This window comes from Serratia sp. 22278 (genome assembly GCF_052045405.1).
Classification (GTDB): Bacteria; Pseudomonadota; Gammaproteobacteria; order Enterobacterales; family Enterobacteriaceae; genus Serratia; species Serratia marcescens.
Genome location: NZ_JBQEOW010000014.1, coordinates 56,353 through 112,364, shown reverse-complemented (window position 1 = coordinate 112,364; position 56,012 = coordinate 56,353). Strand labels below are relative to the sequence as shown.

54 protein-coding genes (2 of these 54 only partly in view) are annotated in these 56,012 nt (G+C 60.5%); 31 read left to right on the top strand and 23 right to left on the bottom strand.

Annotated features, from left to right (window positions below; all coding sequences use genetic code 11):
* Positions 1-347: the start of a DNA-binding transcriptional regulator OxyR gene (gene oxyR, locus ACTJJ6_RS20715; protein WP_015379402.1), read on the bottom strand. The gene continues 571 nt to the left of window position 1, outside the view; 347 of the gene's 918 nt are visible here — the first part of the coding sequence; it begins with the start codon at positions 345-347; the stop codon falls past the left edge of the window.
* A 151-nt stretch (positions 348-498) separates the two neighbouring features.
* On the opposite strand from oxyR, the gene ACTJJ6_RS20710 reads away from it, so the two are divergent.
* The 3 genes from ACTJJ6_RS20710 to ACTJJ6_RS20700 all read left to right on the top strand — a co-directional run bounded on the left by ACTJJ6_RS20710 (position 499) and on the right by ACTJJ6_RS20700 (position 3,259).
* Complete coding sequence (locus ACTJJ6_RS20710; protein ID WP_015379403.1) at positions 499-1,230, top strand: glutathione peroxidase; 732 nt, start codon at positions 499-501, stop codon at positions 1,228-1,230.
* 72 nt (positions 1,231-1,302) lie between these two features.
* Entirely contained in the window at positions 1,303-2,751 is a 1,449-nt protein-coding gene (locus ACTJJ6_RS20705; protein ID WP_440804396.1) for a dihydrolipoyl dehydrogenase, read from the top strand.
* A 181-nt stretch (positions 2,752-2,932) separates the two neighbouring features.
* The gene (locus tag ACTJJ6_RS20700; RefSeq protein WP_049299577.1) at positions 2,933-3,259 is read left to right on the top strand and encodes a type II toxin-antitoxin system HicB family antitoxin; all 327 of its coding nucleotides are present in this window, start codon (positions 2,933-2,935) and stop codon (positions 3,257-3,259) included.
* 33 nt (positions 3,260-3,292) lie between these two features.
* On the opposite strand, the gene argH is transcribed toward ACTJJ6_RS20700, so the two are convergent.
* The 4 genes from argH to argC all read right to left on the bottom strand — a co-directional run bounded on the left by argH (position 3,293) and on the right by argC (position 7,779).
* Entirely contained in the window at positions 3,293-4,666 is a 1,374-nt protein-coding gene (gene argH / locus ACTJJ6_RS20695) for an argininosuccinate lyase (protein ID WP_440804394.1), read from the bottom strand.
* Positions 4,667-4,734: 68 nt separating this feature from the next.
* The gene (locus ACTJJ6_RS20690; RefSeq protein WP_004931061.1) at positions 4,735-5,955 is read right to left on the bottom strand and encodes an argininosuccinate synthase; all 1,221 of its coding nucleotides are present in this window, start codon (positions 5,953-5,955) and stop codon (positions 4,735-4,737) included.
* Between the two features lie 25 nt (positions 5,956-5,980).
* On the bottom strand, positions 5,981-6,754 hold the full coding sequence (gene argB / locus ACTJJ6_RS20685) for an acetylglutamate kinase (RefSeq protein WP_016929723.1): 774 nt from the start codon (positions 6,752-6,754) through the stop codon (positions 5,981-5,983).
* A 20-nt stretch (positions 6,755-6,774) separates the two neighbouring features.
* Positions 6,775-7,779, bottom strand: a complete 1,005-nt coding sequence (gene argC, locus ACTJJ6_RS20680; RefSeq protein ID WP_015379409.1) for an N-acetyl-gamma-glutamyl-phosphate reductase — start codon at positions 7,777-7,779, stop codon at positions 6,775-6,777.
* A gap of 216 nt (positions 7,780-7,995) precedes the next feature.
* Between argC and argE the strand changes: the two genes are divergently transcribed.
* Both argE and ppc read left to right on the top strand, forming a co-directional pair.
* Positions 7,996-9,141 (top strand): acetylornithine deacetylase, encoded by a 1,146-nt coding sequence (gene argE, locus ACTJJ6_RS20675; RefSeq protein WP_440804391.1) that lies wholly within the window; start codon positions 7,996-7,998, stop codon positions 9,139-9,141.
* Between the two features lie 258 nt (positions 9,142-9,399).
* The gene (gene ppc, locus ACTJJ6_RS20670) at positions 9,400-12,036 is read left to right on the top strand and encodes a phosphoenolpyruvate carboxylase (protein ID WP_004931070.1); all 2,637 of its coding nucleotides are present in this window, start codon (positions 9,400-9,402) and stop codon (positions 12,034-12,036) included.
* 105 nt (positions 12,037-12,141) lie between these two features.
* Here the strand turns inward: ppc and metF are convergent, their stop codons facing one another.
* The 3 genes from metF to metB form a co-directional block, all read right to left on the bottom strand.
* Complete coding sequence (metF, locus tag ACTJJ6_RS20665; protein ID WP_043140967.1) at positions 12,142-13,038, bottom strand: methylenetetrahydrofolate reductase; 897 nt, start codon at positions 13,036-13,038, stop codon at positions 12,142-12,144.
* Positions 13,039-13,266: 228 nt separating this feature from the next.
* Entirely contained in the window at positions 13,267-15,702 is a 2,436-nt protein-coding gene (locus tag ACTJJ6_RS20660) for a bifunctional aspartate kinase/homoserine dehydrogenase II (RefSeq protein WP_350024368.1), read from the bottom strand.
* 2 nt (positions 15,703-15,704) lie between these two features.
* Entirely contained in the window at positions 15,705-16,865 is a 1,161-nt protein-coding gene (gene metB, locus ACTJJ6_RS20655) for a cystathionine gamma-synthase (protein ID WP_015379413.1), read from the bottom strand.
* A gap of 304 nt (positions 16,866-17,169) precedes the next feature.
* Here metB and metJ point away from each other — a divergent pair, with 304 nt between their 5' ends.
* The gene (gene metJ / locus ACTJJ6_RS20650) at positions 17,170-17,487 is read left to right on the top strand and encodes a met regulon transcriptional regulator MetJ (RefSeq protein ID WP_004931076.1); all 318 of its coding nucleotides are present in this window, start codon (positions 17,170-17,172) and stop codon (positions 17,485-17,487) included.
* Between the two features lie 77 nt (positions 17,488-17,564).
* Here the strand turns inward: metJ and rpmE are convergent, their stop codons facing one another.
* Positions 17,565-17,780, bottom strand: a complete 216-nt coding sequence (rpmE, locus tag ACTJJ6_RS20645) for a 50S ribosomal protein L31 (protein ID WP_004931078.1) — start codon at positions 17,778-17,780, stop codon at positions 17,565-17,567.
* A 200-nt stretch (positions 17,781-17,980) separates the two neighbouring features.
* Between rpmE and priA the strand changes: the two genes are divergently transcribed.
* The 7 genes from priA to rraA all read left to right on the top strand — a co-directional run bounded on the left by priA (position 17,981) and on the right by rraA (position 26,038).
* Positions 17,981-20,176: a primosomal protein N' gene (gene priA, locus ACTJJ6_RS20640; RefSeq protein WP_004931080.1), complete on the top strand. Its 2,196-nt coding sequence runs from the start codon at positions 17,981-17,983 to the stop codon at positions 20,174-20,176.
* Positions 20,177-20,467: 291 nt separating this feature from the next.
* Positions 20,468-21,496: a DNA-binding transcriptional regulator CytR gene (cytR, locus tag ACTJJ6_RS20635; protein WP_004931082.1), complete on the top strand. Its 1,029-nt coding sequence runs from the start codon at positions 20,468-20,470 to the stop codon at positions 21,494-21,496.
* Between the two features lie 65 nt (positions 21,497-21,561).
* Positions 21,562-22,497 carry a cell division protein FtsN gene (gene ftsN, locus ACTJJ6_RS20630; protein WP_079450587.1) on the top strand — a complete coding sequence of 312 codons (936 nt, stop codon included), beginning with the start codon at positions 21,562-21,564 and terminating at the stop codon, positions 22,495-22,497.
* 102 nt (positions 22,498-22,599) lie between these two features.
* The gene (gene hslV, locus ACTJJ6_RS20625; RefSeq protein WP_004931085.1) at positions 22,600-23,130 is read left to right on the top strand and encodes an ATP-dependent protease subunit HslV; all 531 of its coding nucleotides are present in this window, start codon (positions 22,600-22,602) and stop codon (positions 23,128-23,130) included.
* A 12-nt stretch (positions 23,131-23,142) separates the two neighbouring features.
* Positions 23,143-24,477 (top strand): HslU--HslV peptidase ATPase subunit, encoded by a 1,335-nt coding sequence (gene hslU, locus ACTJJ6_RS20620; RefSeq protein WP_004931086.1) that lies wholly within the window; start codon positions 23,143-23,145, stop codon positions 24,475-24,477.
* An 82-nt stretch (positions 24,478-24,559) separates the two neighbouring features.
* A complete protein-coding gene (locus ACTJJ6_RS20615; protein WP_079450586.1) occupies positions 24,560-25,477 on the top strand; it encodes a 1,4-dihydroxy-2-naphthoate polyprenyltransferase in 918 nt (305 codons plus the stop codon).
* Between the two features lie 75 nt (positions 25,478-25,552).
* The gene (gene rraA / locus ACTJJ6_RS20610) at positions 25,553-26,038 is read left to right on the top strand and encodes a ribonuclease E activity regulator RraA (RefSeq protein ID WP_004931090.1); all 486 of its coding nucleotides are present in this window, start codon (positions 25,553-25,555) and stop codon (positions 26,036-26,038) included.
* A gap of 59 nt (positions 26,039-26,097) precedes the next feature.
* Here the strand turns inward: rraA and zapB are convergent, their stop codons facing one another.
* Positions 26,098-26,337 (bottom strand): septal ring assembly protein ZapB, encoded by a 240-nt coding sequence (gene zapB, locus ACTJJ6_RS20605; RefSeq protein ID WP_004931092.1) that lies wholly within the window; start codon positions 26,335-26,337, stop codon positions 26,098-26,100.
* Positions 26,338-26,861: 524 nt separating this feature from the next.
* Between zapB and ACTJJ6_RS20600 the strand changes: the two genes are divergently transcribed.
* The 3 genes from ACTJJ6_RS20600 to glpX all read left to right on the top strand — a co-directional run bounded on the left by ACTJJ6_RS20600 (position 26,862) and on the right by glpX (position 30,397).
* Positions 26,862-27,707 (top strand): MIP/aquaporin family protein, encoded by an 846-nt coding sequence (locus ACTJJ6_RS20600; RefSeq protein WP_015379417.1) that lies wholly within the window; start codon positions 26,862-26,864, stop codon positions 27,705-27,707.
* A gap of 42 nt (positions 27,708-27,749) precedes the next feature.
* Positions 27,750-29,258, top strand: a complete 1,509-nt coding sequence (gene glpK / locus ACTJJ6_RS20595) for a glycerol kinase GlpK (protein WP_440804386.1) — start codon at positions 27,750-27,752, stop codon at positions 29,256-29,258.
* Between the two features lie 128 nt (positions 29,259-29,386).
* Positions 29,387-30,397: a class II fructose-bisphosphatase gene (gene glpX, locus ACTJJ6_RS20590; RefSeq protein WP_016929713.1), complete on the top strand. Its 1,011-nt coding sequence runs from the start codon at positions 29,387-29,389 to the stop codon at positions 30,395-30,397.
* Positions 30,398-30,427: 30 nt separating this feature from the next.
* On the opposite strand, the gene emrD is transcribed toward glpX, so the two are convergent.
* The gene (emrD, locus tag ACTJJ6_RS20585) at positions 30,428-31,612 is read right to left on the bottom strand and encodes a multidrug efflux MFS transporter EmrD (protein WP_028128087.1); all 1,185 of its coding nucleotides are present in this window, start codon (positions 31,610-31,612) and stop codon (positions 30,428-30,430) included.
* 298 nt (positions 31,613-31,910) lie between these two features.
* Here emrD and ACTJJ6_RS20580 point away from each other — a divergent pair, with 298 nt between their 5' ends.
* Both ACTJJ6_RS20580 and fpr read left to right on the top strand, forming a co-directional pair.
* Positions 31,911-32,522: a helix-turn-helix transcriptional regulator gene (locus tag ACTJJ6_RS20580; RefSeq protein ID WP_016929711.1), complete on the top strand. Its 612-nt coding sequence runs from the start codon at positions 31,911-31,913 to the stop codon at positions 32,520-32,522.
* Between the two features lie 3 nt (positions 32,523-32,525).
* Positions 32,526-33,272, top strand: coding sequence for a ferredoxin--NADP(+) reductase (gene fpr / locus ACTJJ6_RS20575; protein ID WP_004931107.1), 747 nt, complete (start codon positions 32,526-32,528; stop codon positions 33,270-33,272).
* 11 nt (positions 33,273-33,283) lie between these two features.
* Here fpr and ACTJJ6_RS20570 read toward each other — a convergent pair whose 3' ends face one another.
* Complete coding sequence (locus ACTJJ6_RS20570; RefSeq protein ID WP_016929710.1) at positions 33,284-33,703, bottom strand: DUF805 domain-containing protein; 420 nt, start codon at positions 33,701-33,703, stop codon at positions 33,284-33,286.
* A gap of 199 nt (positions 33,704-33,902) precedes the next feature.
* Here ACTJJ6_RS20570 and ACTJJ6_RS20565 point away from each other — a divergent pair, with 199 nt between their 5' ends.
* Both ACTJJ6_RS20565 and tpiA read left to right on the top strand, forming a co-directional pair.
* Positions 33,903-34,487 (top strand): DUF1454 family protein, encoded by a 585-nt coding sequence (locus ACTJJ6_RS20565; RefSeq protein WP_016929709.1) that lies wholly within the window; start codon positions 33,903-33,905, stop codon positions 34,485-34,487.
* A gap of 127 nt (positions 34,488-34,614) precedes the next feature.
* The gene (gene tpiA, locus ACTJJ6_RS20560) at positions 34,615-35,382 is read left to right on the top strand and encodes a triose-phosphate isomerase (protein ID WP_004931113.1); all 768 of its coding nucleotides are present in this window, start codon (positions 34,615-34,617) and stop codon (positions 35,380-35,382) included.
* A 65-nt stretch (positions 35,383-35,447) separates the two neighbouring features.
* On the opposite strand, the gene ACTJJ6_RS20555 is transcribed toward tpiA, so the two are convergent.
* The 4 genes from ACTJJ6_RS20555 to cpxP form a co-directional block, all read right to left on the bottom strand.
* The gene (locus tag ACTJJ6_RS20555; protein WP_028128085.1) at positions 35,448-36,437 is read right to left on the bottom strand and encodes a sulfate ABC transporter substrate-binding protein; all 990 of its coding nucleotides are present in this window, start codon (positions 36,435-36,437) and stop codon (positions 35,448-35,450) included.
* A 186-nt stretch (positions 36,438-36,623) separates the two neighbouring features.
* Positions 36,624-37,586, bottom strand: coding sequence for a 6-phosphofructokinase (gene pfkA / locus ACTJJ6_RS20550; protein ID WP_004931116.1), 963 nt, complete (start codon positions 37,584-37,586; stop codon positions 36,624-36,626).
* A gap of 231 nt (positions 37,587-37,817) precedes the next feature.
* Positions 37,818-38,720 (bottom strand): CDF family cation-efflux transporter FieF, encoded by a 903-nt coding sequence (gene fieF, locus ACTJJ6_RS20545; protein ID WP_033639141.1) that lies wholly within the window; start codon positions 38,718-38,720, stop codon positions 37,818-37,820.
* Between the two features lie 132 nt (positions 38,721-38,852).
* Positions 38,853-39,332, bottom strand: coding sequence for a cell-envelope stress modulator CpxP (cpxP, locus tag ACTJJ6_RS20540; protein WP_016929705.1), 480 nt, complete (start codon positions 39,330-39,332; stop codon positions 38,853-38,855).
* A 148-nt stretch (positions 39,333-39,480) separates the two neighbouring features.
* Here cpxP and cpxR point away from each other — a divergent pair, with 148 nt between their 5' ends.
* From cpxR to ACTJJ6_RS20515, 5 genes are all read left to right on the top strand, one after another.
* Positions 39,481-40,179, top strand: coding sequence for an envelope stress response regulator transcription factor CpxR (gene cpxR, locus ACTJJ6_RS20535; RefSeq protein WP_004931124.1), 699 nt, complete (start codon positions 39,481-39,483; stop codon positions 40,177-40,179).
* Entirely contained in the window at positions 40,176-41,570 is a 1,395-nt protein-coding gene (cpxA, locus tag ACTJJ6_RS20530) for an envelope stress sensor histidine kinase CpxA (RefSeq protein ID WP_015379421.1), read from the top strand. The genes cpxR and cpxA overlap by 4 nt, the downstream gene beginning before the upstream one ends.
* 43 nt (positions 41,571-41,613) lie before the next feature.
* On the top strand, positions 41,614-42,087 hold the full coding sequence (trmL, locus tag ACTJJ6_RS20525) for a tRNA (uridine(34)/cytosine(34)/5-carboxymethylaminomethyluridine(34)-2'-O)-methyltransferase TrmL (RefSeq protein WP_004931130.1): 474 nt from the start codon (positions 41,614-41,616) through the stop codon (positions 42,085-42,087).
* A gap of 51 nt (positions 42,088-42,138) precedes the next feature.
* Positions 42,139-42,912, top strand: coding sequence for a CHAD domain-containing protein (locus tag ACTJJ6_RS20520; RefSeq protein ID WP_097101194.1), 774 nt, complete (start codon positions 42,139-42,141; stop codon positions 42,910-42,912).
* Between the two features lie 104 nt (positions 42,913-43,016).
* Positions 43,017-43,688 (top strand): DUF3313 domain-containing protein, encoded by a 672-nt coding sequence (locus tag ACTJJ6_RS20515; RefSeq protein ID WP_097101192.1) that lies wholly within the window; start codon positions 43,017-43,019, stop codon positions 43,686-43,688.
* A 61-nt stretch (positions 43,689-43,749) separates the two neighbouring features.
* Here the strand turns inward: ACTJJ6_RS20515 and cysE are convergent, their stop codons facing one another.
* The 5 genes from cysE to ACTJJ6_RS20490 form a co-directional block, all read right to left on the bottom strand.
* Positions 43,750-44,571: a serine O-acetyltransferase gene (gene cysE, locus ACTJJ6_RS20510; protein WP_004931135.1), complete on the bottom strand. Its 822-nt coding sequence runs from the start codon at positions 44,569-44,571 to the stop codon at positions 43,750-43,752.
* A 106-nt stretch (positions 44,572-44,677) separates the two neighbouring features.
* A complete protein-coding gene (gpsA, locus tag ACTJJ6_RS20505) occupies positions 44,678-45,697 on the bottom strand; it encodes an NAD(P)H-dependent glycerol-3-phosphate dehydrogenase (RefSeq protein ID WP_016929701.1) in 1,020 nt (339 codons plus the stop codon).
* Positions 45,697-46,167 (bottom strand): protein-export chaperone SecB, encoded by a 471-nt coding sequence (gene secB, locus ACTJJ6_RS20500; RefSeq protein WP_004931139.1) that lies wholly within the window; start codon positions 46,165-46,167, stop codon positions 45,697-45,699. The genes gpsA and secB overlap by 1 nt, the downstream gene beginning before the upstream one ends.
* A gap of 57 nt (positions 46,168-46,224) precedes the next feature.
* A complete protein-coding gene (gene grxC / locus ACTJJ6_RS20495; protein WP_004931142.1) occupies positions 46,225-46,473 on the bottom strand; it encodes a glutaredoxin 3 in 249 nt (82 codons plus the stop codon).
* Positions 46,474-46,501: 28 nt separating this feature from the next.
* Entirely contained in the window at positions 46,502-46,936 is a 435-nt protein-coding gene (locus ACTJJ6_RS20490; protein ID WP_016929700.1) for a rhodanese-like domain-containing protein, read from the bottom strand.
* Positions 46,937-47,233: 297 nt separating this feature from the next.
* On the opposite strand from ACTJJ6_RS20490, the gene gpmM reads away from it, so the two are divergent.
* Genes gpmM through ACTJJ6_RS20475 form a run of 3 tightly spaced genes read left to right on the top strand, consistent with a single transcriptional unit; the run spans position 47,234 to position 51,078 of the window.
* Positions 47,234-48,778, top strand: coding sequence for a 2,3-bisphosphoglycerate-independent phosphoglycerate mutase (gene gpmM, locus ACTJJ6_RS20485; protein ID WP_397609314.1), 1,545 nt, complete (start codon positions 47,234-47,236; stop codon positions 48,776-48,778).
* A gap of 9 nt (positions 48,779-48,787) precedes the next feature.
* Entirely contained in the window at positions 48,788-50,122 is a 1,335-nt protein-coding gene (envC, locus tag ACTJJ6_RS20480) for a murein hydrolase activator EnvC (RefSeq protein WP_028128084.1), read from the top strand.
* Positions 50,123-50,124: 2 nt separating this feature from the next.
* Positions 50,125-51,078 (top strand): divergent polysaccharide deacetylase family protein, encoded by a 954-nt coding sequence (locus tag ACTJJ6_RS20475; protein WP_016929698.1) that lies wholly within the window; start codon positions 50,125-50,127, stop codon positions 51,076-51,078.
* A gap of 40 nt (positions 51,079-51,118) precedes the next feature.
* On the opposite strand, the gene tdh is transcribed toward ACTJJ6_RS20475, so the two are convergent.
* Positions 51,119-52,144, bottom strand: a complete 1,026-nt coding sequence (tdh, locus tag ACTJJ6_RS20470; protein ID WP_016929697.1) for an L-threonine 3-dehydrogenase — start codon at positions 52,142-52,144, stop codon at positions 51,119-51,121.
* Between the two features lie 9 nt (positions 52,145-52,153).
* Positions 52,154-53,350, bottom strand: coding sequence for a glycine C-acetyltransferase (kbl, locus tag ACTJJ6_RS20465; protein WP_116404161.1), 1,197 nt, complete (start codon positions 53,348-53,350; stop codon positions 52,154-52,156).
* Positions 53,351-53,590: 240 nt separating this feature from the next.
* Here kbl and rfaD point away from each other — a divergent pair, with 240 nt between their 5' ends.
* The 3 genes in view from rfaD to rfaC are tightly spaced (at most 22 nt apart) and all read left to right on the top strand, a layout consistent with a single transcriptional unit that may run on beyond the window.
* Positions 53,591-54,520, top strand: a complete 930-nt coding sequence (gene rfaD, locus ACTJJ6_RS20460; RefSeq protein WP_016929696.1) for an ADP-glyceromanno-heptose 6-epimerase — start codon at positions 53,591-53,593, stop codon at positions 54,518-54,520.
* A 22-nt stretch (positions 54,521-54,542) separates the two neighbouring features.
* Complete coding sequence (gene rfaF, locus ACTJJ6_RS20455; protein ID WP_016929695.1) at positions 54,543-55,589, top strand: ADP-heptose--LPS heptosyltransferase RfaF; 1,047 nt, start codon at positions 54,543-54,545, stop codon at positions 55,587-55,589.
* Positions 55,590-55,591: 2 nt separating this feature from the next.
* Positions 55,592-56,012 carry the beginning of a lipopolysaccharide heptosyltransferase RfaC gene (rfaC, locus tag ACTJJ6_RS20450; protein WP_016929694.1) on the top strand. Its footprint extends 551 nt past the window's final position, so only the first 421 of its 972 coding nucleotides appear in the window; its start codon is at positions 55,592-55,594; the stop codon falls past the right edge of the window.

Here is a 56,012-nt window from a genome sequence, read left to right as displayed (position 1 = left end):
GTTTTGTGCAGTGTCGGTATGATCTGCGGCAGCAGATAAGGCCCCACGGTCGGGATCAGGCCGATGTGCAGCGGCCCGGACATGGCTTCGCCCTGCTGGCTGGCCATCTCCTTCAACACTTTCACTTCGCGCAGCACGGTACGCGCCTGCTCCACCAGCAACAGACCCGCCTGGGTGAACAGCACCTTGCGGCTGGTGCGCTCGAGCAGCATGACGCCCAACTCGTCTTCCAGCTTGCGGATCTGCCCGCTCAGCGTGGGTTGGCTTACATGGCATGAATCGGCCGCGCGGCGGAAGTGCCGGTGCTCGGCCAAGGCGACCAGATACTCTAAATCACGAATATTCATTGTTTCCCTCCATTCCATGATAGCTCATGGCGATAGATAAGATAGCAATGAGCGATTAGATCTATCAAGCCCCAGCGACAATAATGTGTCCCAACGAAGCGATATCGCGCTAAATGCTAAAAATTACTTTTCCTAATTAAGGGGTTAATCAATGTTTACCAGTCAAGAAGGCAAGAAAGTTCCTCAGGTTACTTTCCACACCCGTCAGGGCGACCAATGGATTGATGTGACCACTGATGACCTGTTCAAAAACAAAACCGTCATTGTTTTCTCGCTGCCGGGCGCGTTCACGCCGACCTGTTCTTCGAGCCACCTGCCGCGCTACAACGAACTGTCCAGCGTATTCAAGCAGCACGGCGTCGACAGCATTCTTTGCGTCTCCGTGAACGACACCTTCGTCATGAACGCCTGGAAAGCTGACCAACATGCGGAAAACATCACCTTCGTGCCGGACGGCAACGGTGAATTCACCAAAGGCATGAACATGCTGGTCGAGAAAGCGGATCTGGGCTTTGGCCCTCGCTCATGGCGCTACTCAATGCTGGTGCGCAACGGCGTGGTCGAGAAAATGTTTGTCGAGCCGAACAAGCCGGGCGACCCGTTTGAAGTGTCCGACGCCGACACCATGCTGAAATACCTGGCGCCGGAATTCAAAGTGCAGGAATCGGTCTCTCTGTTCACCAAACCGGGCTGCCCATTCTGCGCCAAAGCCAAGCAGATGCTGCAAGAGCGTGGCATTCAGTATGAAGAGATCGTGCTGGGCAAAGACGCCACCACCGTCAGCCTGCGCGCCGTCAGCGGCCGCGCCACGGTGCCGCAAGTATTCATCGGCGGTCGTCACATCGGCGGCAGCGACGATCTGGAAACCTTCCTGTCAGCTTAATAAGTAATAACAAAGCCAACGTGAACTTTGGCGGGCTACGGCCCGCCCTTTTTTTACCTTTCAGGAGCGGATATGAAACTGTTGAACGTTGATGTCGCGGTCATCGGCGGCGGCACCGCAGGGCTCGGCGCCTACCGCGCGGCCAAACTGTCTACCCCCAGCGTGGTGATGATTGAAGGCGGGCCTTATGGCACCACCTGTGCGCGCGTTGGCTGCATGCCATCCAAATTATTGATCGCCGCCGCCGAAGCGGTGCATCAAATCGAACGTGCACCGGGCTTTGGCGTGCACCCAACCGGCAAAACGCGCATTGATGGGCGCGAGGTGATGGCGCGCGTCAAACGCGAACGCGACCGTTTCGTCGGCTTCGTGCTGGAAGGCGTGGACGAGATCCCGGCCGCCGACAAAATTCAGGGCTATGCCCGCTTTATCGACGACAACACGCTGCAGGTCGATGACCATACGCGCATCGTGGCGCAGCGTATCGTGATCGCCACTGGTTCCCGCCCCAGCTGGCCGGCGCCGTGGAACGAACTGGGCGATCGCCTGATCGTCAACGACGACGTGTTCAACTGGGATGACTTGCCGCAATCCGTAGCGGTATTCGGCCCCGGCGTCATCGGGCTGGAGCTGGGGCAAGCGCTGCACCGCCTCGGCGTCGACACCAAGGTATTCGGCATCGGCGGCGCCGTCGGGCCGCTGACCGACAGCGCCGTGCGCGATTACGCTGCGAAGGCGCTGGGGGAAGAGTTCTACCTCGACGCCGACGTGAAAGTGGAGATGATGCAGCGCGAAGGCGACCGCGTATTTATCCGCTATCAGGATCTGCAGGGCCAACCGCAGGAGATCCTGGTGGACTACGTGCTGGCCGCCACCGGCCGCCGCCCCAACGTCGATCGGTTAGGCCTCGAAAATACCGGCTTGCAGCTCGACGCCCGAGGCGTGCCGCTGGCCGACCGCCTGACGATGCAAACCAGCGTGCCGCATATTTTCATTGCCGGCGACGCCAGCAACCAACTACCGCTGCTGCACGAGGCCAGCGATCAGGCGCGCATCGCCGGCGCCAACGCCGGCAGCTTCCCGGAGATCAATCCGGGTCTGCGCCGCAGCGCGATTTCGGTGGTGTTCTCCGATCCGCAGATCGCCATGGTCGGCTCAACCTTCCGCGAGCTGAGCGAGAAGTTCAGCGCCTGCGGCTGCTTTGAAGTGGGCAACGTCTCGTTTGAGAATCAGGGCCGCTCGCGGGTGATGCTGCGCAACAAAGGCATTCTGCACGTCTACGGCGAGCAAGGCACCGGCCGTTTCCTCGGCGCGGAAATGATCGGCCCGGACGCCGAACACATCGCGCACCTGCTGGCCTGGGCGCACCAGCAGCAGATGACCGTCGATCAGATGCTGGACTTGCCGTTCTATCATCCGGTGATCGAAGAAGGCTTGCGCACCGCGCTGCGCGACCTGCAGGCGAAGCTCAAACTCGGCGCGACCGAAATCGAGCGCTGCCAGCGCTGCCCGGGCGAGTAACCTCTTATTCTCCGTTCATCCCCACCGGGCCTTCAGGCCCGGTTTTTTGCGCAGCACTTTCCACAATTTCCTCCCTCCTCTTGCCTCACGGCCCTCCTGCGCTCATTTTTTATGCGTCGACATTGAAATGATACCAATAGCGATACTAAAATGAAGAAAGGAGCCAAAATGGAGGAAGAACATGGAAAGGCATGAACACTATACCTATCGCATCACCTGGTCAGCGCAAGATCGTGAATATGTCGGGCTGTGCGCCGAATTCCCCTCGCTGTCCTGGCTGGCCGCCACGCGTACCGGCGCATTGGAGGGTATCGAGAAAGTGGTGAGCGAAACGATCGCCGACATGCTGGCGCAAGGCGAAACGCCGCCGCAGGCGTTGGCGGAGAAAAATTTCAGCGGCAAACTGGTACTGCGCATGACGCCGGAACAGCATCGCCGGCTGGCGATCGGCGCGATGGAAGAAGGCGTGAGCCTGAACCGTTATCTCTGCGCACGCCTGGCGGGGTAAAGGTTCAAGGGCGGCGCCAGGCCGCCCTCGTCGTCAAGCCAAACGCTGTTTCGCTGCGGCGATTGCCGCGGCCACCTGCTGCGGCGCGACGCCGCCTTTGGCCGCACGTTTGTCCAGGCAGGATTGCAACGCCAGGATCGGATAGACGTCGTCGCCGATCGTCGCGCTGAACTGCTGCAAATCCGCCAGCGGCAGCGCTTCCAGCGGTTTTCCCTGGCGAATGGCTTCTACCACCGCCTCACCGACGATATGGTGCGCTTCGCGGAACGGCACGCCTTTGGCGACCAGGTAGTCCGCCAGCTCGGTGGCATTCGCATAACCCTGCTCCGCCGCTTCCCGGCAGCGCGGGCGCTTCACCTGAATGCCGTCCAGCACCAGCGCCGCCATCTGCAGGCAGTCCATCCAGGTGTCGAGCGCGTCGAACAGCCCTTCTTTGTCTTCCTGCATGTCTTTGTTGTACGCCAGCGGCAGGCCTTTCAGCGTCATCATCATGCCGGTCAGCGCGCCCTGTACGCGGCCGCACTTGCCGCGGATCAGCTCCAGCGCGTCCGGGTTTTTCTTCTGCGGCATCAGCGAAGAGCCGGAGGTCACGCGGTCAGACAGCTCGACAAACGCCGCCTCGCCGCTGTTGAAGAAGATCAGATCTTCGGCGAAGCGCGACAGGTGAACCATGCTGATGGCGGCGTTGGACAGCAGCTCCAGCACGTGATCGCGATCGGAGACGCTGTCCAGGCTGTTGCGGGTCGCCGAGGCAAAGCCCAGCCAGCCGGCCAGCTGCTCGCGATCGATAGGATAAGCGGTGCCGGCCAGCGCGCCGCTGCCCAGCGGGCTGACGTCCAGCCGTTTCAGGGTATCCTGCAGACGGCTCTCATCGCGCGCCAGCATCTCGACATAGGCCAGGCACCAGTGCGCGAAAGTCACCGGCTGCGCGCGTTGCAGGTGGGTATACCCCGGCATCACCGCATCCTGATTGGCTTCGGCGGTCTCCACCAGCGCCTGCTGCAGTTGGACGATCGCCTGATGCAGATCGCCGATCTGCTGTTTGCACCACAGCTTCAGATCGGTCGCGACCTGATCGTTGCGGCTGCGGCCGGTGTGCAGCTTCTTGCCCAAGTCGCCGACCTTCTCGATCAGCTTCTGCTCTACCCAGCTGTGGATGTCTTCCGCATCGCTTTGGACGATCGCCAAAGGAACGGCCTGGACTTCCTTCAGTAGCGCATTCAGCGCCTGCTCCAGCTGCTGTTGCTCCGCTGCGGTCAACACGTTAACGGTCACCAGCGCCTTCGACCAGGCCACCGAGCCCACAATATCCTGCTCCGCCAGGCGATAATCGAACCGCAGCGAATCATTGAGTTGTTTGAACCGCTGATCCGCCGCCTGAGTGAACCGTCCGCCCCAAAGTGCCATATCTTACTCCTGAATTTTTATGCGAAAGGGCGCAGCATGCTGCGCCCTTGCAGAGTCACGCCAATCGATTATTTATTCTTTTTCTCGTTCAACGCGCGAATGCGTGAAGACAGAGAGAACAGACGGATAAAGCCGCCCGCGTGGCTGTGATCGTAAACTTCGTCTTCGCCGAAGGTGGCGAACTCTTCGGAGTACAGGCTGTTGGCGGATTTTTTCTGGGTCGCCGTCACCTGGCCTTTGTATAGCTGCAGCACCACTTCACCGTTCACCTCTTCAGCCAATGCTTCGGCAGAGGCCTGCAGCGAACGGCGCAGCGGCGCGAACCAACGGCCGTCGTACACCACATAGGACATCTCCAGGCCCAGTTGCTCGCGCCATTTGAAGCTGTCGCGATCCAGCACCAGCTGCTCGATGGCGCGCAGCGCCGCCACCATGATGGTGCCCCCCGGGGTTTCATAGCAGCCGCGGGATTTGATGCCCACCAGACGGTTTTCCACGATGTCGATACGGCCGACGCCGTGCTTGGCGCCCAGCGCGTTCAGGGTTTCCAGGCACTGGTACGGCGACAGCGCTTTACCGTTAACCGCCACGACGCGGCCTTTCTCGACGGTAACGGTCACCTGCTCAGGCTGGTCCGGCGCTTCCTGCGGATCGACGGTCCATACCCAGCAATCCTTATTTGGCGCGTTCCACGGGCTTTCCAGCACGCCGCCTTCGGTGGAGATGTGCCAGGCGTTCTCATCGCGGCTGTAGATTTTCTCCAGCGATGCGGTGGTCGGGATATTGCGCTCTTTCAGGTAATCCAGCAGCGCTTCACGGGAACGCAGGTTCCACTCACGCCACGGCGCCACCACTTTCAACTGCGGCGCCAGCGCGGTGTAGGTGGTTTCGAAACGCACCTGATCGTTGCCTTTACCGGTTGCGCCGTGGCACAGCGCGTCGGCGCCCACTTTCAACGCCAGCTCGACCTGCGCCTTGGCGATGATCGGCCGCGCCATCGAGGTGCCCAGCAGGTAGCTGCCCTCGTACAGGGCGCCGGTCTGCAGCACCGGATAAACGTAATCGCGGATAAATTCTTCACGCAGATCGACCACGTGGCATTCAGAGGCACCGGACTGCAGGGCTTTTTGCTCCACGCCTTCCAGATCGCTGCGCTCCTGGCCGATGTCCGCCACGAACGCCACCACTTCACAGCCGCCGTAGTTCTCTTTCAGCCATGGAATGATGGCCGAGGTATCCAGGCCGCCGGAGTACGCCAGAACGATTTTTTTGATGCCTTGGTTTTGCATGATCTATTCCTTTCTAATTCTAAAATTAAGCGAGGATCCGGGTGCCAATCGACACGCCGTTAAACAAAGCAGGAAGCTGATCGGCATGGCGCCAGCTGGCGATATCCACCGGGCGGCCGAGGGTGCGGGCGGCGTCGAGCGCCGCATTCACCTTCACCACCATACCATCGGTGATGATGCCTTGCGCGATCAGTTGTTCCGCTTTTTGTGCCGTCATTTCCGCAATGCGTTGCCCCTTGCCGTCGAGGATGCCGCTGACGTCCGACAGCAGGATCAGATCCGCCCCCAGCGTCGCAGCCAGCGCCGTCGCCGCCTGATCGGCGTTCACGTTCATTAACTGCCCTTCGGCGGTGATGCCGATGGAGCTGATAACCGGCAGGTAGCCGGCGCCCAGCAGGGTATTGAGCAGCGCGGGCGAGCCGGGCTGCGCGTTGCCGACGTGGCCCAATGCCGGATCGAGCGGGGTCACGACCGCGCTGCCGCCGTCCGCCAGGCTCAGGCCGACGGCGTTGATTTGGTGTTTAATCGCCCACGCCAGCAGCGTTTTGTTGGCGGTGCCGGCCAGCGCGCCGGTGATGATGTCGATCTGATCGGCCGGCGTGACCCGCAGGCCGTTCTTTTTCACCACCGGCAAAGCGAGCTGCTTCATCAGTTCGTCCACCACGCAGCCGCCGCCGTGGACGATCACCAACGGGCGCTGGTGCTGCTGCCGATAGCTGTCCAACGCGGTAAACAGACGCTCCAGCGCTTCTTCACTGTCTAATAACACGCCACCTAACTTGATAATTAACGGGTTCATTGCTGTTTACTCACGCTGGTTTAAAGGAGTGATTGGGTTTCCGGGAAGCCGAAACGGATATTCAGGCATTGCACCGCCTGCGCCGCCGCGCCTTTCAGCAGGTTGTCTTCCGCCGCCACGGCGATCAGATGCTCGCCCTGCACCGCAAAGCCGATGTCGCAGAACGGCAGCCCCACCACCGCTTTCAGCGCCGGCACGCCCTGGTCGTACAACCGCACCAGCGGCTTGTCGTCATACGCGGCGTGATAGGCGGCGGCCACGTCCTGCGCGGTCACGCCGGCTTTCAGGCGGCAGGTGATGGTTTCAAGGATGCCGCGCGGGAAGTTGCCCAGATGCGGCGTAAAGATAACCGGCACGCCCAGGTGCGCGGCGATCTCCGGCTGGTGCCGGTGAGTGAAAATGCCGTACGGCTGCAGGCTCACTTCGCAGAAACTGGTGGTCATGCTGGCCTTGCGCCCGGCGCCGCTGACGCCGCTGGTGGCGTTGATCACCGGCCACTGATCCAGATTCAGCAACTGTTTTTCGATTAACGGTTTCAGCGCCAGCTGCGCCGCCGTCGGGTAACAGCCCGGCACGGCGATCAGCTGCGCCTGTTTGATCTTGTCGCTCTGCCACTCCGCCAGGCCGTAAACCGCCTGCTCCAGCAGGGCGCCATGCTGATGTTCGAAACCGTAATACTGGCTATAGAAACCGGCATCCTGCACGCGGAAGGCGCCGGACAGATCGAACACCACGCAGCCTGCCGCCAGGAAGGCCGGTGCGATATCGTGGCTGACTTCATGAGCGGTGGCGAGGAACACCACGTCGATGCCCTGCGCCGCCTTGGCGACGTCGGTCAACGGCTGCAGCGGCAGATCGACGATGCCTTTCAACTGGGGATGGAGATCGGAAAGCAACTTTCCTGCATCTGCACTTTGCGCTGAAACCGCTAAAGCGGTTATGTTCATGTGTGGGTGGCGATTCAGGTAAGCCGTGAGCTCCGCTCCGGCGTAACCGCTGGCACCAACGATCAGCGTATTCAACATGTGGCCTTTCACCTTCTAAACTGACGTGCGGTCGCTTGCGACCCAGGTAACAGGGCTAGCCAGCGTTGTTGCGCCGTTCACCCACGGAGCCAGGCGTTGATGCTTTTATAAACATCCGGGTATCGGGTTCCCTTACGCTTCGGCTTACTGTATTTTTATTCAAAATAAATGCATGAATATTGATACTATCCTAACCAAAGGCTGTCAACAGTGAAGATGAAATTACCTCCATTTATTGAGCTGTACCGGGCGTTGATCGCCACTCCGTCGATCAGCGCCACCGATGCCGGCCTCGATCAGAGCAATGAGGCGTTAATCAACTTGCTGGCCGGATGGTTTGCCGACCTGGGCTTTCGCGTCGACGTACAGCCGGTGCCGGAATCGCGCCACAAATTCAACCTGCTGGCCAGCATCGGCGAAGGCAGCTGCGGCCTGCTGCTGGCCGGCCACACCGATACGGTGCCTTACGACGAAGGCCGCTGGACGCGCGATCCCTTCACCCTGACCGAGCACGACAACAAGCTCTACGGGCTGGGCACCGCCGACATGAAAGGCTTCTTCGCCTTTATTCTGGACGCGGTGCGCGACATCGACGCGAGCAAACTGACCAAGCCGCTGTACATTCTGGCGACCGCAGATGAAGAAACGACGATGGCCGGCGCACGTTATTTCGCCGCCTCCACCGCCATTCGGCCGGATTTCGCCATCATCGGCGAACCGACCTCGCTGCAGCCGGTGCGCGCGCACAAGGGCCACATGGCCAACGCCATTCGCATCGTCGGCCAGTCCGGCCACTCCAGCGATCCGGCGCGCGGCGTCAACGCCATCGATCTGATGCACGAATCCATCGGCCGCCTGATGGAGCTGCGAAAAACCCTGCAGGAGCGCTACAACAACCCGGCGTTCGCCGTGCCTTATCCCACCATGAACTTCGGCCATATCAGCGGCGGCGACGCGGCCAACCGCATCTGCGCCTGCTGCGAGCTGCACCTGGACATCCGCCCGCTGCCCGGCATGACGCTCGACAACATTAACGAACTGATGCATCAGGCGCTGGAGCCGGTGAGCCAACGCTGGCCGGGCCGCCTGACCATCGAAGAGCTGCATGCGTCGGTGCCGGGCTACGAGTGCCCGACCGACCACCGCATGGTGGCGGTGATCGAGGAGCTGCTGGGCACCCGCACGCAGGTGGTCAACTACTGCACCGAAGCGCCGTTCGTGCAGCAGGTCTGCCCGACCCTGGTGCTCGGCCCCGGTTCCATCGATCAGGCCCACCAGCCGGACGAGTACATCGACACCGCGTTTATCGAACCGACGCGCAAACTGCTGGGCCAACTGGTCAATCACTTTTGCCGGCAATAAACCCGACATTTAGCAGGGGAAATGCTTTATGCTTTCCCCTAACTCAAAATAAGTAGAAAACGGCGAAATAAGCCGTGCTGATAACCGACGCGCCGTAATTAAATTTCAGAAAATGCGCCGATTTTGATGTTTTTTTGCTAAAAATAGTGTCAATTGACGATTGGACAGGAACGCGATGTGATCAGGCAGGCGGTCTGCGCCTGACGCGTGAAATTTATTTACAAGATAAAAATCATACAGAACTGGGTCAGGGGTTATATGAACGAACAATATTCGGCAATGCGCAGTAATGTCAGTATGCTCGGCAAATTGCTCGGCGATACCATCAAAGAAGCGCTGGGTGAGCATATTCTCGATCGCGTTGAGACCATCCGTAAGCTTTCCAAATCCTCACGCGCCGGCAACGAAGCGCATCGCCAGGAGCTGCTCTCCACCCTGCAGAACTTGTCCAACGACGAGCTGCTGCCGGTGGCGCGCGCCTTCAGCCAGTTCCTCAACCTGACCAACGTCGCCGAGCAGTACCACAGCATTTCGCCCAACGGCGAGGCCGCCAGCAACCCGGAAGCGCTGGCTCAACTGTTCAGCCGTCTCAAAGACAAAAAGCTCAGCGACAAAGAGCTGCAGCACGCGGTATCGCAACTCTCCATCGAGCTGGTGCTGACGGCTCACCCGACGGAGATCACCCGCCGCACCTTGATCCACAAGCTGGTGGAGGTCAACACCTGCCTCAGCCAGCTCGATCACAACGATCTGGCCGACTACGAGCGCAACAAGATCATGCGCCGCCTGCGTCAGCTGGTGGCCCAGTCGTGGCACACCGATGAAATTCGCAAACACCGCCCTTCCCCGATCGACGAAGCCAAATGGGGCTTTGCGGTGGTGGAAAACAGCCTGTGGGAAGGCGTGCCGGCGTTCCTGCGCGAATTCAACGAACAGCTGGAAAACTCCATCGATTACAGCCTGCCGGTGGAAGCGGTGCCGGTGCGCTTTACCTCCTGGATGGGCGGCGATCGCGACGGCAACCCGAACGTGACCGCCGAAATTACCCGCCATGTGCTGCTGCTCAGCCGCTGGAAAGCCTGCGACCTGTTCACCCGCGATATCCAGGTGCTGGTCTCTGAGCTGTCGATGACCGAATGCACCCCGGAGCTGCGCGCCCGCGCCGGCGGCGATGAGGTGCAGGAGCCGTACCGCGAAATCATGAAGCAGCTGCGCAGCCAGCTGATGAGTTCCCAGGCTTATCTTGAAGGCCGCCTGAAGGGCGAGCGCGTGCTGAAACCGCACGACCTGCTGGTGAACAACGAGCAGCTGTGGGAGCCGCTGTATGCCTGCTACCAGTCGCTGCAGGCCTGCGGCATGGGCATCATCGCCAACGGTCAACTGCTGGATACCCTGCGCCGCGTGCGCTGCTTCGGCGTGCCGCTGGTGCGCATCGACGTGCGTCAGGAGAGCACCCGCCATACCGAAGCCATCGCCGAGCTGACCCGCTATCTGGGGCTGGGCGACTATGAAAGCTGGTCGGAAGCCGATAAACAGGCGTTCCTGATCCGCGAGCTGAACTCCAAACGCCCGCTGGTGCCGCTGAAATGGCAACCGAGCGCCGACACGCAGGAAGTGCTGGAAACCTGCCGGGTGATCGCCGAAGCGCCGCAGGGCTCGATCGCCGCCTATGTGATTTCGATGGCGCGCACGCCTTCCGACGTGCTGGCGGTGCACCTGCTGCTGAAAGAGGCCGGCTGCCCGTTCGCGCTGCCGGTCGCCCCGCTGTTCGAAACCCTCGACGACCTGAACAACGCCGACGACGTGATGACCCAGTTGCTGAACATCGACTGGTATCGCGGCTTCATCCAGGGCAAACAGATGGTGATGATCGGCTATTCCGACTCGGCGAAAGACGCCGGCGTGATGGCCGCTTCCTGGGCGCAGTACCGCGCGCAGGACGCGCTGATCAAAACCTGTGAAAAGGCCGGCGTGGCGCTGACGCTGTTCCACGGCCGCGGCGGTTCCATCGGCCGCGGCGGCGCTCCGGCGCATGCGGCGCTGCTGTCGCAGCCGCCGGGCAGCCTGAAGGGCGGCCTGCGCGTCACCGAACAGGGCGAGATGATCCGCTTCAAGTTCGGCCTGCCGGAAGTCACCATCAGCAGCCTGGCGCTGTATGCCGGCGCGATCCTCGAGGCCAACCTGCTGCCGCCGCCGGAACCGAAGAAAGAATGGCGGGCGCTGATGGACGACCTGTCCGAGACCTCCTGCCGGATGTATCGCGGCTACGTGCGTGAAAACCCGGACTTCGTGCCTTACTTCCGCGCGGCCACGCCGGAGCTGGAGCTGGGCAAACTGCCGCTGGGCTCACGCCCGGCCAAGCGCAAGCCGAACGGCGGCGTGGAGAGCCTGCGCGCCATTCCGTGGATTTTCGCCTGGACGCAGAACCGCCTGATGCTGCCGGCCTGGCTCGGCGCCGGCGCCGGATTGCAGGAAGCGGTGAAAGCCGGCAAACAGGCGGAGCTGGAGGCGATGTGCCGCGACTGGCCATTCTTCTCCACCCGTATCGCCATGCTGGAAATGGTGTTCGCCAAGGCCGACCTGTGGCTGGCGGAATACTACGATCAGCGCCTGGTGGATAAATCGCTGTGGCCGCTGGGCCAACAGCTGCGCGATCAGCTGGAAAGCGACATCAAGGTAGTGCTGACCATCGCCAACGATGCGCACCTGATGGAAGACCTGCCGTGGATCGCCGAATCCATCGCGCTGCGCAACGTCTATACCGACCCGCTGAACGTCTTGCAGGCCGAGCTGCTGCACCGTTCGCGTCAGCAGGAGCAGCCGGACGCCCGCGTGGAGCAGGCGCTGATGGTCACCATCGCCGGCGTCGCCGCCGGGATGCGCAACACCGGCTAGTGAGCCTCATCGCGGCCCCGTTTATCGGGGCCGTTTTTTATGCCTTCCCCCACAAAAAAAGGGCGCCGCGGTAAAGCGGCACCCTTTTTCAATGGAACAAGCCCGTCAGGCGGCGGCCACCGGGCGCACGCCCAGCGTGTGGCAGATGGCGTAGCTCATCTCGGCGCGGTTCAGGGTATAGAAGTGGAAATCTTTCACCCCTTCGCGGCTGAGGATCTTCACCATGTCCATGGCGATGTTGGCGCCGACCATTTTGCGGGTCTCCGCATCGTCGTCCAGCCCTTCGAACATGCTGGTCATCCAGCTCGGCACCCGCACGTTGGTCATGGTGGCGAAGCGCTGCAGCTGCTTGAAGTTGGACACCGGCAGAATGCCCGGCACGATTTCCACGTCGATACCGGCGGTGACGCAGCGGTCGCGAAAGCGCAGGTAGCTCTCAACGTCGAAGAAGAACTGAGTGATGGCGCGACTGGCGCCGGCGTCGATCTTGCGTTTCAGGTTAATCAAATCGGCCTGGGCGCTCTTCGCCTCCGGGTGCACTTCCGGGTAGGCGGCGACGGAAATGTCGAAGTCGCCCACGTCTTTCAGCAGCGCCACCAGATCGGTCGCGTACATGTCCGGCTTGCCGCCGCCCGGCGGCAGATCGCCGCGCAGCGCCACGATATGGCGGATGCCGCTGTTCCAGTAATCGGTCGCGATGTCGCGCAGCTGCGCCGGGCTGGCATCGATGCAGGTCAGGTGCGGCGCCGCCTCCAGGCCGGTGCGTTCCTTGATCCCTTTGATGATGCTGTGGGTGCGATCGCGCTCGCCGGAGTTGGCGCCGTAGGTGACGGAAACGAATTTAGGCTTGAGGATGCTCAGACGATCGATCGACTGCCACAGGGTCTCTTCCATCTCGCTGGTGCGTGGCGGGAAGAACTCGAATGATACGTTAATCTGGCCGTTCAACTCCGCCAGACTCTGATTCAGCGCTTCCCGCTGGTTTGCGTGGAAAAAACTCATACCCTGCTCACCTCTTCTCGATCACTGTTTTTATTTCATCTTGATGAGCGTCTATACGTTTAGACGTCTAGATAGAAAATGCCGCATGTTGGCTAAAGAGTCAACAGGAAAATGAGGGGAATAAGATGATTAATCCTCACCCGCTCAAAGAGGAAATTTCATGACAGCGGCAGGGATAAGTATGGCAGGAAAAGCAAAGGGGCGCGGTGAACCCGCGCCCGCAGAGGATTAAAGCAGCTGCGCCAATCGGTTAAGGTCTGACTGGATCGCGCCGGCGGTCACATCGCGGCCGGCGCCCGGCCCGCGGATCACCAGCGGATTATCGCGATACCAGCGGCTCTCGATGGCGAACACGTTGTCGCACGGCAGCAGCGAGGCCAGAGGATGCTCAGGGCGCACTGCCTCCACGCCGACCCGCGCCTTGCCGTTGGCGTCGAAACGCGCCACGTGACGCAGCACCAGGCCCATTTCGCTGGCGGCCTCAAAGCGCTGTTGCATCTGCTGATTCAGCGCCTCGCCGTTCTCGAAGAACTGATCGACGGAGCCCAGTTCGCAGCCCGCCGGCACCAGTGACTCGACCCGCACCTGGTTCGGTTCGATGTCGTAGCCCGCCTCACGCGCCAGGATCACCAGCTTGCGCATCACGTCCTGGCCGGAGAGATCGACCCGCGGATCCGGTTCGGTCAGCCCCTGCTGCCAGGCCTGATCCACCAGCTCGGTGAACGGCACCGTGCCGTCATACTGCAGGAACAGCCAGGAGAGCGTGCCGGAGAAGATGCCGCTGATCGCCAGAATGCTGTCGCCGCTGTCGCGCAGATCGCGCACCGTGTGGTTGACCGGCAGGCCGGCGCCGACGGTGGCGTTATACAGCCAGTGGCGTCCGGTTTTGGCGAAGGCGTCGCGAATTTGGCGATAGCTGTCGCTGCACGAGGCCCCCGCCAACTTGTTGGCGCTGATCACGTGGAAACCGTAGCTGGCGAAATCCAGATACTGCCCGGCCAGCTCTTCGCTGGCGGTCACGTCAAGCACCACCAGATCGTCGAACGGGTGCGCACGCATCCACAGGAACAGCGATTCTTCATCCAGCTCCTGCGCTTCGTCCTCAAAGAATGCCAGCGCGCGGCTGGCGTCCAGCCCGTCATAGTTCAGCAGGCTGCGGCGGCTGTCCACCACCCCCGCCAGGATAAATTCGAAGCCGCTGCGCGCGGAGATATTGGTCTGCTCACGGGCGAACAGCTCCAGCCAGCGCGAGCCGATATTGCCCTTGCCGAACAGCACCAGACCGATGCGCTTCTCGGCGCGGAACAGGCTTTGGTGCAGCCCCTGGATCAGCAGCGCGGTCGGCCCCTGGCGCAATACCGCCACCAGGCTGATGCCATCTTCCGCCTGCCAGATGAACTCGACCGGCTGATCTTTCAACTGCTGATAGAAACGGTGGCTGTGCAGCGGGTTCTTGCACACCCCGGCGCCGACCATCGCCACCAGCGCCAACCCTTCACGCAGGCGCAGCTCGCCTGGCAGCGCCGCGGCCTGCAGCGTCGCCAGCGCGCTGTTGACCACCTCGGAGGTGTAACACAGCTGCACCCGATTGCGGTCAGGGTGGATGCCCACCGCCAGCGGTTTTATCTGCGCGCGCTTGAGCACCAGATCCAACTCTTTCTGCGCCAGTTTGAAGTCATGTTGAGCGGCGACGTGCAGTTCAATCAGGCACACATCGTCGTGGCTGGTGACAATCTTGGCGCCGGTGCCGGAAGCCAATACGCGCTCGATGCGCGTCGAGCCCTGCTCCGGCTGATAGCTGCAGCGCAGCTGAAGATCGATATCGCTGCCGGAGACCGGCTGCAGGGTACGGGTGTGCAATACCGGCGCCGCCAGGCGCGCCAGCTCGCTGGCTTCGTCCAGACGCAGCAGCGGCAGCAAGCAGGCGTCTTTCACCTTGCGCGGATCGGCGCTGTATACCCCGGCCACGTCGCTCCAGATGGTGACGCGCGCAGCGCCGGCCAACGCGCCGACCTGAGTGGCGGAGTAGTCGCTGCCGTTACGCCCCAACAACACGGTTTCCCCAGCGTCATTGCGCGAAATGAACCCGGTCACCACCAGGCGTTTGCCCGGATGTTGGGCCAACAATTGCTGCAGCAATGGGTAAGAACGGCCTTCATCCACCTGCGGCTGCGCGGCGCGCTCGGCGCGCAGGAAATCACGCGCGTCCAGCCAGGCCGCCTGCATATCCAGGTGGTTGAGCACCGCCGCCATCAGGCGCGCCGACCAGATCTCGCCGTGCCCGACCACTTCGGCATAGCACACGTCGTCGACGTTGCCGTCCAGCAGCGCCGCCAGACGTTCCAGATCCTGAATGAACTCGGCGATCAGCGGCTCGGCGCTTTCCGGCGGCAACAGGCCGCTGATAAGATCGCTGTGATAGCGACGCAACGTCTGCTGCACCTGGTGCGCAGACAGGCGATCGCTCTGGCTGAGCTTCAGCCAGTTGATCAACTGGTTGGTGGTACTGCCGGCGGCCGATACCACCATCATGTCGCCCGGCTGGCTGTATTCCGCCATAATCCCGGCCACACGCAGATAACACTTCACATCCGCCAGACTGCTGCCGCCAAACTTGTGCAGTTGACGCCCGCTCACCGGCCCTGCTACAGCAATTGCATTCATGCTTACCTCGTTGCCGCCGCCTGGAAAGCGCGTTCCAGATCGGCAATCAAATCTTCACTGTCTTCAATACCCACGGAAATGCGCAGCAGGCTCTCGGAGATGCCGGCCGCTGCCCGCGCCTCCGCCGCCATGCCGGCGTGAGTCATGGTCGCTGCATGCGAGATCAGGCTTTCTACGCCGCCCAACGATTCTGCCAGAGTAAACAGCTCAAGGGCAGAGAGAAAACGGCGCAGCACCGCTTCATCGCCGTCCAGTTCAAAACTCAGCATCGCGCCGAAACCGCGCTGCTGACGGCGGGCGATCTCATGCCCCGGATTCTCCGGCAGGGAGGGATGATACAGCTTTTTCACCAGCGGTTGCTGCTGTAAATAGTCAACAATCGCTTCAGCATTTTGTTGCGCCGCCTTGATGCGCGGCGACAGCGTGCGCATGCCGCGCAGCAACAGATAACTGTCGAACGCGCCGCCGGTCACGCCAATGTTGTTCGCCCACCAGGCCAGCTCGACCGCCAGCTCGGGATCTTTGGCAATCACCGCCCCGGCTACCACGTCCGAATGCCCGTTCAGGTATTTGGTGCAAGAATGGACCACCAGATCGGCACCGAGTTCGATCGGCTGTTGCAGGGCCGGGCTGAGGAAGGTGTTGTCCACCACCGTCAACGCGCCCGCCGCATGCGCGGCAGCGCAGATCGCCGCGATGTCCACCACCCGCAGCAGCGGATTGCTGGGGCTTTCTATCAGCACCAGCTTCGGCTTTTGCGCCAGCGCCTGCTGCAGGGCTTCTTCATTACCCTGATCGACGAACAGCACGCGATAGGCGCCGCGCTTGCTCAGGCTGTCGAACAGCCGATAGCTGCCGCCGTAGCAGTCGTGCGGCGCCACCAGCAGATCGCCGGGCTTCAACAACACGGTGGTCACCAGATGGATCGCCGACATCCCGCTGCCGGTCATCACCGCGCCGGCGCCGCCTTCCAGCTCAGCCAACGCGCGCTGCACCACGTCGCGCGTCGGGTTGCCGCGTCGCGAGTAGTCATGGGCTCGGGGTTGGTTGAAGTCGGTAAAGTTATAGGTGCTGGAAAGATGAATCGGCGGGACAACGCAGCCGTACTGTTCGTCGTCGTTCAGGCCGCTGCGTACGGCAATCGTGGCTGGTTTACGCGTCATGGGCTCGCTCGGCTCTCGGTTCGGTGGATGAGGCCTAAAGAGTAATCGCAGGATTGATAGACGTCAATACATCTGGACATCTAAACTTCTTTGCGTATAGATTGAGCAATGACACAATACCCGCTAAAATTATGCCGATATGACATGACGATAAGATGTTAAGCGGCAATGCCTGGCCGAAGCGGGGCATTCAGTGACCCTGGTCGCGTAAAATTGACATTTATTTAGTGAGAACAGTGAAGATCGGGCATAATTGGCCGGTTTTTAGAATTTTGTAATTTTTCTGACAAAGTTAAGGTGTCCCATGGCTGAGTGGAACGGCGAGTATGTCAGCCCTTACGCTGAACACGGTAAAAAAAGCGAGCAAGTCAAAAAGATCACGGTATCCATTCCGCTGAAGGTCCTGAAAATCCTCACCGACGAACGGACCCGTCGCCAGGTGAACAACCTGCGCCACGCCACCAACAGCGAACTTCTGTGCGAAGCGTTTCTGCATGCCTTTACCGGCCAGCCGCTGCCGAACGATGAAGACCTGCGCAAAGAGCGCAGCGATGAAATCCCGGAAGCCGCAAAAGCGTTGATGCGCGAACTGGGTGTCGATCCCGATACCTGGGAATATTGAGAACCGCCCGGCGAACGCCGGCGGCAGAAAAGAAAAAAGGCGCCCAGGGCGCCTTTTTCATCGGTCGATAAGAAATCTTATTTCTTAGCGCCTGGTACGCTGAAACGCTTGTTGAAGCGGTCAACGCGGCCACCGGTAGCAACGTCACGCTGCTTGCCAGTGTAGAACGGGTGGCATGCGCCACAAACGTCCAGGTTCAGATCGTGGCCCACGGTGGAGCGGATCTTCATCACGTTACCGCAAGAGCAGTTAGCAGTAACTTCTTCGTATTTTGGGTGGATACCTTGTTTCATGGGAAACCTCAGTTAAGGCCGTGTCGCTATCCAGCCCTGTTTCGCCAGACACCACACGTGGTTGATAATAGAATTTTGGTATCGAATTATACCAAAGGCGGCAAATTATACAGCATTAGTCGGGGCGCGCAATCGGAACCGTACATTTGCCGATGCGCCGTGTAAACTGATGCCCACTTTTTTTCAATTTGGATGAGATCATGCCCGTCGTACACGTTGCTTTGCCGGTCCCCCTCGCCCGCACCTTCGACTATCTGCTGCCGCCCGGCATGCAGCCGGTGGCCGGCGCGCGCGTGGGCGTGCCCTGGGGCAGGCAGCATGCAATCGGCATCGTCACCGGCTGCAGCGACACCAGCGAACTGCCGCTGGACAAGCTCAAGCCGATCGACAGCGTGATCGACACCGAGTCGCTGTTCTCTCCCAGCCTGTGGCGCATCCTGCGCTGGGCCAGCGATTACTATCACTATCCCATCGGTGAAGTGCTGTTCCATGCGCTGCCGATCCTGCTGCGCCAAGGCAAACCGGCCGAGGCCGCGCCGCTGTGGCAGTGGTTCGCCACCGAAGAGGGGCGCGCCACCCCGCCCGAAAGCCTGAAACGCGCGCCGAAACAGCAGCAGGCGCTGGCGGCGCTGCTGCAACGCCCGGTCTATCGCCATCAGGTCAGCCAGCTTGAGCTGACGGAAAGCGCTCTGCAGGCGCTGCGCGCCAAAGGGCTGATCGACCTGCGCGCTCAGGTCGCGGCCACGCAGGACTGGCGCCCCAACTTCGCGGTGCTGGGCGAGCGGCTGCGACTGAATACCGAACAGGCCACCGCCGTCGGGGCGATCAGAAGCGAGGATGAGCAGTTTGCCGCCTGGCTGCTGGCCGGGGTCACCGGCTCCGGCAAGACCGAGGTGTATCTCAGCGTGCTGGAGAACGTGTTGGCCAAAGGCCGGCAGGCGCTGGTGCTGGTGCCGGAAATCGGCCTGACGCCGCAAACCATCGCCCGCTTTCGCGAGCGCTTCAACGCGCCGGTGGACGTGCTGCACTCCGGGCTGAACGACAGCGAACGGCTGGCGGTTTGGCTGCGCGCGCGCAGCGGCGAAGCCGCCATCGTCATCGGCACCCGCTCGGCGCTGTTCACGCCGTTCCGGCAGTTGGGCGTAATCATCATCGACGAAGAGCACGATAGTTCTTATAAACAGCAGGAAGGCTGGCGCTACCATGCCCGCGATCTGGCGGTGTTCCGCGCCCGGGAAGAAGACATCCCGATGGTGATGGGCTCCGCCACGCCGGCACTGGAAACGCTGCACAACGTGCAACTGGGCAAATATCGCCAGTTGAAGCTCACCCAGCGCGCAGGCAACGCCAAACCGGCGGCGCAGCACCTGATCGATCTGAAAGGGCTGCCGCTGAAGGTCGGCCTGTCGCAACCGCTTTTGAAAAGCATGCAGCACCATTTAAAAGCCGGCAACCAGGTGATGCTGTTCCTCAACCGCCGCGGTTACGCTCCGGCGCTGCTGTGCCACGAGTGCGGTTGGATCGCCGAGTGCCAGCGCTGCGATCACTACTACACCTTCCACCAGCATCAGCGCCAGCTGCGCTGCCACCACTGCGACAGCCAGCGACCGGTGCCGCACCAGTGCCCGCAGTGCGGCTCCACCCACCTGGTATCGGTCGGCGTCGGCACCGAACAGCTGGAACAGGAGCTGGCGCCGCTGTTCCCCGACACGCCGATCACCCGCATCGATCGCGATACCACCAGCCGCAAAGGGGCGCTGGAGCAACACCTGGCGGATATTCATCGCGGCGAAGCGCGCATTCTGATCGGCACGCAGATGCTCGCCAAAGGCCACCATTTTCCCGACGTCACGCTGGTGGCGTTGCTGGACGTGGACGGCGCGTTGTTCTCCGCCGACTTCCGCTCCGCCGAGCGTTTCGCTCAGCTGTATACCCAGGTCTCCGGCCGGGCGGGCCGAGCGGGCAAACAGGGTGAAGTGCTGCTGCAAACCCACCATCCGGAGCACCCGCTGCTGCAGGTGCTGCTGCAACAGGGTTACGACGCCTTCGCCAAACAGACGCTGGCGGAGCGCAACAGCGTGTTTCTGCCGCCTTACACCAGCCACATCATCGTGCGCGCCGAAGATCACGACAACCAGCAGGCCCCGTTGTTCTTGCAGCAGCTGCGCAATCTGTTGGAAGCCAGCCCGCTGAAGGACGACTCGCTGTGGGTGATGGGCCCGGTGCCGGCGCTGCAATCAAAACGCGGCGGCCGTTTCCGCTGGCAGCTGCTGCTGCAGCACCCGACGCGGCGCGTCCTGCAACAGCTGATGAAAAGCTCGCTGCCGCTGATCGGCACCCTGCCGCAAACGCGCAAGGTGAAATGGACGCTGGATGTCGATCCGATCGACAGCTGATCCCGGAAAAGTCCGATTTAGCTGCCGCAGTGCAAACGTTTACCCTTGAAATTGCGAGCGAACGCTAAAAAACCTTCTCAGGTCACATTTTTTATGCAAATTAGGTAACAAAGGCGGGGCGTATTCTGTTTAGAATGTCTGCGAGGGCAAATTTTGTCGCCACATCGCAGCGCGACGGAGTGCCCGAACGCGAGTGGCGCTCAATGACAACAATCCCGCCACCGCATGCCGGACATTGTGAGCAAACAGCAGTAGTGGCGTCGGCATGGGGCTGACGCAAGGAGAAAGGCGTTGGAACACAAGAAAGAGTTATCCATGGCGACCATGAAAGACGTCGCCGAAATGGCGGGCGTTTCAACGGCTACCGTATCGCGTGCGCTGATGAACCCGGAAAAGGTGTCAACGCCAACGCGCCAGAAAGTGGAACAGGCCGTGCTGGCCGTGGGTTATTCTCCTCATGCTCTGTCACGCAATATCAAACGCAACGAATCCCGCACCATCCTGGTGATCGTGCCCGACATCTGCGATCCGTTTTTCGCCGATGTGATCCAGGGGATCGAACAGACCGCGGCCCAACAAGGTTATCTGGTGCTGATCGGCGACTGCGCGCAGCAAAATCAGCAAGAGCGCACCTTCGTCAATCTGATCATCACCAAACAGATCGACGGCATGCTGCTGCTGGGCTCCAACCTGCCGTTTGACGCCAGCAAGGAAGAGCAGCGCAACCTGCCGCCGATGGTGATGGCCAACGAGTTTGCCCCCGAGCTGGAACTGCCGACGGTGCACATCGATAACCTGACCGCCGCCTTTGAAGCCGTGCATTATTTGCATCAATTGGGCCACCGGCAGATCGCCTGCGTCGCCGGGCCGGAACAGATGCCGCTGAGCCATTATCGGCTGCAGGGTTACGTTCAAGCGCTACGTCGTAATGGCATTACCGTCGAAAGCAGCTATATTACCCGGGGTGATTTTACCTACGAAGCCGGCGCGCAAGCGCTGACGGCGCTGATGGCTCAGCCGAAACCGCCGACGGCGGTGTTCTGCCACAGCGACGTCATGGCGATCGGCGTGCTGTCCCAGGCGAAGAAAATGGGGCTGCGGGTACCGCAGGATCTGTCGATCGTCGGCTTTGACGACCTCAAGCTGGCGCAGTATTGCGATCCGCCGCTGACCACGGTGGCGCAGCCGCGTTTCCAGATAGGCCAACAGGCGATGTTATTGCTGTTGGAGCAGTTGAACGGCCAGACGGTGGCCAGCGGCTCCCGGCTATTGGACAGTGAATTGATTATCAGAGGCAGCACCGCTGCCCCGAAACGCTAGTCAAATATTTTAGGGTTCAGTAACATGACGGACTTATCCTCTCATCAGGACACAGCGGAATAATAGTGGCACAAAAAGACTATGTAAGCCGTGGGCGCGCAGCAGGAGCTAAGCGTAAAACCCCCAGCCGTAAAAAACGCAGTTCTCCGAAGGTTTCCAAAACCGTGCTGGCGTTAGCCGCCGCGTTGCTGGTTGTCTTTGTCGGTGGCCTCTATTTCATTACGCACAACAAGCCGGAAGACGCGCCGTTGTTGCCTGCGCACACCACGCGCCCTGGCAACGGCCTGCCGCCGAAGCCGGAAGAGCGTTGGCGCTACATCAAAGAGCTGGAAAACCGGCAGATCGGCGTGCAAACCCCGACCGAACCGACGGCCGGCGGCGAGCTCAATTCCAAAACTCAGTTGACCGCCGAACAGCGGCAGTTGCTGGAACAAATGCAGGCCGACATGCAGCAGCGCCCGACGCAGTTGAACGAAGTGCCGTATAACGATCCGGGCCAGGCCAACGCGCGCAGCAACCGCCAGCAGCAACAGATGCAACAACAGCAAATGCAGCAGCAACCGGTACAGCAACAGCAGCAGGTTACCCAGGCGCCGCGCAACCCATTCAACAACGGGGCCGCCACCGCGCCGGTGCAGCAGCACCAGCAGCCGAAGCCGGCCACCTCACCGCCGGTGCAGGTGAAACAGCCTGAGCCGAAGCCGCAACCGAAGCCGGAGCCGAAACCGGAAGTGAAACAGGACACGGCCAAGCAGGACACCAAGCCGGAATCGAAACAGAAGTGGATGGTGCAATGCGGTTCGTTCCGCGCCACCGATCAGGCTGAATCCGTGCGCGCGCGCCTGGCGTTCGAAGGCATCGAGAGCCGCATCACCGCCGGCGGCGGCTGGAATCGCGTGGTGCTCGGCCCCTACAGCAGCCGCGCCGCAGCGGATAAAACCCTTTCACGCCTGAAGGGCGTCGGCATGTCGAGTTGCATTCCCCTCTCCGTTGGGGGTTGAAAAGCGTCAATCCCCCCCCATCTATACTCTCAATATGCCTCGTAGCGTCTGCGAAAGCAGGCGCTGCGGGGACTTCTTTCCGTCTTTAACGAGGGTCTGCTCGTGACAACAATTGTAAGCGTACGCCGCAACGGCCAGGTCGTCATCGGTGGTGATGGCCAGGCAACCCTGGGTAATACGGTGATGAAGGGTAACGTCAAGAAAGTGCGTCGCCTGTATAACGACAAAGTGATCGCCGGTTTCGCCGGTGGCACCGCTGACGCCTTCACGCTGTTTGAACTGTTTGAACGCAAACTGGAAATGCATCAGGGCCACCTGGTGAAAGCCGCCGTCGAACTGGCGAAAGACTGGCGCACCGACCGCATGCTGCGCAAGCTCGAAGCGCTGCTGGCGGTCGCCGATGAAACCGCCTCGCTGATCATCACCGGCAACGGCGATGTGGTGCAGCCGGAAAACGATCTGATCGCCATCGGCTCCGGCGGCCCGTACGCCCAGGCCGCCGCCCGCGCCATGTTGGAAAATACCGAGCTGAGCGCCCGCGACATCGTTGAGAAATCCCTCAACATCGCCGGCGATATCTGTATTTACACCAACCATTTCCACACCATTGAAGAATTGCCTTCCAAAGCGTAAGGATCGAATACCATGTCTGAAATGACCCCGCGCGAGATCGTCAGCGAACTGGACAGCTATATCATTGGCCAAAACAAGGCCAAACGCGCTGTCGCCATTGCCCTGCGCAACCGCTGGCGCCGGATGCAGCTCAACGAGATGCTGCGTCACGAAGTGACCCCGAAAAACATTCTGATGATCGGCCCGACCGGCGTCGGTAAAACCGAAATCGCCCGTCGTCTGGCGAAGCTGGCCAACGCGCCGTTCATCAAGGTTGAAGCCACCAAGTTCACCGAAGTGGGCTATGTGGGCAAAGAAGTGGACTCCATCATCCGCGATCTGACCGATGCCGCCATCAAAATGGTGCGCATGCAGTCGATCGAGAAAAACCGCACCCGCGCCGAAGAGTTGGCCGAAGAGCGCATTCTCGACGTGCTGATCCCGCCGGCCAAGAACAACTGGGGCCAGCCGGAAGAAAATCAGGAACCGTCCGCCGCCCGCCAGGCATTCCGCAAGAAACTGCGCGAAGGCCAACTGGATGACAAAGAGATCGAAATCGATCTGGCCGCCGCGCCGATGGGCGTGGAAATCATGGCACCTCCGGGCATGGAAGAGATGACCAACCAGCTGCAGTCGATGTTCCAGAACCTCGGCGGCCAAAAGCAAAAACCACGCAAGCTGAAGATCAAAGAAGCCTTCAAGCTGCTGGTGGAAGAAGAAGCCGCCAAGCTGGTAAACCCGGAAGAACTGAAAGAGCAGGCGATCGAAGCGGTTGAGCAGCACGGCATCGTGTTTATCGATGAGATCGACAAAATCTGTAAGCGCGGCGGCCAAAGCTCCGGCCCGGACGTTTCCCGCGAAGGCGTACAGCGCGATCTGCTGCCGCTGGTGGAAGGCTGCACCGTGTCCACCAAGCACGGTATGGTGAAGACAGACCACATCCTGTTCATCGCCTCCGGCGCGTTCCAGACCGCCAATCCGTCGGATCTGATCCCGGAACTGCAGGGCCGTCTGCCGATCCGCGTTGAGCTGCAGGCGCTGACCACCGAAGATTTCGAGCGCATCCTGACCGAGCCGAGCGCGTCGCTGACCGAACAGTACAAAGCGCTGATGGGCACCGAAGGCGTCAATATCGAGTTCACCGCCGACGGCATCCGCCGCATCGCCGAAGCCGCGTGGCAGGTCAACGAAAGCACCGAGAACATCGGCGCGCGTCGTCTGCACACCGTGCTGGAGCGTCTGATGGAAGATATTTCCTACGATGCGAGTGAAATTAATGGCCAATCCATTACAATTGATGCGGATTACGTGCGCAGTCATCTGGATGAACTGGTGGCGGATGAAGATTTGAGTCGTTTTATCCTATAATCGCTCAATCATTGTCTTGTCAGTCATCTGTGTGGGAGGCATTGCCTCCCACTATTATTTCTAACGGACACAGAAGCGAAACATGAGCTCATCAACCCCCACCACCCCGATCTCCGCCTGGCTGGAAAGTCTACGCCCCCGCACCCTGCCGCTGGCCTTTGCCTCCATTGTGGTCGGCTCGGCAATCGCCGCCTGGCACGGCAGCCTGAAACCTGAAGTGGCGCTGCTGGCGCTGTTGACCGCCGGCCTGCTGCAGATCCTCTCCAACCTGGCGAACGACTACGGCGATGCGGTCAAAGGCAGCGACAAAGATGATCGCATCGGGCCATTGCGCGGCATGCAGAAAGGCATGATCACCCAAGCGCAGATGAAACGGGCACTGGTGGTGACGGTAGTGCTGATCGCCCTCGCCGGCTGTTCGCTGATCGCCGTCGCCTGCGAGCAACCCAGCGACGTGGTGGGCTTTCTGGTGCTGGGCGGGCTGTCTATCGTGGCAGCCATCACCTATACCGTCGGTAACAAGCCCTACGGATATTTGGGGTTGGGCGACATCTCGGTACTGGTGTTCTTCGGCTGGCTGAGCGTGGCCGGCACCTACTATCTGCAAACGCACACCTTCGACAGCGTGGTGATGCTGCCTGCCACCGCCTGCGGCCTGCTGGCGACGGCGGTGCTCAACATCAACAATCTGCGCGATATCGAGAGCGATCGCGAAAACGGCAAGAACACGCTGGCGGTGCGTCTCGGCCCGCACAAGGCGCGCATTTACCATGCCCTGCTGCTCGGCGGCGCAGTGCTGTGTTTCGCGCTGTTTACGCTGTTCAACCTGCACAGCCCGTGGGGTTGGCTGTTCGTGTTGGCGATCCCGCTGCTGACGCGCCACGGCCTGCGCGTGCTGCGCGATCCGACGCCAGTCGGCATGCGGCCGATGCTGGAACACATGGTCAAAGCGGCGTTGCTGGCCAACCTGCTGTTCGCCATCGGCGTGGCGCTCAGTTAAAAACTGATGATTTTGCCAACAGGGCGAATAAAGGGATATACTGAACATTCCAGCGGCAAACAGACGTAAAATCCTATGAAATACGATACTTCCGAACTTTGCGACATCTATCATGAAGAGGTGAACGTTGTTGAACCTCTGTTCTCCAATTTTGGCGGGCGTACTTCATTTGGCGGGCAGATCACCACGGTGAAATGCTTTGAGGATAACGGCCTGTTGTTCGATCTGCTTGAAGAAAACGGCCGCGGCCGCGTGCTGTTGGTCGACGGCGGCGGTTCGGTACGCCGGGCGCTGATCAACGCCGAACTGGCGCGCTTGGCCGCCCAGAACGAATGGGAAGGCATCGTGGTGTACGGCGCGGTGCGCCAGGTGGACGATCTGGAAGAACTCGACATCGGCATTCAGGCGATGGCGGCGATCCCGGCGGGTGCCGTGAGCGAAGGCGTGGGCGAAAGCGATATCCGCGTCAACTTCGGTGGCGTCACCTTCTTCTCCGGCGACCACCTGTATGCCGACAACACCGGTATCATCCTCTCCGAGGACCCGCTCGACATCGAGTGATTTCCGGTCATGAAAAAGGGCGCCTGAGGCGCCCTTTTCGTTGCTGCATGGCGTGAGGATCAGACCTCTTCCATTTTGCCCAGCAGCGCGCGCAGGCGATCTTGCCATACGTGCTGTTCTTCTTTCAGCTGTTGGTTTTCGCGCACCAACGCTTCGTGGTTGCCGGAGGCAGCCTGAACTTCCTGCGACAGAGAGTTGTTTTTGTCTTTCAGCTCTTCAATTTCCATCTGCAACAAGGTGATGGTATCAATCGCCTGCTGTACTTTTGCTTCCAGTTTCTCAAATACTTCAAATGACATGCTTCAGTCCCCTCATGATAGCAAGGCGTACATCTATAAGTAGCGGCCGCAACATCGGCTGCAGCTACTGCGAATATTGCATCGCGCTCAGTGACGCGCGCCGTTACGAAAGGCGCGCCGGTCTCGATTCGTTAAAAACGATTGTAAGTAGCCAGTCTCCGCCTGTCTAGCAACATACCGGATCATCGCGCAGTCTGTTGCAATTTTCCTGCCCCCGCCATCAGCAAAAACTGAAAATCCCCATCGCCGCCGCCGCGAGTTGTTAACAACCCTCAGCAAACCACTGGTCAGATCACACTTTTATGGCTCAGAAAGAACACTAAACGACGCGAAATCGCTCAATTTTATGACGCGCCACACACATTTTGATTTCGCTATTTCTCGTTTATGTTCGTTAACGATAAATTTACATCACGTCCTTATTCAATAATTGGACGAGATGAAAAAAACTGTGCCCATAGGCCAGATCTCTACCCAACTGAGCCTATAAACCAACAACCGCCGTTTTGCAGGACAACAACATTATGAGCCAAACCACCAGTCCGACATTAAAAGGCCAGTGCATCGCCGAGTTCCTCGGCACGGCGCTGCTGATCTTCTTTGGCGTAGGCTGCGTTGCCGCGCTGAAACTGGCGGGCGCCAGCTTCGGCCAGTGGGAAATCAGCATCATTTGGGGCCTGGGCGTCGCCATGGCCATCTATCTGACCGCCGCCATTTCCGGTGCGCATCTCAACCCGGCGGTCACCCTCGCACTGTGGCTGTTCGCCTGCTTCGACGGGCGCAAAGTGGTGCCTTACATCATTGCGCAGGTCGCCGGCGCCTTCTGCGCAGCGGCCTTGGTCTACGGGCTGTACTACAACCTGTTCTTCGACTTCGAAGCGGCCCACCACATGGTGCGCGGCAGCAACGAAAGCCTCGAACTGGCCGGCATCTTCTCGACTTACCCTAACGCGCACATCTCCGTCGGTCAGGCCTTCCTGGTAGAAATGGTGATCGCTGCAATCCTGATGTGCCTGATCCTGGCGCTGACCGACGACGGCAACGGCATTCCGCGCGGCCCGCTGGCGCCGCTGCTGATCGGTATTCTGATTGCCGTGATCGGCGCCTCCATGGGACCATTGACCGGCTTTGCGTTGAACCCGGCGCGTGACTTCGGGCCGAAACTGTTCGCCTACCTGGCCGGCTGGGGCAAAGTCGCCTTCACCGGCGCACGCGATATCCCGTACTTCCTGGTGCCGATCTTCGCCCCTATCGTCGGCTGTGGCCTGGGCGCTTTCGGTTACCGCGCGCTGATTGGCCGCCACCTGCCGTGCGACGTCTGCGTGACGGAGGAAGAGCCCGACGCCAAGACCCAGCAGCGTAAAGCATGATGGGTGCAGTTTTAAACGGTTAACAACAGCAGGATAATTACCATGACTGTAGAAAGAAAATACATTGTCGCACTCGACCAAGGGACCACCAGCTCACGCGCCGTCGTGCTCGATCACGACGCCAACATCGTTGCGGTATCGCAGCGCGAATTCCCGCAGATCTATCCAAAGGCCGGCTGGGTTGAGCACGACCCGATGGAGATCTGGGCGTCGCAAAGTTCGACGCTGGTAGAAGTGCTGGCGAAAGCCGACATCAATTCCGATCAGATCGCCGGCATCGGCATCACCAACCAGCGCGAAACCACCATCGTCTGGGAAAAAGAGACCGGCAAGCCGATTTACAACGCCATCGTTTGGCAGTGCCGCCGCACCGCCGACATCTGCGAGAAGCTCAAGCGCGACGGCCTGGAAGAGTACATCCGTCACAACACCGGCCTGGTGGTTGACCCGTACTTCTCCGGCACCAAGGTGAAATGGATCCTGGACAACGTCGAAGGCGCCCGCGAGCGCGCCAAACGCGGCGAACTGCTGTTCGGCACCGTCGACACCTGGCTGGTGTGGAAGATGACCCAGGGCCGCGTACACGTCACCGATTACACTAACGCCTCACGCACCATGATGTTCAACATCCACGAGCTGGACTGGGACGAACGCATGCTGGAAGTGCTGGACATTCCGCGCGCTATGCTGCCGAAAGTCCGTCCTTCCTCCGAGGTATACGGCCAGACCAACATCGGCGGCAAGGGCGGCACGCGTATTCCTATCGCCGGTATCGCCGGTGACCAGCAGGCGGCGCTGTACGGCCAGCTGTGCGTTCAACCGGGCATGGCGAAGAACACCTACGGCACCGGCTGCTTCCTGCTGATGAACACCGGCAAAGAAGCGGTACGGTCGAAAAACGGTCTGCTGACCACCATCGCCTGCGGCCCGCGCGGTGAAGTGAACTATGCGCTGGAAGGCGCGGTGTTCATCGGCGGCGCGTCTATCCAGTGGCTGCGCGACGAGCTGAAACTGATCAGCGACGCCGCCGACTCCGAATACTTCGCCACCAAGGTGAAAGACAGCAACGGCGTCTATGTGGTGCCGGCCTTCACCGGCCTGGGTGCGCCTTACTGGGATCCGTATGCTCGCGGCGCCATTTTCGGCCTGACCCGCGGCGCCAACAGCAACCACATCATCCGCGCCACGCTGGAATCCATCGCCTTCCAGACCCGTGACGTGCTGGACGCCATGCAGGCCGACGCCAACACCCGCCTGCAATCGCTGCGCGTGGACGGCGGCGCGGTCGCCAACAACTTCCTGATGCAGTTCCAATCCGATATTCTCGGCACCCGCGTAGAACGCCCTGAAGTGCGTGAATCGACGGCGCTGGGCGCGGCGTTCCTGGCGGGCCTGGCCATCGGCTACTGGAACGATCTGGATGAAGTGAAGAGCAAAGCGGTGGTTGAGCGTGAATTCCGCCCAAGCATCGAAACCACCGAACGCAACTACCGCTACAGCGGCTGGAAAAAAGCGGTGGCTCGCGCTCAGGCATGGGAAGATCACGAGTAATTCCGAAGTTGCCGTTTCGCCAACAAGCGCTGCCTGCGGGCGGCGCTTTTTTTTGCCCCGCCCTGCCGCCACCGCGCTGTGATAGACTTTGTCGATATTTTCTTCCCTTTCTCACAGACAGGTTTGCCATGAAACGTGAATTAGCCATCGAATTCTCCCGCGTTACCGAAGCCGCCGCGCTGGCGGGCTACAAATGGCTGGGGCGCGGCGACAAGAACGCCGCCGACGGCGCGGCGGTCCACGCCATGCGCATCATGCTCAACAAAGTGGATATCGATGGGCGCATTGTGATCGGCGAAGGCGAGATCGACGAAGCGCCGATGTTATATATCGGCGAGCAGGTCGGTACCGGCCAAGGCGACGCGGTCGACATCGCGGTCGATCCGATCGAAGGCACCCGCATGACCGCCATGGGCCAGTCCAACGCGCTGGCGGTATTGGCGGTGGGCGATCGCGGCACCTTCCTGCACGCGCCGGACATGTACATGGAGAAGCTGGTAGTCGGCCCGGCGGCGCGCGGCGCCATCGATCTCAACCGGCCGCTGGCGGAGAACCTGCAGAACGTCGCCGAACGACTGGGCAAACCGCTGTCGCAGCTGACGGTGATCGTATTGGCCAAACCGCGCCACGACGGCGTCATCGCGCAGATGCAACAGTTGGGCGTGCGAGTATTCGCCATTCCTGACGGCGACGTGGCGGCCTCCATTCTCACCTGCATGCCCGAAAGCGAGGTCGATGTGATGTACGGCATCGGCGGCGCGCCGGAAGGGGTGATCTCAGCTGCGGTGATCCGCGCGTTGGACGGCGACATGCAGGCGCGTTTGCTGCCGCGTCATGAGGTGAAAGGCGACAGCGCCGAAAACCGCCGCATCGGCGAACAAGAGTTGGCCCGCTGCCGGGAGATGGGTATCGAAGCCGGCCAGGCGCTGCGTCTGGATCAGATGGCGCGCAACGACAACGTGATCTTCTCCGCCACCGGCATCACCAAGGGCGATTTGCTGGAAGGCATCAGCCGCCAGGGCAACATGGCCACCACCGAAACGTTGCTGATCCGCGGCAAGTCGCGCACCATCCGCCGTATCCGTTCGACCCACTATCTGGATCGCAAAGACCCGGCGCTGCACGAGTTTCTGCTGTAACGAAACAGGGCGCCGAATGGCGCCCTGTCGTTATGCGGTATGTCCTTGATGCTGCATACGATTGGACAGCGGCCACCAGCACAGCAGGATCAGCAGCGCCATCGCGAACATCAGCAAGCCGAGGCTGAACTGCCCGGTTTGCGGCAGCATGGCGGAAAGCCAGGTCGCCAGACCGGACCCCATGTTCTGCATGCCGCCCACCAATGCGCCCGCCGCGCCGGCCAGGTAAGGGAACGGCTCCATCGCCCCGGTGGTCGCCAGCGGGAACAGCATGCCGGCGCCGAAGAAGAACAATGCGGCCGGCACGATCAGCGTCCAGATGTTCATCACGCCGAACCAGCCCGGGATCCACATCATCGCCCCCGCCAGCAGGCAGCTAATCACCGAATGCCACATCAGCGTGTGGAAGGTCTTGCCGTCGCGCCCGGCGTACCAGGCGCCGAAAAACGCCGCCGGGATCGGCAGAATGAACAGGATGCTGACGGTCAGCCCACTCAGTCCCAACACGCCGCCCATCAACACGCCGCAGCTGGCCTCGAATACCGCAATCCCCGCCAGCGCGCCGATCAGCATCACCAGATAGCAGCTGAAGGTGCTGTCACCCAGCAGCTGGCGGAAACTGGCCAGCATGCGACGTTTTTCCGTTTGCACCGGACGGGTTTCCGGCAGCCAGCGGAACATGGCGAAGGCGACGCAGGCGCACAGCCCCAGCAGGAAGGCGTAGCAGGCGCGCCAGCCGAACACCATCGCCAATGCGCCGCCGATCACCGGCGCCAGCAGCGGGCTGACCAAAATCCCCATGTTCAACAGGCTGTTGGCGTAGCGCAGTGCGGTGCCGGCATACAGATCGCGCGGCATGGTGCGCGCCATCACGCCCGCCACGCCGGTGCCCATGCCCTGAATCGCGCTGGCGGCAACCAGCATCGTCAGGTTGGTGGACAGCAGTGCGCCCAGCGCACCGACCAGGAAGATCATCATGCCGGTCAGGATCACCGGGCGACGCCCGATACGATCCGATATCGGCCCGTAAATCAGCTGGGAGAAACCGTAGGTCAGCAGATACGCCGCCATCACCCGTTGCACAGCGCCGGTGCGAACCGACAGATCGTGGGCGATATCAGCAATCACGGGAACATAAATGGTTTGCGCCATCTGGCCGACGGCGACCAACAGGATAAGCATCACCAGCAGGTGAAAATTCTCTAGTTTTCTCATTATCTTCGTTAACGTTTCAACTCGTCACAGCGTCCCGGTATGGCCGTTGCAGCAGCCAGAACGGCGAGCAGCCCTCTATGGCGGCATAAGCTAATCAAATCTGATTTTTTTAGCGAGTTTCAGACAAATATTGATCCAGGTCACACTGGCAGCAAACCCGACCAGGCTCGTAAATTAAACTGTACGTCTAACGCTTTGGGGGTAAAAATTAGCGCGTTTGCAGTAGCTGCGCTTTAGCATTTAATCGATAATTATTTTCATCAACTTGAAATAAAATAACACCATAGGGATTTGGTTCATGAAAACACCTGAGCTGATTTTATTGCAGTTAAAGGCTCTCGGCCCGCACTCGGCCAAAATGCTGGCGGAGCGTCTGGACATCACGCCGATGGGCATCCGACAACATCTGCAATCCCTGGAAAAACGTGAGTTGGTTTGTTACGAAGAAGCGCGCAGCAAGGTCGGCCGCCCGACGCGCTACTGGTCGCTGACAGCGCGAGGGCACGCTTTTGCGGCCGCCGATCAGGAACGGCTGCGGGCATCCGCGCTGCGGCTGTTTGGCGGCGCCGGCGTGGAACCGTTGCTGAGCGCGCGCGAAGAGCAGCTTTATCTGCGTTATGCCGAAGAGCTGTCCGCCGAGCGCAGCCACCAAGAGCGGTTAGCCCGATTGGTGCGTCTGCGGCAACATGACGGTTACATGGCCGAATTGCTCGATCATCCACACGGTGCGCTGTTGGTGGAAAACCACTGTCCGATCGGCGTGGCCGGTTCCAACTGCAGCAGCCTGTGCAATTCCGAGCTGCAGCTGTTTCACCGCCTGTTCGGCAACGACTACCGGATAGAGCGCACCACGCACGCCATTTCCGGCTCACGACATTGTGCTTATTTGATTCGACCACGGGAGCTTTAGAGTATGGCTGAATGGGTAAACGGCAAGGTTACGCAGGTAAAACAATGGACCGACGGGCTGTTCAGCCTGGTGGTCAATGCCCCCATCGATCCTTTCACCGCCGGGCAATTCGCCAAACTGGCGCTGGAGATCGACGGCGAACGAGTGCAACGCGCTTACTCCTACGTCAATGCCCCCGATGACGCCAACCTGGAGTTCTATCTGGTGACGGTGCCGGAAGGCAAACTGAGCCCACGCCTCAATCAGCTGCGGCCAGGGTCGGATGTCATGGTGACCAAAGAAGCGGCCGGCTTCTTCGTGCTGGATGAGGTGCCCGACTGCGACACGCTGTGGATGCTGGCGACCGGCACCGCCATCGGCCCCTATTTATCGATTCTGCAGCAAGGCGTCGGCCTGGAACGCTTTAACAACCTGGTGCTGGTGCACGCCGCGCGTTTTGCGCGCGATCTGAGCTACCTGCCGCTGATGCAGCAATTGCAGCAACGCTACAACGGCAAGCTGCGCATCCAGACCGTCGTCAGCCGCGAAGAAACGCCCGGTTCACTGACCGGCCGCGTGCCGGCGCTGATCGAGGACGGCCGGCTGGAAGCGGCGATCGGCTTGACCATCGACGCCGAAACCAGCCACGTGATGCTGTGCGGCAACCCGCAGATGGTGCGGGACACCCAGCAAACGCTGAAAGACCATCGCCAGATGCGCAAACACCTGCGCCGCAAACCGGGCCACATCACCAGCGAACACTACTGGTAACCCAAAGGGGATCAGCGGAACTTCACCGGTTCGGCTTCCGGGCCGAACCGATTGTCTCCCGGCGTGCCGACGAAGGCGCCCAGATCGATCATCATCATCACGATAATCAGCGTCGGGATGAAACGCCCGACGCCCCATTGCCAGATCGGCGCCAGCATTTGCCAGTTGCCCGCCGCCAGCATCCACGCCAGGATCAGCAGCAGCGCCCACCAGCCAGCCTTGTTGCGATCGTGCAGACGTTTGACCAGCACCGCCGCCGTCGGCCACAGCAGCGCCACGATAAAGAAGGCGATGGATTGGATGGCGATCAATTGATAATTGGCCAGCGTAAACGCCGCCGCCATCAGCACCAGCCACAGCCCCATCCAGATCCAGAAGTCGCGCCGCCCGATGCGGCCCTTAAAAGAAAAACACCACTGTTGTAACGTCATCGATTCCTGCGCTCTAAGCCTGCCCATATTCTGCGCCGCAGTGTAACATAGGCGCTGCCGGGCCGAGTTTTCCGCCTTGCATAACGCGGTGCGCCGCACAGCTTTCTCGTCAGCGAACCGATAATGGCGCGGGATCTTTGACAAGGCCCGCGAGTTATCGCTTTAATCGGAGCCATCTTTGTCCTTGATGCCATACGCCATGCTGAGAAAAACCCTCGTCATTGCCTGTCTGTTGCAGGCCGCCGCCAGCGCCTGGGCCAATCCGCCGCCCGCCGATGCAACGCCCGCCGCACCTTACCTGCTGGCCGGCGCGCCGACGTTCGATCTGACGGTGGTCAAATTCCGCGAAAAATACAATCGCGACAACCCGAAGCTGCCGATTGGCGAATTCCGCGCCATTCCGGCCACCGAAGACGATTCGCCGCTGCTGACGCGCGCCGCCAGCAAACTCAACGAAAACCTGTATGCCTCCACCGCGCTGGAGAAAGGCACCGGCAAAATCAAAACGTTGCAGATCACTCACCTGCCGCTGCAACAGGCCAATGAAGAAAAAGCCGCGCGCGCCATCGCCATCAACTACATGGCGGCGCTGATGCGCCAGTTCGAACCGGCGTTGACGGTGGAGCAGAGCCAGAACAAGGTGAACAGCCTGCTGGAAAAAGGCAAAGGATCGCGCTTTTACCAACAGCAGGTCGGCGCCATTCGCTATGTCGTCTCGGACAACGGCGATAAAGGCGTAACCTTCGCGGTTGAACCGATTAAGCTGGCGCTTTCCGAGCCGTAACGGCGCGGCATTTAATGACGAAAAGCAAAGCCTTCGCGCTTAATGATCTCTATACTGTTGGGCAGGTAAACTGCCGGTCCGGCAGTTGTCATTTCGACTCTCGCGTTCCCTAGTTGGAGGAAAAAACATGCGTCATCCATTAGTTATGGGTAACTGGAAGCTTAACGGCAGCACTCACATGGTCAACGAACTGATCGCCGGTCTGCGCAATGAGCTGAGCAGCGTTGACGGCTGTGGCGTCGCCATCGCCCCGCCGGTGATGTATCTGGATCAGGCCAAGCACGCGCTGGCCGGCAGCCGCATCGCGCTGGGCGCGCAGAACGTGGACGTTAACCTGTCCGGCGCCTTCACCGGTGAAGTTTCCGCCAACATGCTGAAAGACGTCGGCGCCCAGTACATCATCATCGGCCACTCCGAGCGTCGCACCTACCACAAGGAAAGCGACGAAGTCATCGCCGAGAAATTCGCCGTGCTGAAAGAAGCCGGCCTGATCCCGGTGCTGTGCATCGGTGAAACCGAAGCGGAAAACGCCGCGGGCAAAACTGAAGAAGTGTGCGCGCGCCAGATCGACGCCGTGCTGAAAACGCTGGGCGCACCGGCGATGAAAGGCACCGTGATCGCCTATGAGCCGGTCTGGGCCATCGGTACCGGCAAATCCGCCACCCCTGCGCAGGCGCAGGCCGTGCACAAATTTATCCGCGATCACATCGCCAAGCACGATGCCGCGGTTGCCGCTGAAATCATCATCCAGTACGGCGGTTCGGTGAACGACAAGAACGCCGCAGAGCTGTTCTCCCAGCCGGACATCGATGGCGCGCTGGTTGGCGGCGCCTCGCTGAAAGCCGACGCTTTCGCCGTGATCGTCAAAGCCGCCGCAGCAGCGAAAAAAGCCTGATTGCCCTAGGCTTGCCATAAAAAAACCCCGGCTTGCCGGGGTTTTTTATTGCCACTTAAACGGCATCAACGTTTGCTGATTTCGTCGAATACGCCGCCGGTGGCGAAGTGCACCTTCTGCGCTTCGGTCCAGCCGCCGAAAGTGTCATCCACGGTGAACAACTTCAGCTGCGGGAACTGCCCGGCGAACTTGGCCGCCACCGCCGCATCGCGCGGGCGATAATAGTTCTGCGCCGCAATAGTCTGCCCTTCCGGTGAATACAGATACTTCAGGTAGGCGGTCGCCACCTCGCGGGTACCGCGTTTATCGACCACCTTATCCACCACCGACACCGTCGGTTCGGCCAGGATTGATTCGCTCGGCGTAATAATCTCGAACTTGTCTTTGCCCAGCTCTTTCTCCGCCAGCAGCGCTTCGTTTTCCCAGGCGATCAACACGTCGCCGATGCCGCGCTCAACGAAGGTGTTGGTCGAGCCGCGCGCGCCGGAATCCAGCACCTCAACGTTCTTGTACAGGTTTTTGACGAAGTCCTGCGCCTTGGCCTTATCGTTGTTATTGTGATGCAACGCGTAGCCCCAGGCGGCCAGGTAGTTCCAGCGGGCGCCGCCGGAAGTTTTCGGATTCGGAGTGATCACCGACACGCCCGGCTTGATTAAATCAGGCCAGTCATGAATCTGTTTCGGGTTGCCTTTGCGCACCAGGAAGACGATGGTCGAGGTGTAAGGCGCCGAGTTGTCCGGCAGGCGTTTGATCCAGTCTTTCTCGATGCGCCCGCGTTCGGCGATGGCGTCGACGTCATAGGCCAGCGCCAGCGTCACCACGTCAGCCTCGATGCCGTTGATCACCGAGGTCGCCTGTTTGCCGGAACCGCCGTGCGACTGGCGCACCGTCACCTTGTCGCCGGTTTCCGCCTGGTAGTGCTTGCTGAACGCCGTGTTGTAAGCCTGATAGAACTCACGCGTCGGATCGTATGACACGTTCAGCAACTGAATATCCTTCGCCATGGCGCCGGACGCCAACAGCACCAATGTCAGACCTACACCCCATTTACGCATCGACAGGCTCTCCCAGAAAATTAAGCGCAACCTCAATCGGTTGATTTAGCATCAGAGCCTGCCAGAAACTTTCCCGGCAACTAAAGAATAAAAAATTTTGGGATAGATGATTCTGGAATATGTCACCGGCGAGCATAAAAAAGCCCCCGGGAGCGGAGGCTTTTTTGTCGTGCGGTGAGCGGCGTATCAGTACAGCTTTTTCGCCGTTTCCAGCCAGTCGCCCTTGAACGGACGCTTCATGTTTTCGATCGCGTCGATGATGTCGTGGTGCACCATTTTTTCGTTCTGGATACCGACGCAGCGGCCGCCGTACCCCTGCAGCAGCAGTTCGATGGCGTAGGCGCCCATGCGCGAGGCCAGGATGCGGTCATAGGCGACCGGCGAACCGCCGCGCTGAATGTGGCCCAGCACGGTGGCGCGGGTTTCACGCTTGGTTTCCTGCTCAATGTGGCGCGCCAGCTCATCGATGTCGCAGATGTGCTCGGTGATCGCCACGATGGCGTGTTTTTTGCCTTTGGCGATACCGGCCTTGATTTCGCACACCAGATCTTCGCGGTTGAATTCGATTTCAGGCAGTACGATGAACTCGCAGCCGCCGGCAATCGCCGCCGCCAGCGTCAGATCGCCGCAGTAACGGCCCATCACTTCCACGATAGAGATACGCTGGTGCGACGAGGAGGTATCGCGCAGGCGGTCGATCGCTTCCACCACGGTTTCCAGCGCGGTGAAGTAACCGATGGTGTAGTCGGTACCGGCGACATCGTTATCGATGGTGCCCGGCAGACCGATGCACGGGAAGCCTTCTTCCGTCAGGCGTTTGGCGCCCATGTAGGAACCGTCGCCGCCGATCACCACCAGCGCGTCGATGCCGCGATTCTTCAGGTTTTCAATCGCCTTGGCGCGCACGTTTTCATCCCTGAATTCCGGGAAGCGGGCCGAGCCGAGGAAGGTGCCGCCGCGGTTGATCATGTCGGACACGCTATAACGGTCCAGCTGCTCCATGCGATCTTCGTACAAGCCAAGGTAGCCATCGTAAATACCAAAAACTTCCAGACCTTCTGAAAGCGCAGAACGCACAACGCCGCGGATTGCAGCGTTCATACCCGGCGAATCACCGCCGCTCGTCAGTACACCGATTTTCTTGATCATGACTACCTCTGAACTGTGTAGATGCAATTTCTTAAGAATTCTGTCTCCGCCGATCGTCTTGAAACCTCTCCGGCTGCAGAAAACCAGCTTTATGGCTTATTGCTGGATATTATATCAAAAACACCCAGCTGAATTGATTCAAGTCACGCAATATAACGGTTAAAACACCGCATGGCACGCTGAGCTAACTCAGATATTCATGATAATACTTCGATCTGTGCCTCTATCTGATTATAGCTCCCAATGCCCCTGCCTACCCGGCGGCACCACGGAGCATGGATCCAGGTGAATGATGACGTCCGCCCCCGCAAAACGGTGCCGCAACGCCTGTTCCACCTGATCGGCCAACCGATGCGCCTCGCGCAGCGGCAGCGTGTCGTCCATCTCAAGATGCAGTTGGATAAAACGCGTCGGCCCTGACTGCCGCGTGCGCAGATCGTGCGCGCCTTTCACCCCGGGCCAGGAGGAAACCACGGCGATAATCGCCTGGCGCTCGTCATCCGGCAACGCCCGATCCAACAGCGACTGCACCGCTTCGTAGCCCATGCGCAGCGCGCTATACAGGATGTAAACGCCGATGCCCAGCGCAAACAGCGCATCCGCCCGCTGGAAGCCGTACCAGCTTAGCCCAAGAGCGATAAGAATAGCACCATTCATCATGACATCTGACTGATAATGCAGCATATCTGCGCGCACGGCCTGGCTGCGCGTTTTTCTGACCACCCAGCGTTGATAGGTGACCAGCATCAGGGTGCTGACTAACGCGATCACCGTCACGACGACCCCAACGCCGGGATCGCGCAGCGTTTGCGGCGCATACAGATGCTGGAAGCCGGTGAGAAACAGAAACAGGGCGGAACCGGAAATAAACATGCTTTGCGCCAGCGCCGCCAGCGACTCCGCTTTGCCGTGGCCGAAGGTGTGCTCGGCATCGGCCGGCTGCAGCGAATAGCGCACCACCAGAAGGTTGGTCAGCGATGCCGCGATATCGACCAGCGAATCCACCAGCGCCGCCAGCAGGCTGACCGAACCGGTGTGGTACCAGGCGACGATTTTGATCAACAACAGCGACGACGCCAGCGCGGTAGCGGCCAACGCAGCGGACTTTACCAGGCGTGCATAGCGCTGTTCCATTGAGGGATCCCGGTCAAAAGGTATGGCGCTCAATATAGCGAAATGTCGGATAAAAAAAACCCCGCCATCATGGCGGGGAAGACAGGGATGGTGTCTATGGCAAGGAAAAACAGGGGACTACTCAGTCGTACTTCACTTCTGGGCAGAAGCTTGCTGCAAACCAGAAATTTGCTGCTCCATCTGCTGCATGCGCTGCTGATGTTTCTGGTCTAAAACACTTTTTTGCTCTGGCGTCAGCAGGTTATACATTTGGTTGCGCACCCGGGCCATTTCGACCTGGCGCTTGACCTGCTGTTGGGCCATCTTTTCCGCCTGGGCATACACGGCGGCTTCGTCAAATTTCTCTGCGGTCACCAGTTTATGCATGGCTTCCATTTCAGCTACATTGACACCAGGCAGATCGTGCCGGGCCTGGCGCATCAAATCGCGCATTTGCTGGCGCTGCTGTTCGCTGAGGCTGACACCGTCGAACATATGGTGCTGGCCGGGTACTCGGGTCATCGCGTCGTTGCCGGGAGGTTGAGCTGTGTCCGGTATAGTGTCGGCAGCGAAGGCAGCGGTCGAACCAATTGCCAGCAGTGATGCCATAACTAATGCGGTCACCTTACGCATTTCAACTCCTCAAGCTTTCTCACTTTGCGAATCAACGAGGAGCAGTGTACCGCCACACCTGAAAACCTGCGTCAGTGCATGTAAAACTACGTAAAGTCATGGAATGGCAACAGTTGATGACGTATTTTGCGTCTGGAGGTAAATCATAATGAACAAGATTCTGTTAGTTGACGACGACCGCGAGTTGACCTCGCTGTTAAAAGAACTGCTTGAAATGGAAGGTTTTAATATCGTCGTCGCGCACGATGGCGAGCAGGCGTTGTCGCTGCTGGACAGCTCCGTCGATCTGCTGCTGCTCGACATCATGATGCCGAAGAAAAACGGCATCGATACGTTGAAAGAACTGCGCCAACATCACCAGACGCCGGTCATCATGCTGACCGCGCGCGGCAGCGAACTGGACCGCGTGTTGGGCCTGGAGCTGGGCGCCGATGATTACCTGCCGAAACCCTTCAACGATCGCGAACTGGTCGCGCGCATTCGCGCCATTCTGCGCCGTTCCAACTGGAGCGAACAGCAGCAGCAGGTCGACAGCGGCGCCCCGACGCTGGATGTCGATGGCCTGCAGCTGAACCCCGGCCGCCAGGAGGCCAGCTTCGACGGCCAGGTGCTGGATCTGACCGGCACCGAGTTCACCCTGCTGTATCTGCTGGCGCAGCATCTCGGCCAGGTGGTATCGCGCGAACTGCTGAGCCAGGAAGTGCTGGGCAAACGCCTGACCCCGTTCGATCGCGCCATCGACATGCATATCTCCAACCTGCGGCGTAAGCTGCCGGATCGCAAAGACGGGCATCCGTGGTTCAAAACCCTGCGCGGGCGTGGTTATTTGATGGTATCTGCAACATGATCAACAGTTTGACGGCACGCATCTTCGCCATTTTCTGGTTCACGTTAGCCCTGGTGCTAATGCTGGTGCTGATGGTGCCCAAGCTCGACTCCCGCCAGATGACCTCATTGCTCGACAGCGAGCAGCGGCAGGGGTTGATGCTGGAACAGCACGTCGAGGCCGAGTTGCAAAACGATCCGGCCAACGATCTGATGTGGTGGCGCCGCCTGTTCCGCGCCATCGACAAATGGGCGCCGCCGGGCCAGCGCCTGCTGCTGGTCACCAGCGAAGGCCGGGTGATCGGCGCGCAGCGCAACGAAATGCAGATCGTCCGCAACTTCATCGGCCAATCCGACAACTCGGATCATCCCAAGAAGAAAAAGTACGGCCGCGTCGAGCTGGTCGGGCCGTTCGCGGTGCGCGACGGCGAAGACAACTACCAGCTGTACCTGATCCGTCCCGCCAACAGCCCGCAATCCGATTTCATCAACCTGATGTTCGACCGGCCGCTGCTGCTGCTGATCGTCACCATGCTGATCAGCGCCCCGCTGCTGCTGTGGCTGGCCTGGAGCCTGGCGAAACCGGCTCGCAAGCTGAAGAACGCCGCCGATGACGTGGCGCGCGGCAACCTGAAGCAGCATCCGGAACTGGAGGCCGGCCCGCAGGAGTTCCTGGCCACCGGCGCCAGTTTCAACCAGATGGTCAGCGCGCTGGAACGCATGATGAACGCCCAGCAACGGCTGATCTCGGACATCTCGCACGAGCTGCGCACGCCGCTGACTCGCCTGCAGCTGGCCACCGCGCTGATGCGCCGCCGCCACGGCGAAGGCCACGAGCTGGCGCGCATCGAAACCGAAGCGCAACGGCTGGATTCGATGATCAACGATCTGCTGGCGCTGTCGCGCGGGCAGCAGAAGGGCGAGCTGGCGCGCGAGCAGTTGAAGGCCAACGAACTGTGGGCCGACGTGCTGGATAACGCCCGTTTCGAAGCCGAACAGATGGGCAAGCAGTTGGAGATCGCTGCGCCGCCCGGCCCGTGGACGCTGTTCGGCAACGCGAGCGCGCTGGACAGCGCGTTGGAAAACATCGTGCGCAACGCCCTGCGGTATTCACACACCCGCATTGCCGTGGCGTTCAGCGCTGACAATCAGGGCGTGACCATCCAGGTTGACGACGACGGCCCGGGCGTCAGCGCCGAAGACCGCGAGCAGATCTTCCGTCCGTTCTACCGCACCGATGAGGCGCGCGACCGTGAGTCCGGCGGCACCGGCCTTGGCCTGGCTATCGTCGAGGCGGCGGTCAATCAGCATCGCGGCTGGGTAAAGGCCGAAGACAGCCCGCTTGGCGGTCTGCGGCTGGTGCTGTGGCTGCCGCTGCATCATCAACGCCTATCGTCTAAGACAGAACAGTAAGAGTTTGCTATCCTGCGCCCCTCGTTCACGAGGGGCCTGCAACATGCTGAACATCGTTTTATTTGAACCCGAAATTCCACCCAATACCGGCAATATCATCCGCCTGTGCGCCAATACCGGCTTTAATCTGCACCTGATCGAACCGCTGGGTTTCCCGTGGGACGACAAGCGCCTGCGCCGCGCCGGGCTGGACTATCATGAGTTCACCCGCGTTAGCCGTCATGCCGATTACGCCGCCTTTCTCGCCGCCGAAAACCCGCAGCGGCTGTTTGCCCTCACCACCAAGGGCACGCCGGCGCACAGCGCCGTCAGCTACCAGGCCGGCGACTACCTGCTGTTCGGCCCGGAAACGCGCGGGTTGCCTGCCGACATCCTCGATGCGCTGCCTGCGCAGCAAAAAATCCGCATCCCGATGCAGGCGCAAAGCCGCAGCATGAACCTGTCGAATGCCGTATCGGTAGTGGTGTATGAAGCCTGGCGGCAGCTGGACTATGCCGGTGCGCTGATCAAGGCGTAATTCGCGACGTCGCGCCATACTGGAAAGGTTAACCCCTTCCAGGCACGGCACATGGCTTTCGTCGCAGAGATTGTCACCCAGTTTCGCCGGCTCGAACCGGCGCTGAACGAGGCGCTGTTGCGGCTGCAACAGGCGCAAGACAGCGAAGCGCTGCACGACTTGCGCGTCTGCCTGCGCCGCATTCGCAGCCTGCTGCGTCCGTTGCGCGGCTGCCCCGGCGCAACCCGGCTCGATCGGGACGCCGCCGAATTAGGCAAGCTCACGACGCCGCTGCGCGATCTCGAGGTGCTGATCGCCGAGCTGGCGCGTCATCGCCTCGACTGGCAGGCCAACGCGCGCCAGAGCGAACTTCGGGCCCGCTGCCGTCAACTGCTCGCTCATCCGCAGCTCATTGGCTTTCCCTCGCTTTTGCACGCCTGGCCGCGCCGCTTTCGCCGCACCGCGCGGCGCGGCGCCAAACACCGCCTGAATAGACGCCTGCAGCGCCAGCAGCGGCAATTGCGCCGGGCATTGGCCGATACCGGCTACGATCGCCATCGCCTGCGGCTGCTGATAAAACGCCTGCGTTACGCGGCTGAAGCCTATCCGCAGCACCTTCCCCTCTCTCCCGCCGCGATGGCGAGCCTGAAAGCGGCGCAAAACGCCCTCGGTGACTGGCACGATCGGGAGATCTGGTGCCTGCAGGCAGAACATCAGGCGGATCTCTGGCCCTTGTTGCCCCGGTGGCAAGCTGAGCAACGCCAGGCGCTGGTCAGAGCGGACGCCTTGCTCGCCGCCTTATCACCGGCACTGGCGGCGAAAACCGGCGGCGCATCACGATCCTGAAAAAAGGCCGCAGCAGGGCACGCCCGGCCCCGAAAATGCCCGATGAGGCGCAGATAATGCGCTATGTTTTGTAAGGGTAATCACCACTCATCATAGGAAACCACATGAAAAAACAACGCTTGAGCGTTGCCATGGCCGTTCTGGCAGCGGGCCTGTTGCTGGCGGGCTGTTCGTCCAAAGTCACCCAAACGTCGCAATATTCGGGCTTCTTGTCCGATTACAGCAAACTGCAGGAAACCACCTCACCAAGCGGTCATAAAACGCTGCGCTGGGTAGATCCAAGCTACAAGGAATCCAACTATCGCGGCATCTATTTCCAACCGGTAGTCTATTTCCCGGCGGAGAAACCCACGGCGCGCGTCAGCCAGGACACGCTGAACAAGATTAAGGCCTACGCGACCCAGCGAATCAAAACCGCGCTGCAGAACCGCTTTACCATTCTGCCAAGCCCGACGGGCTCGCGCGTTCTGGTGGCCAAACTCGCCATCACCGCCGTTTCGGCCGAAAACGAAGACATGAAGTTCTATGAGGTGGTGCCGGTCGCGGCGGTGGTTGCCAGCACTATGGCGGCTACCGGGCACCGGACGCAAAATACCGCGCTGTATATCGAAGGCGAGTTGATCGACCAGGATACCGGTAAAACGGTGCTGGAAGTGGTACGCAAGGCCTACGGTAAAACCGTCAACAACGACAGCACGCCGGTCACGGCGGATGACGTCAAGGCGGCGATCGACGACATCGTTACCGATATCACCAACTTCCCTAAGCAGGGCTGACCGCCGCCTGAAAAACACAGGGGGAGCCGAAGCTCCCCCTGAATGGATACGCAAACGGCGTTCAAATGCCGTCGCCGTACTCGAAGCCGTGATTGGTGCCGTTGAAGTATTGGTCCATATCCATCGACGGCGTATCGCTCTCCGGCCGCCCGACGATGCGCGCCGGCACGCCGGCGGCGGTGGTGTGCGGAGGTATCGCCTGCAAGACCACCGAGCCCGCGCCGATCTTCGCGCCCTTGCCCACTTCGATATTGCCGAGAATTTTGGCGCCTGCGCCAATCATCACCCCTTCACGGATTTTCGGATGACGGTCGCCGCTGGTTTTACCGGTACCGCCCAGGGTGACCGACTGCAGGATAGAGACATTGTTCTCCACCACCGCCGTTTCACCGATCACGATGCCGGTGGCGTGGTCGAGCATGATGCCGCAACCGATGGTCGCCGCCGGGTGGATGTCCACGCCGAAGGCGACGGAAATTTGATTTTGCAGGTAGATCGCCAGCGCCTGCCGCCCTTGCTGCCACAGCCAGTGACCGATGCGGTAAGCCTGCAGCGCATGGAACCCCTTCAGGTAAAGCAGCGGCGTGGAGTATTTATCGACCGCCGGGTCGCGCAGGCGCACCGCGAGGATATCGCGCGCCGCCGAAACGATCATCTGGTTGTCAGACTTGTAGGCCTCTTCCACCACCTCGCGCACCGCGATGGCGGGCATGATCGGCGTGGCCAGCTTGTTGGCCAGCATATAGCTGAGCGCGCTGCCCAGATTCTCGTGCTTGAGCAACGTCGCATGGAAAAAGCTGGCCAGCATCGGTTCACAATCAGCCAGTGCTCGCGCTTCTGATTTAATGCTGTTCCAGACCTGTTCCAACTCTTCTGACGACATCACATACCCCTTTACCTTGCCAAACGGGCCGCTTCACACGGTAGCGCGAAGCGGCCCAGGTCATTTGCGGGGTCAGCATTCAGCTGCCCCGACATATCGTTTTATGTCACGCGCTGGGTTTTTCGTCCTTTCGGGCTCGCCCCAGCAGGCTCAGCGCCGCTTCGCGGGCGTCCTTGTGGCAGTAAAGCACCTGATAAATCTGTTCGGTGATCGGCATTTCCACACCGTGCCGCTGCGCCAACGCCAACACCTCTTTGGTATTGCGATAGCCCTCGACCACCTGACCGATACTGTCCTGCGCTTCCTGCACGCCTTTACCCTGCCCCAGCATAATGCCGAAGCGACGGTTGCGCGACTGGTTGTCCGTGCAGGTTAGCACCAGATCCCCCAGCCCCGCCATGCCCATGAACGTCGAAGGATCGGCGCCCAGCGCAGAACCCAGACGGCTCATTTCCGCCAGCCCGCGTGTAATCAACGCGGTACGGGCGTTGGCGCCGAAACCGATGCCGTCGGACATGCCGGCGCCGATGGCGATCACGTTCTTCACCGCGCCGCCAAGCTGCACGCCGATGAAGTCGGGATTGCTGTAGACGCGGAAGCTCTTGCCGCAGTGCAGCAGCTGTTGCAGATCGTCGGCGAACTGCGCATCGGTCGCCGCCAGCGCGATCGCCGTCGGCAGGCCGGCGGCCAGCTCTTTGGCGAACGTCGGCCCGGAGAGCACCGCCAGCGGGATCGTCTCGCCCAGCGCCTCACGCGCCACGTCCTGCAGCAACCGACCGGTTTCCGCTTCCAATCCCTTGGTGGCCCACACGATGCGGGCGTCCGGGCGCAGATGCGGCTTCAGCTGGCGCAGCACGTCGCCGAACACGTGGCTCGGCACCACCACCAGCACGTCGCGGCTGGCGGCCAGCGCACGCGCCAAATCGGCTTCAAGCAGCAGGGTATCGGGGAAGGGAACGTCGGGCAGAAACGCCTGATTGCAGCGATCGTGCTGCAACGTTTGAATTTGCGCGGGGTTGTGCCCCCACAGCACTACGGAATGGCCGTTACGCGCCAGCGTAATGGCCAATGCGGTGCCGTACGAGCCGGCACCGATAACAGTCATTGAAGCATTGACGGTGTTCATCAGGCATCCTGATGTGGTGCGGCACCTTCGCCTTCCGCCTGCTGCTGCAGATAGTTCATGAACAGCGCGTCAAAGTTGACCGGTGCCAGATTCAGCTGCGGGAAGGTGCCGCGGGAAACCAGGCTGGTGATGCACTCGCGCGCATACGGGAACAGGATGTTCGGGCAGTATGCGCCCAGGCAATGCGCCAGCTGCGTGCCTTCGATGCCTGCTACCGAGAAGATGCCCGCCTGTTGCACTTCGCACAGGAACGCCGTCTCTTCGCCCAGGGTCGCCGTCACGGTTACGCGCAGTACCACTTCATACACTTCGTCAGCCAGCTGGCTGGACGCGGTATCCAGATCAAGTTTAACTTCCGGCTGCCATTCCTGCTGGAAAACCTGCGGCGCGTTCGGCGCTTCGAAGGAGATATCCTTGGTATAGATACGTTGGATCTGGAAAGCCATTTCGGTGCTGTTTTGTTCTGACATGTGAGTAATACCCTTGGTTAAACGTCCTTATTGACACTCGGTGAACCGGCAAGCTGCTTAAAGCAGCGGATCCAGGCCGCCGCGAGCATCGAGTTCATATAAATCATCACAGCCGCCGATATGCCGGCCGTCGATGAAAATCTGCGGCACGGTAGTGCGCCCGCTGCGCTCGATCATCACTTCGCGCTTGGCGTTATCGCCGTCGATGGCGATCTCGTTAAACGCCGCGCCCTTGCTGTTCAACAGCGCCTTGGCGCGATGGCAGAACGGACAGGTCGCTTTGGTGTAGATATCAATGTTAGCCATGGATTGCCACCTCAAATAGGTTAAACGGTTACTTACCGCGCACCAGCGGCAGGTTTTCTCCGCTCCAGCCGGCGATACCGTCTTTCAGCATCGTCACCTTTTCAAAACCGGCCTTGCTCAGGTTCTCCGCCGGCTCGCGGGAGGCGGTGCCGTTGGCGCATACGACGATGATCGGCTGCGCTTTGTGTTTTTCCAGCTCGCCCAGGCTGCCGCTTTTGATTTCGCTGGCGGTCAGGTTAATGGCGCTGGCCAGGTGACCACGGCGGAAATCGTCGCGGCTGCGGGTGTCGACCACCACGGCTTCTTCTTTGTTGATCAGGCGGATAGCTTCACCGCGGGCGATCTCTTTGACCTTGGAGAAACGGCTTTTGAAAGTCATGACGATCACGGCGACCAGCAGAGCGATCCAAGCCAGGCTCAGAATCGGGTGTCTGCTTACGAATGGCATAATTTCTTGCAGCATGGGGTGTAACAACTCCCGTCAGTTAAGGGATAAATAAGTCAAGGTTCCAGAGTATACCTGCCGAGTGCGGCAAATACAGCCAATAAGCAAGCGCGATTGTAGAAACTGCGGGCTGCGCTGAGAAATTCCCGAGGTCAGAGCATAAAAGCCCGCGCGATTCGCCGCAACCTTGATCTCTTTGGGCTATTTCTCGCCGGTGGCGATGTAAAATCAGCCGGTTTTTCGAGGGCGAATAGCCATGCTTGCGGCGGGCGCATGGCTATTCGCAGCTTAAAAAGTTCATAAGAGGTCAATGCAATGTCGAACAACAAAAAACCGATGGTACTGGTGATCCTGGACGGTTACGGCCACCGTGAAGAGCGGCAGGACAACGCGATCCTGAACGCCAGCACCCCGGTGATGGATCGCCTGTGGCGGGAGCAGCCGCATACGCTGATCGCCGCCTCCGGGCTGGATGTCGGCCTGCCCGATGGGCAAATGGGCAACTCCGAAGTCGGCCACGTCAATCTGGGCGCCGGGCGCATCGTGTACCAGGATCTGACCCGGTTGGACAAAGCGATCGCCGACGGCGACTTCTTCGCCAACCCGGTGCTGACCGCCGCCGTGGATAAGGCCGTGGCGGCTGGCAAGGCGGTGCATATCATGGGCCTGCTGTCGCCGGGCGGCGTGCACAGCCATGACGAGCACATCCTGGCCATGATTAAACTGGCCGCTCAGCGCGGCGCCAAAGCCATTTATCTGCATGCCTTCCTCGACGGGCGCGACACGCCGCCGCGCAGCGCCGAAGCCCCGTTGCAGCGCTGCCGCGAGGCCTTCGCCACGCTGGGCGTCGGGCGCATCGCTTCACTCATTGGGCGCTACTACGCCATGGATCGCGACAACCGTTGGGATCGCGTGCAGCTGGCCTATGACCTGCTGACCGCGGCCAAAGGCGACTCCGTGGCCGACGATGCGGTCGCCGGCCTGCAGGCCGCTTATCAGCGCGGTGAAAACGACGAGTTCGTCAGACCGACCGTGATCCGCGCCGCCGGCGAGGCCGATGCCGCGATGCAGGACGGCGACGCGTTGATCTTCATGAACTTCCGCGCTGACCGCGCGCGCCAGATCACCCGCGCCTTCGTGAACGCGGATTTCGACGGTTTCCCGCGCGCCAAACAGGTGCAGTTCGGCGATTTCGTGATGCTGACCGAGTACGCCGCCGACATCGCGACCGCCTGCGCCTATCCGCCGGCGCCGCTGGCCAACACCTTCGGCGAATGGCTGATGAAGCACGACAAAACCCAGCTGCGCATCTCGGAAACCGAAAAATATGCCCACGTCACCTTCTTCTATAACGGCGGCGTGGAAGCGCCATTCAAAGGGGAAGACCGCGTGCTGGTCAATTCGCCGAAGGTCGCCACCTACGATTTGCAGCCTGAGATGAGCGCCGCCGAGCTGACCGACAAACTGTTGAGCGCCATTCGCAGCGGCAAATACGACGCCATCATCTGCAACTACCCGAACGGCGACATGGTGGGGCATACCGGCGTGTATGACGCGGCGGTCAAAGCGGTGGAAACGCTGGACGCCTGCATCGCTCAGGTGGTTGACGCGGTGCGCGACGTCGACGGTCAGCTGCTGATCACCGCCGATCACGGCAACGCCGAGCAGATGCGCGATCCGGCCACCGGCCAGGCGCACACCGCCCACACCAGCCTGCCGGTGCCGCTGATTTACGTCGGCAAACCGGCGCGCGCGGTCGAAGGCGGCAAGCTTTCGGACATCGCGCCAACCCTGTTAACGCTGATGGGAATGGAAATCCCGCAAGAGATGACTGGTAAGCCGCTGTTCATCGTGGAATAATCCTTCTCCATGAGGGAGAAGGCGTTTTTTGCACTATCAAGGGTAACCCGAAGCGCAAACGCAGGCAGCCGGCCGCTGCCTGAACGCACCGCGCCAAGGACGTTCACCGCCATGTGCGCCAGCGTATTTTGCGCTGGCGTCTTGCTGTTGCCGCTCGCCGGCCAGGCGGCGGAAGACAATAAATCCCAGTTGAAAGACATCCAGCAGAGCATCGCCGAGAAAGAAAAAGCGGTGAAGCAGCAGCAGCAGCAACGCAGCTCGCTGCAGGATCAGCTGCGTCAACAGGAAAAAACCATCGCCCAGGCCAGCCGCCAGTTGCGCGACACCCAGGGCACGCTCACCCAGTTGGGCAAGGACATTTCCGGCCTGAACGCCTCGATAGCCAAACTGCAAAAGCAGCAATCGACCCAGCAAAACCTCCTCGCCAAACAGCTCGACGCCGCCTTCCGACAAGGGCAGCACAGCGCCGTTCAGCTGATCCTCAGCGGTGAAGAAAGCCAGCGCAGCGAACGTATTCTGGCCTATTTCGGCTATCTGAATGAAGCGCGCCAGAAAACCATCGAAGAGTTGAAACAGACCCGCGCCGAGCTGGCGAAGCAAAAAACCACGCTGGTGGCTAAACAGGGCCAGCAAAAATCCTTACTGAGCGAACAACAGACACAGCAGCAGAAGCTGGAGCAGGCGCGCGGCGCCCGCAAGAAAACGCTGACCGCGCTGGAAGCTTCGCTGGAAAAAGACCAACAACGCCTGGTGGAACTGCGCCAAAACGAAGCCCGCATGCGCGACAAGATCGCTCGGGCGGAGCGCGAAGCCCGTGCGCGCGCCGAACGCGAAGCGCGTGAAGCGGCCAAAGTGCGCGAACAGGTGCGCATCAAGGAACAGCAGGCGAAGAAAACCGGCACCACCTACAAACCTAGCGAAGCCGATCGCTCGCTGATGGCGCGAACCGGCGGCCTCGGCCGTCCGGCCGGCCAGCTGATGTGGCCGGTGCGCGGCCGCACGCTGCACGGCTTTGGCGAGCAGCAGCAGGGCGAGCTACGCTGGAAAGGCATGGTGATCGAAGCCCGCGAAGGCAGCGAAGTGAAAGCCGTCGCCGATGGCCGCGTGCTGCTGGCCGACTGGCTGCAAGGCTATGGCCTGATGGTGGTGGTCGAACACGGTAAAGGCGACATGAGCGTGTACGGCTACAACCAAAGCGCGTTGGTCAACGTCGGGGCGCAGGTGCGCGCCGGCCAGCCGATCGCACTGGTCGGCACCAGCGGCGGCCAGGGAACGCCGTCGCTCTATTTCGAAATCCGTCGTCAGGGACAGGCGGTTAACCCACTGCCGTGGTTGGGAAGATAGATTTGCGTTATGTCAAAACCCGTACAGCTTTGTTAATCGGCTGTCTGCTGCAGGTTTACGCTGCGCAGGCAGGAAAACTCTCCATCGTCATCGATGACGTGGGCTACCGCCCTCACGAAGAAAACGCGGTGCTGCAAATGCCGACGGCGATCTCGGTCGCAGTCTTGCCCAACGCGCCGCATGCCCGCCTGATGGCCACCCGCGCCCACAGCCAGGGCCGCGAAGTCTTGATCCACATGCCGATGGCGCCGCTCAGCAAGCAGCCGCTGGAGCGCGATACCCTGCAGCCTGCCATGAGCAGCGACGAGATCCAGCGCATCATCCGCAACGCAGTGAACAACGTGCCCTACGCGGTCGGCATGAACAACCACATGGGCAGCGCCATGACCTCCAGCCTGCCGGGCATGCAGAAAGTGATGCAGGCGCTCGAAAGCTACCGCCTGTACTTCCTCGACAGCATGACCATCGGCAGCAGCCAGGCGACCCGCGCCGCGGCCGGCACCGGCGTGAAGGTGATCAAACGCAGGGTGTTCCTCGACGATACCGCGAACGAAGCCGACATCCGCCGCCAGTTCAACCGCGCGGTCGAATTGGCGCGGCGCAACGGATCCGCCATCGCCATCGGCCACCCGCGCCCGGCGACGGTGAAGGTGCTGCAGCAGATGCTGCCGTCGCTGCCCGCCGATATCGTGCTGGTCAAACCGAGCGCGCTGCTGAACGAACCGCAGGGCAACGGCGGTGGCAGCTACGTCCCGCCGCCGGTCAAACCGCAAAAACCGCAGCCGAAGAATCCGTTCAGCGGCGGCATCAAGCAGTGCAAGGTCAAACCGCCGAAGGAAAAAACCAACGCCGGCACCGCGCTGGGCGTTATCGCCGACAGCATTGCCACCTCGCCGCCGGTGAACTTCATCAAGCGTCATTGGCAACACTGGACGCAAGCCAAACCGCAAGCATAAAAAAGGGCCGGAATTCCGGCCCTTTTCACATTTGCCGAGATTAATCCCAGCTCAGCACCACTTTGCCCGACTTGCCGGAGCGCATGGCGTCGAAGCCCTGCTGGAACTCGTCGATCGAGAAACGGTGGGTGATGATCGGGGTCAAATCCAGACCGGACTGGATCAGCGCCGCCATCTTGTACCAGGTTTCGAACATTTCACGGCCGTAAATCCCTTTGATAAACAGCCCCTTGAAGATGACCTGATTCCAGTCGATCGACATATCCGAAGGCGGAATGCCCAGCATGGCGATACGCCCGCCGTGGTTCATCGCATTAAGCAGCGTGCGGAACGCCGGCGGCGCGCCGGACATTTCCAAACCGACGTCGAACCCTTCGGTCATGCCCAGCTCGGCCATCACGTCGCTGAGGTTTTCCTTGCTGACGTTCACCGCACGGGTCACACCCATCTTGCGCGCCAGTTCCAGGCGGTATTCGTTAACATCGGTGATCACCACATGGCGAGCGCCGACGTGTTTGCACACCGCCGCCGCCATGATGCCGATCGGGCCGGCGCCGGACACCAGCACGTCTTCCCCGACCAGATCGAACGACAGTGCGGTGTGCACCGCGTTACCGAACGGATCGAAGATCGAAGCCAGCTCGTCGGAGATGTTATCCGGGATCTTGAAGGCGTTGAACGCCGGGATCACCAGGTATTCCGCGAAGCTGCCCGGACGGTTCACGCCCACGCCGACGGTGTTGCGGCACAGGTGCGTGCGGCCGCCGCGGCAGTTGCGGCAGTGCCCGCAGGTGATGTGGCCTTCGCCGGACACGCGATCGCCGATGCTGAAGCCTTTGACTTCCTGACCGATCGCCACCACTTCGCCCACATATTCATGGCCGACCACCATCGGAACCGGAATGGTTTTTTGCGACCACTCGTCCCAGTTGTAGATATGCACATCGGTGCCGCAGATCGCGGTTTTGCGGATTTTGATCATGATGTCGTTGTGGCCCAGCTCCGGCTGAGGCACGTCGGTCATCCAAATCCCTTCTTCCGCTTTCAGTTTTGACAGTGCTTTCATGGTTTTACCTTATGCAATAACGCCAAGATCCTTACCGATACGTGTAAACGCCGCCACTGCGCGTTCGATTTGCTCCGGGGTGTGGTCAGCGGACATCTGGGTACGGATGCGCGCCTGGCCTTTCGGCACCACCGGATAGAAGAAACCGGTCACATAGATGCCTTCCTTGAGCAACGCATTGGCGAATTCCTGCGCCAGCTTCGCCTCACCCAGCATCACCGGGATGATGGCATGATCGGCGCCGGCCAACGTGAAGCCGGCGGCGGTCATTTTTTCGCGGAACAGACGCGCGTTGGCCCACAGGCGATCGCGCAGGGCATCGCCCTCTTCCAGCAGTTCCAGCACTTTGATCGACGCGGCGACGATCGCCGGCGCCAGCGAGTTGGAGAACAGGTACGGGCGCGAACGCTGGCGCAGCCACTCCACCACTTCTTTCTTGGCGGCGGTGTAGCCGCCGGACGCGCCGCCCAGCGCTTTGCCTAACGTACCGGTGATGATATCGACGCGGCCCATCACTTCGCAGTATTCATGGGTGCCGCGCCCGTTGGCGCCGACAAAGCCCACCGCGTGAGAGTCATCCACCATCACCAGCGCCTGGTATTCGTCCGCCAGATCGCAAACCCCTTTCAGGTTGGCGATCACGCCGTCCATCGAGAAGACGCCGTCAGTGGCGATCAGGATGTGACGCGCGCCGTCGGCTTTGGCCTGCTTCAGCTGCGCGGCCAGCTCGGTCATGTCGTTATTGGCATAGCGATAGCGCTTGGCCTTGCACAGGCGCACGCCGTCGATGATCGACGCGTGGTTCAGCGCATCGGAGATAATGGCGTCTTCCGGGCCGAGCAGGGTTTCGAACAGCCCGCCGTTGGCGTCGAAGCAAGAGGAGTACAGGATCGCGTCTTCCATGCCCAAAAAGGTCGCCAGTTTCTGTTCCAGCTGCTTGTGGCTGTCCTGGGTGCCGCAGATGAAGCGCACCGACGCCATGCCGAAACCGTGGCTGTCCATGCCAGACTTGGCGGCGGCGATCAGCGCCGGGTGGTTGGCCAGGCCCAGGTAGTTATTGGCGCAGAAGTTGATCACATGGCTGCCGTCGGCGACGGCGATATCCGCCTGTTGCGCGGAGGTGATGATGCGTTCTTCCTTGAACAGCCCTTCACTGCGCGTGGCGGCAAGCTGTTGTTCCAACTGCTGATAAAAAGACGCTGACATTCGGTTATCTCCAGGATTGGGCTATTTGCGGCATATTTTACTGATTTGTAACCAAACTGACGAGAATGCGCGGGAGAGAATATTAAAATTGCAGCAGATATCACGGCAAACGGCGGACTTCAATGGCAATGCGGGATATTCGGAGCCCTTCCGCTGTTTGCCGCGGCATGAAATGCTATTATAACCGCCATTGAGCGTGGGGCATTGTGCCCCGCCAGGCAGCTTAGCAGGGGTAACCCAATGATTATCGTCACAGGCGGCGCCGGCATGATCGGCAGCAACATCATTAAGGCACTGAACGACAAGGGATATCGCGATATCCTGGTGGTGGATAACCTGAAAGACGGCACCAAGTTCGTCAACCTGGTCGATCTGGACATCGCCGACTATATCGATAAAGAAGACTTTATCGCCAGCATCGTGGCCGGCGACGATCTGGGCGATATCGAAGCGGTGTTCCACGAAGGCGCCTGCTCCGCGACCACCGAGTGGGACGGCAAGTACATGATGGACAATAACTATCAGTACTCCAAAGACCTGCTGCATTACTGCCTGGATCGCGAAATCCCGTTCTTGTATGCCTCCTCCGCCGCCACTTACGGCGGCCGCGAAGAGTTCATCGAAGAGCGTGAGTATGAAGCGCCGCTCAACGTGTACGGCTACTCCAAATTCCTGTTCGATCAGTACGTGCGCGAGATCCTGCCGGAAGCGGACTCGCAGATCTGCGGCTTCCGCTACTTCAACGTTTATGGCCCGCGCGAAGGGCACAAAGGCAGCATGGCCAGCGTCGCCTTCCACCTGAATACCCAGATCAACCGCGGCGAAAACCCGAAACTGTTCGCCGGCAGCGAAAACTTCAAGCGTGACTTCATCTACGTCGGCGACGTGGCGGCGGTTAACCTGTGGTTCTGGGAAACCGGCAAATCCGGCATCTTCAACTGCGGCACCGGCCGAGCGGAAACCTTCCAGGCGGTAGCCGACGCGGTGGTGGACTTCCACCAGAAAGGCGCTGTGGAATACATCGAGTTCCCGGAGAAGCTGAAAGGCCGCTATCAGGCGTACACCCAGGCCGATCTGACCAAGCTGCGCGCCGCCGGCTACGACGCACCGTTCAAAACGGTCGCCGAAGGCGTGAAAGAGTACATGGCCTGGTTGAACCGCACCGCATAAGCTGAAGGAATTAACGCTGGGTATGAAAATACTGGTTATCGGCCCTTCTTGGGTTGGCGACATGATGATGTCGCAAAGTCTCTATCGCACCCTGAAGGCCGAATACCCGTCGGCGGAGATCGATGTGATGGCACCGGCCTGGTGCCGCCCGTTGCTGGCGCGCATGCCGGAAGTCAATCAGGCGCTGGCGATGCCGCTGGGCCACGGCGCGCTGGGGCTCGGCGAGCGCCGCCGCCTGGGGCGTGCTCTGCGCGCCAACCGTTACGATCGCGCTTACGTTCTGCCCAACTCGTTCAAATCCGCGCTGGTGCCCTTCTTCGCCGATATCCCGCAGCGCACCGGTTGGCGGGGCGAAATGCGTTACGGCCTGCTGAACGATGTCCGCGTGCTCGACAAGGCCGCCTTCCCGCTGATGGTGCAACGCTATGTGGCGCTGGCCTATGACAAAGGGCGCATTCAGCGCGCCGACGATCTGCCGCAGCCGCTGCTGTGGCCACGGCTGCAGGTGAGCGACGAAGAGATCGCCGACACCACCGCGGCCTTCAACCTGACCGACAGCCGCCCGATCGTCGGCTTCTGCCCGGGCGCAGAATTCGGTCCCGCCAAGCGCTGGCCGCACTATCACTACGCGGCGCTGGCACAACGGCTGATCGAGAGCGGCTATCAAATCGCGCTGTTCGGTTCGGCGAAAGACCATGAGGCCGGCGAACAGATCCGCGCCGCGCTGCAGGAAGACGCCCGCGATTTCTGCCTTAACCTGGCCGGAAAAACCCAGCTGGAGCAAGCAGTTATCCTTATCGCAGCCTGCCGGGCGGTGGTCAGCAACGACTCCGGTTTAATGCACGTTGCCGCAGCGTTGAACAAACCGCTGATAGCCTTGTACGGCCCAAGCAGCCCCGACTTCACGCCGCCGCTTTCCGACAAGGCGCGGGTCATTCGTCTGATCAGCGGCTACCACAAGGTGCGTAAGGGCGATGCCGAGCAGGGATACCACCAAAGTTTGATCGATATTCAGCCGCAGCAAGTGTTGGACGCGCTGACGCCGTTACTTGTCGCCAGCGAGGAATAATCATGCAGGTGTTAATTGTAAAAACCTCCTCGATGGGGGACGTGCTGCATACACTGCCCGCCCTGACCGACGCGCTGCAGGCCATTCCCGATATCCGCTTCGACTGGGTGGTGGAAGAAGGCTTCAGCCAAATCCCCACCTGGCACCCGGCGGTAGATCGCGTGATCCCGGTGGCCATTCGCCGCTGGCGAAAAAATTGGTTCGGCAACGACACTCGGCAACAGCGCTGCGACTTCAAACGCGCGCTGCAAGAACGCCGTTACGACGTGGTGATCGACGCGCAGGGCCTGATCAAAAGCGCCGCGCTAATCACGCGCATCGCCAAAGGCAACAAACATGGCCCGGACTGCAAGAGCGCGCGCGAACCGTTCGCCAGCTGGTTCTACAATGTGCGCCATGAGATAGACAAGCAGCAGCACGCGG

What these genes read in the sequence shown, in the direction of transcription:
- ACTJJ6_RS20710 (WP_015379403.1), top strand. Translation starts at nt 499, where the DNA reads ATGTTTACCAGTCAAGAAGGCAAGAAAGTTCCTCAGGTTACTTTCCAC.
- ACTJJ6_RS20705 (WP_440804396.1), top strand. Translation starts at nt 1,303, where the DNA reads ATGAAACTGTTGAACGTTGATGTCGCGGTCATCGGCGGCGGCACCGCA.
- ACTJJ6_RS20700 (WP_049299577.1), top strand. Translation starts at nt 2,933, where the DNA reads ATGGAAAGGCATGAACACTATACCTATCGCATCACCTGGTCAGCGCAA.
- argH (WP_440804394.1), bottom strand. Translation starts at nt 4,666, where the DNA reads ATGGCACTTTGGGGCGGACGGTTCACTCAGGCGGCGGATCAGCGGTTC.
- ACTJJ6_RS20690 (WP_004931061.1), bottom strand. Translation starts at nt 5,955, where the DNA reads ATGCAAAACCAAGGCATCAAAAAAATCGTTCTGGCGTACTCCGGCGGC.
- argB (WP_016929723.1), bottom strand. Translation starts at nt 6,754, where the DNA reads ATGAACCCGTTAATTATCAAGTTAGGTGGCGTGTTATTAGACAGTGAA.
- argC (WP_015379409.1), bottom strand. Translation starts at nt 7,779, where the DNA reads ATGTTGAATACGCTGATCGTTGGTGCCAGCGGTTACGCCGGAGCGGAG.
- argE (WP_440804391.1), top strand. Translation starts at nt 7,996, where the DNA reads ATGAAATTACCTCCATTTATTGAGCTGTACCGGGCGTTGATCGCCACT.
- ppc (WP_004931070.1), top strand. Translation starts at nt 9,400, where the DNA reads ATGAACGAACAATATTCGGCAATGCGCAGTAATGTCAGTATGCTCGGC.
- metF (WP_043140967.1), bottom strand. Translation starts at nt 13,038, where the DNA reads ATGAGTTTTTTCCACGCAAACCAGCGGGAAGCGCTGAATCAGAGTCTG.
- ACTJJ6_RS20660 (WP_350024368.1), bottom strand. Translation starts at nt 15,702, where the DNA reads ATGAATGCAATTGCTGTAGCAGGGCCGGTGAGCGGGCGTCAACTGCAC.
- metB (WP_015379413.1), bottom strand. Translation starts at nt 16,865, where the DNA reads ATGACGCGTAAACCAGCCACGATTGCCGTACGCAGCGGCCTGAACGAC.
- metJ (WP_004931076.1), top strand. Translation starts at nt 17,170, where the DNA reads ATGGCTGAGTGGAACGGCGAGTATGTCAGCCCTTACGCTGAACACGGT.
- rpmE (WP_004931078.1), bottom strand. Translation starts at nt 17,780, where the DNA reads ATGAAACAAGGTATCCACCCAAAATACGAAGAAGTTACTGCTAACTGC.
- priA (WP_004931080.1), top strand. Translation starts at nt 17,981, where the DNA reads ATGCCCGTCGTACACGTTGCTTTGCCGGTCCCCCTCGCCCGCACCTTC.
- hslU (WP_004931086.1), top strand. Translation starts at nt 23,143, where the DNA reads ATGTCTGAAATGACCCCGCGCGAGATCGTCAGCGAACTGGACAGCTAT.
- ACTJJ6_RS20615 (WP_079450586.1), top strand. Translation starts at nt 24,560, where the DNA reads ATGAGCTCATCAACCCCCACCACCCCGATCTCCGCCTGGCTGGAAAGT.
- rraA (WP_004931090.1), top strand. Translation starts at nt 25,553, where the DNA reads ATGAAATACGATACTTCCGAACTTTGCGACATCTATCATGAAGAGGTG.
- zapB (WP_004931092.1), bottom strand. Translation starts at nt 26,337, where the DNA reads ATGTCATTTGAAGTATTTGAGAAACTGGAAGCAAAAGTACAGCAGGCG.
- ACTJJ6_RS20600 (WP_015379417.1), top strand. Translation starts at nt 26,862, where the DNA reads ATGAGCCAAACCACCAGTCCGACATTAAAAGGCCAGTGCATCGCCGAG.
- glpK (WP_440804386.1), top strand. Translation starts at nt 27,750, where the DNA reads ATGACTGTAGAAAGAAAATACATTGTCGCACTCGACCAAGGGACCACC.
- glpX (WP_016929713.1), top strand. Translation starts at nt 29,387, where the DNA reads ATGAAACGTGAATTAGCCATCGAATTCTCCCGCGTTACCGAAGCCGCC.
- emrD (WP_028128087.1), bottom strand. Translation starts at nt 31,612, where the DNA reads ATGAGAAAACTAGAGAATTTTCACCTGCTGGTGATGCTTATCCTGTTG.
- ACTJJ6_RS20580 (WP_016929711.1), top strand. Translation starts at nt 31,911, where the DNA reads ATGAAAACACCTGAGCTGATTTTATTGCAGTTAAAGGCTCTCGGCCCG.
- fpr (WP_004931107.1), top strand. Translation starts at nt 32,526, where the DNA reads ATGGCTGAATGGGTAAACGGCAAGGTTACGCAGGTAAAACAATGGACC.
- ACTJJ6_RS20570 (WP_016929710.1), bottom strand. Translation starts at nt 33,703, where the DNA reads ATGACGTTACAACAGTGGTGTTTTTCTTTTAAGGGCCGCATCGGGCGG.
- ACTJJ6_RS20565 (WP_016929709.1), top strand. Translation starts at nt 33,903, where the DNA reads ATGCTGAGAAAAACCCTCGTCATTGCCTGTCTGTTGCAGGCCGCCGCC.
- tpiA (WP_004931113.1), top strand. Translation starts at nt 34,615, where the DNA reads ATGCGTCATCCATTAGTTATGGGTAACTGGAAGCTTAACGGCAGCACT.
- ACTJJ6_RS20555 (WP_028128085.1), bottom strand. Translation starts at nt 36,437, where the DNA reads ATGCGTAAATGGGGTGTAGGTCTGACATTGGTGCTGTTGGCGTCCGGC.
- pfkA (WP_004931116.1), bottom strand. Translation starts at nt 37,586, where the DNA reads ATGATCAAGAAAATCGGTGTACTGACGAGCGGCGGTGATTCGCCGGGT.
- fieF (WP_033639141.1), bottom strand. Translation starts at nt 38,720, where the DNA reads ATGGAACAGCGCTATGCACGCCTGGTAAAGTCCGCTGCGTTGGCCGCT.
- cpxP (WP_016929705.1), bottom strand. Translation starts at nt 39,332, where the DNA reads ATGCGTAAGGTGACCGCATTAGTTATGGCATCACTGCTGGCAATTGGT.
- cpxR (WP_004931124.1), top strand. Translation starts at nt 39,481, where the DNA reads ATGAACAAGATTCTGTTAGTTGACGACGACCGCGAGTTGACCTCGCTG.
- cpxA (WP_015379421.1), top strand. Translation starts at nt 40,176, where the DNA reads ATGATCAACAGTTTGACGGCACGCATCTTCGCCATTTTCTGGTTCACG.
- trmL (WP_004931130.1), top strand. Translation starts at nt 41,614, where the DNA reads ATGCTGAACATCGTTTTATTTGAACCCGAAATTCCACCCAATACCGGC.
- ACTJJ6_RS20520 (WP_097101194.1), top strand. Translation starts at nt 42,139, where the DNA reads ATGGCTTTCGTCGCAGAGATTGTCACCCAGTTTCGCCGGCTCGAACCG.
- ACTJJ6_RS20515 (WP_097101192.1), top strand. Translation starts at nt 43,017, where the DNA reads ATGAAAAAACAACGCTTGAGCGTTGCCATGGCCGTTCTGGCAGCGGGC.
- cysE (WP_004931135.1), bottom strand. Translation starts at nt 44,571, where the DNA reads ATGTCGTCAGAAGAGTTGGAACAGGTCTGGAACAGCATTAAATCAGAA.
- gpsA (WP_016929701.1), bottom strand. Translation starts at nt 45,697, where the DNA reads ATGAACACCGTCAATGCTTCAATGACTGTTATCGGTGCCGGCTCGTAC.
- secB (WP_004931139.1), bottom strand. Translation starts at nt 46,167, where the DNA reads ATGTCAGAACAAAACAGCACCGAAATGGCTTTCCAGATCCAACGTATC.
- grxC (WP_004931142.1), bottom strand. Translation starts at nt 46,473, where the DNA reads ATGGCTAACATTGATATCTACACCAAAGCGACCTGTCCGTTCTGCCAT.
- ACTJJ6_RS20490 (WP_016929700.1), bottom strand. Translation starts at nt 46,936, where the DNA reads ATGCTGCAAGAAATTATGCCATTCGTAAGCAGACACCCGATTCTGAGC.
- gpmM (WP_397609314.1), top strand. Translation starts at nt 47,234, where the DNA reads ATGTCGAACAACAAAAAACCGATGGTACTGGTGATCCTGGACGGTTAC.
- envC (WP_028128084.1), top strand. Translation starts at nt 48,788, where the DNA reads ATGAGGGAGAAGGCGTTTTTTGCACTATCAAGGGTAACCCGAAGCGCA.
- tdh (WP_016929697.1), bottom strand. Translation starts at nt 52,144, where the DNA reads ATGAAAGCACTGTCAAAACTGAAAGCGGAAGAAGGGATTTGGATGACC.
- kbl (WP_116404161.1), bottom strand. Translation starts at nt 53,350, where the DNA reads ATGTCAGCGTCTTTTTATCAGCAGTTGGAACAACAGCTTGCCGCCACG.
- rfaD (WP_016929696.1), top strand. Translation starts at nt 53,591, where the DNA reads ATGATTATCGTCACAGGCGGCGCCGGCATGATCGGCAGCAACATCATT.
- rfaF (WP_016929695.1), top strand. Translation starts at nt 54,543, where the DNA reads ATGAAAATACTGGTTATCGGCCCTTCTTGGGTTGGCGACATGATGATG.